A 57,671-nucleotide genomic window follows, 5' to 3' on the forward strand; every position below is an offset into this window, starting at 1 on the left:
GATCACGACCTCGTACATCGGCGCCAGCTTGTTCTCCACCAGCAGCGGCACGTCGTAGACCACGACCGCGTCGTCGGGCGCGCTCCGCTGCAGCTCCGCCACCCGCTCTCCCACCAGGGGGTGGACGATCCCGTTGAGCGTGGCCAGGCGGTCGGGGTCGGCGAAGACGATCGTGCCGAGCTTCTCCCTGTTCAGCGAGCCGTCCGGGCGCAGGATCTCCCTGCCGAACGCGGCGACCACCCTGGCCAGCCCCTCGGTGCCGGGCTCGACCACCTCGCGGGCGATCTTGTCCGCGTCGATCACCACGGCGCCCCGCTCCCCCAGCCGCCTGGAGACCTCGCTCTTCCCCGACCCGATCCCGCCGGTCAGTCCCACTCTCAGCATGAGCGCAGCCTAGCCGCGTCGCAGGTGCACCAGGGTCAGATGATCATCCATCCGTTCCCTGCGGGTCTCCCTGTAGCCGAGCTTCCGATAGAGCCGCAGGTTCCCCTCCGACAGGTGCCCGGTGAACAGGTCGAACGCCTGGGCCTGCGACATCTCCTCGTGCAGCGCCTCCAGCAGCGCGCGACCGAGGCCGCGCCGCTGCGCGTCGGGCGCCACGACCAGCCGCCCGACCAGGCAGGTGGTGCCGGCCAGCTGGCCCCTGACCGCGCCCACGATCCGCTCGCCGTCGCGGGCCTTGAGGACAACACCGGTCTCGATCGCCCTGCGCACCTGCTCCACGGACTCCACCAGCGGCGGGATGAACGGGTCACCGTACAGCTGGGCCTCACTGACGTAGGCCGCCCGCTGCACGGTCAGAATCTCCCCCGCGTCCTCACCCACCGCCCGCGCGATCACATCCCCACCCTAGTCTCCTGTCTCGCTTTTCTCTCCTGACTCTCTTTTCTCTCCTGTACGGCAAGCCGGGCCACGCGCCACCCAAGGCGCGGGGCCGGCGTCTGTCCAGGGATACGCATCCTCAAGCGCACATGCCGGGCCACCCCAACGGAAACCGAACAAAGAGGCAAGCGGGACGACCCCCAAAGACGCCAGCCACCCCCCGAGGGCGCGGGACGACCCCCTGAGGAGGCAGGCAGGTCGACCCCCAGGACACGAGCCGACCCCCGAAGAGGCAGGAGGCCCTTCCGAGGAGGTGGATCGACGTCTCGAGGAGGTGGATCGACCTTTTCGAGTTTGGGATCGGTGTTTTGAAAGGGTGGTTGGGGGTTTGGGTGGAGGGGGTTGGGGTTCTGGGGAGGAAGGTCCGGGCATGGGGGGAGAAGGCGAGGAGGGTTCGATAGGTTGGCCAGATGTCGATTGCCCGCACAACCGCACGACCGAGCGAATCCTCCGCTTTGTCGCGCCTGGCATGGCTGGACGCGTTGCGCGGCATCGGCGCCGTCGCCGTTCTGGCCGAGCACATGCTGCCGTGGGTGATCCCGTCCCTCCGGCCGTACTGGTTCAACCTCGGCATGTACGGCGTCCTGGTCTTCTTCCTGGTCAGCGGCTACATCATCCCCACCTCCCTGGAACGCCGCGGCGACGTCGGCGGCTTCTGGGTCGGCAGGGTCTTCCGCCTCTACCCGCTCTACCTCACCGTGATCGCCCTGGTCATGGCCACGTCGTGGTGGATGCCGATCCGTCAGGAGGTCCCGCGCGACTCCTCCTCGATCGCCACGCACGCCACGATGCTCCAGGACGTGCTGGGCACGGGCGCCGTGGTCGACACCATGTGGACCCTCTCGTACGAGATGGTCTTCTACCTCCTGGTCACCACGCTGTTCGTCATCGGTGTCCACCGCCGCAGCGGCTCGATCGCGATCGGTTTCGGCGTCGCGGCCGTGGCCAGCGGCCTGCTCATGGCCGCCGCCCCCATCGCGCCCGGCGCGTGGCCGTCGTGGCTCTCCTTCGCGGTCTTCTTCGCCGGGCTCGCCTGCCTGATCACCGGCAGATTCCGGACGGCCGCCACCTACGTCCTGGGCGCCGGCGCGCTCGCGCTGCTGATTCTGAGCAGCAGGGTGCCGTGGTTCGGCCTGGCGATCCTCGCGGTCATGTTCGCGGGGACGGCGATCCAGCGATGGGAACGCGGCGAGGGCCCGCTGTGGCCGGTGGGCGTCACCGCCGTGCTGGTCGCGCTGTCCCCCGCGTGGGCGATCCACGCGGGCTGGTGGTGGGTGCGTCCGGGCGTGTGGATCACCACGATCCTGCTGGCGGCGGTCACGTTCGCGATGGCCATGGCGCTACGGCACCGCGGGACGTTCCGCTTCCTGGCGTGGCTCGGCATGGTCAGCTATTCGGTCTACCTGCTGCACCATCCGCTGCTGAAGTACTTCGTCGCCATCACCGGCGACCTGCGCCGGTCACCCCTGGCGATCCAGGCACTGATGGGGACGCTGTTCGTGGGCCTGGTCCTGGGTGCCAGCTGGCTGACCTACCGCTTCGTCGAAATCCCCATGCAACGCCTCGGCCGCCACCTCACCACCCGCCAAACCTAACCCCAGCCAGCCCCTCAGCCGCTCCCCACGCCTCCACCGGCTATCCGGCCGCTCGGCCGCCCATCTAAGCCTTCACCGGCTCCCACGCCGCCCTCCACGCCCTCCACTAGAGCGTGTCCCGTGGATCATAGGACAGGGTCACGGAGCCAGATTCTGATCGAGGCGACGTCGATGGTGCCCGCGTAGATGCGTTCGCGCTTGTCGGTGCGAAGGGCCACCGCGCGGTGGCCCTTGAGCTTGTTGACGCACCGCTCGGCGGTATTGCGCTCCTTGTACCGCTCGGCGTCGAAGCCGGGCGGTCGGCCGCCCTTACGCCCCCGGTTGAGGCGGTTGGCCTGCTGATCCTTCTTGATCGGGATGACCGCCTGGATGCCGCGTCGGCGCAGGTAGGCGCGATTGGCGCGCGAGGAGTAGGCCTTGTCGGCCAGCACACGTATCGGACGCCGGCGAGGACGGCCCAGACCGCGACGCCGGATGCGCACCCGCTCCAGGATGCGCCGGAAGTACGGGCTATCGCCGTGCTGACCGGGGCTGATGATCCGGGCGATCGGCCGGCAGCGCCGGTCGGCGACCAGGTGAATCTTCGTGCTCCACCCGCCCCGTGAGCGGCCCAGCGCCTCCCGGCCCGTGCCCGGTTTGTGATCTACGCCGTCCCCTTTGACGGGATGTCGGCGGGCGGCTCACGACGAGCTCCGGCGGCATGCTGATGAGCGCGCGCCACAGTGGAATCCACACTCACCGTCCAGTCCTCCCCCTCGGCCTCATCGCATCCAGCGCGCAGCCCGTCCAGGATCTTCTCCCAGGTGCCATCCATCGACCAGCGGCGATGCCGGTTGTAGACGGTCTTCCAGTTCCCGTACCAGGGCGGCAGGTCACGCCAGGTGATGTTGGTCCGGACCCGGAAGAAGACCCCGTTGATGACCGTTCGGTGATCGGCCCATCGGCCGCCCTGCCGCGGGTTGACCGGCAGCAGCGGCGCCAGCCGTTCCCACTCGGCATCGGTCAGATCATGACGCTTCAGGCGATCTTCCACTGGACTGATCTACACCAAACCACCATCAAAGATCCACGGGACACGCCCTAGGGCCTTCTCACCCTTCCGTTCGCTCCACTCCCGCTCACTCCGCGCCTCCACCGACCCTCAGGCCGCCGTCCGCCCCTCAGGCTTCCACCGGGCCCTCCACGCGCTCAGCCGTCGCCTCTGTCGACTCCCCAGACTGCCGTTCGCTCCCCCTCCACCGGGCCCGCAGCGCGCTTCCACTCCCGCTCACTCCGCGCCCCCACCGACCCCCAGGCCGCCGTCCGCCCCCTCAGGCTTCCATCGGGCCCTGCACGCGCTCAGCCGTCTCCTCTGTCGACTCCACAGACTGGCGTCCGCCCCCTCGGGCTTCCACCGGGCCCTCCAGGCTGCCGTCGCTCCCCTCAACCTCCACCGGCTCTCCACGGCCGCCTCCCGCCCCCCTGCGCCCACCAGGCCCTCTTAGGCTGGCTAGGGGCATTCCGTTCCGGGTTGGTTCGGAGCGTTCGGGTTCGTCCGAGGCATTCCGGATTGATGTGTGCTGGTTCTCGGGTGGCTGTGGGATGGTCTCGGCGGGTTCAGGAGTGGGCGGTCCGTTGGGGTGGCCGGCCACGTGCGCTCGGTGACGCGTATCCCTGGACAGACGCCGGCCCCGTGCCAGGGGTGGCGCTTGAGTGGGGCTTGCCGTACAGGAAGAAAGCCCCTCGCTCACGCGCGGCGCCGTACAGGAAGAACACCCCCGCACCGTACGGAGAGAAGGTTGGGCGGGGCGGGGAGAATGCAACGAGCCCCGCACGGAGGTCCGTGCGGGGCTCGATGGTGTTGCTAGTTCAACTCACGTGGTCAGCTCTGGCCGCCCGCGAGCTTCTCGCGCAGGGCCGCGAGAGCCTCGTCCGAAGCGAGCGCACCAGCGGCCGGAGCCGAGGAGGTGCTGCTGCTGGACGGGGCCTGGGTCTCGCCGGTGTAGGTCGAGGGGGCTTCGCCCGCCTCGGCCTCGGCCTTGCGAGCCTCCTCGATCTGCTTCTTGTGAGCCTCGAAGCGGGTCTGCGCCTCGGCGTACTGGCGCTCCCACTCCTCACGCTGCTTGTCGAAGCCCTCGAGCCACTCACCCGTCTCGGGGTCGAAGCCCTCGGGGTAGATGTAGTTGCCCTGGTCGTCGTAGGTGGCCGCCATGCCGTACAGCGTCGGGTCGAACTCGACCTCGGCGCCGACGCCCTCGTTGGCCTGCTTCAGCGAGAGGCTGATGCGGCGACGGTCGAGGTCGATGTCGATGATCTTCACGAAGATCTCGTCGCCGACCTGGACGACCTGCTCCGGGATCTCCACGTGGCGCTCGGCCAGCTCGGAGATGTGGACCAGGCCCTCGATGCCCTCCTCGACCCGGACGAACGCACCGAACGGCACCAGCTTGGTGACGCGGCCGGGGACGACCTGGCCGATCTGGTGGGTGCGGGCGAACTGCTGCCACGGGTCTTCCTGCGTCGCCTTGAGCGAGAGGGAGACGCGCTCGCGCTCCATGTCGACGTCGAGAACCTCGACGGTGACCTCCTGGCCGACCTCGACAACCTCGGAGGGGTGGTCGATGTGCTTCCAGGACAGCTCGGAGACGTGAACCAGACCGTCGACGCCGCCGAGGTCCACGAACGCACCGAAGTTGACGATCGAGGACACGACGCCCTTGCGGACCTGGCCCTTCTGCAGGGTGTTGAGGAAGGTCTGGCGGACCTCGGACTGCGTCTGCTCCAGCCAGGCACGGCGGGACAGGACCACGTTGTTGCGGTTCTTGTCCAGCTCGATGATCTTGGCTTCGAGCTCGCGGCCGACGTAGGGCTGCAGGTCGCGAACACGGCGCATCTCGACCAGGGACGCCGGCAGGAAGCCACGGAGGCCGATGTCGAGGATGAGACCACCCTTGACGACCTCGATGACGGTGCCGGTGACGATGCCGTCCTCGTCCTTGATCTTCTCGATCGTGCCCCAGGCGCGCTCGTACTGCGCGCGCTTCTTGGACAGGATCAGGCGACCCTCCTTGTCCTCCTTCTGGAGAACCAGGGCCTCGACGTGCTCGCCGACCTCGACAACATCAGCCGGGTCGACATCATGCTTGATCGAGAGCTCACGCGAGGGAATGACACCCTCGGTCTTGTAACCGATGTCGAGCAAGACCTCGTCTCGATCGACCTTGACGACGGTGCCCTCGACGATGTCGCCGTCGTTGAAGTACTTGATGGTCTCGTCGATCGCGGCGAGGAAGGCCTCTTCGGAACCGATGTCGTTGACCGCTACCTGCGGGGTGCTCGAGGTGGCCTCGGTGCTGCTCGTCATGTGTGGAATTGCTCCGAACGCGGACAGATGTCGATGTGGCGGACGCGCAGCAGGCTCTCTTCCGCATCAAGCCGAGGATGACGTCATCGACGAGACCGAGCGCGAGCCCGCTCCGTCTGAGGCGCGCGCGAGCCCACAGCGCAGCGATCAGCATATGAGACCTGGCGAGCGGGGTCAATCCGAGGACACGGGACGGCAAGAGACGCAAAGGCGTGCGGGGCCGCCTAGTAGGCGTTGACCTGCCCGATCCGCTTGGGAGTGATATTACCCCGAGTTTTCCTTGGGATGGAGATCCTCTCCGGATCTCCATCGGAGACAAAGCGCTCACCAGGGTGCTTGTTCAGCCATTCCAGCCAGTACTGCGAGCACCACTTCCGGCACTCGCCCTTCTTGCCGTTGCTCTGGATCCGCTGGATCGCGCCCCGGTCGAATTTTTTCGCGTAGGGCGAAAGCGAGGGCTCGGCGCCGGCGAGGAAGACCCCGGCGAGATCATACGAGATACCGCCCCATGATCCCTTCCTGGCGATCTTCTTCGGATGCGGCATCGAGCCGAACGGCAGCGCCAGCGTCTCGCTGGGCGGCGCGCCAGACTTCTTCAGCAGCCGTTCGAGCCGGACGATCTGCTCCTGGACCTTCTTCTTCGGCAGGACCGCCAGGTTGGGGTGTCCCCAGGTGTGGTTGGCCACCTCGAACCCGTGCTCGGTCAACCACCGCACGGCCTTCGCCTGGTCGGACTGGTTGCGCAGGCCGAAGGGCTGGCTGTTGATCCAGAAGGTCGCCACGGGCCTGAAGCTCGGGTACTTCCTGGCCACGTCGTAGATGATCCTGACCGCGGTGTCCTTCTTGGGCATGCCCGCGCCGTCGAGCGCGAAGTGGCTGGCGTGCCCGTCGTCGAAGGTGAGCACGACGGGGAACTTGCCCGCGGGCACCCTGATGTCGCCGGTGGCGAACTCCTTGGCGGTGATCGGCACGTAACCCTGCCTGGCCAGCTTCTCCAGCTCCTGCCGGATCTGCGAGGGGGTGCGGTCGATCGAGGCCAGCCGCTTCTTCATGATCCGGTGATACATGATCACCGGAACCAGTCCGAGCTCGTTGGCCTTCACCTGCCTGGCGAACTCCGGCGTCGCCGTCACCGGCGGTGGCGGCTCGCCGCTGGGCAGATCCGGCTGCGGCTCCGGCTGCACCTCCGCCTTCTTGGACGGCTGGACGGTGCCGACCGCCGCGGCCTTCCCCGGGGTGGGCTCGCCGGCGGTGGGGAGCAGCAGCAGAGCGGCGATCGCGACGGTGACGACCACGATGTTGGCTACCCCGATGACGCGCGTCAGGGATGCTGAATTCCGCACAGAACTCCCGTGCTCATCGAGGCCAGACCAACCAGTCCAGCCTAGACCAGATCCCCCCAATGACTCTCACGATCACCCGCCCAGTCAGGTGAATACCGTTGCCCCCGCTACCCCCATCCCTCCCCCGAAGCCCACCTCGCGCCATCGCCCACCCAGCTCCCCCGCCCCTTCAACGCGAGAGCAGCCCAACGGGGGCGCGCACCGGGCCTCACGAGGATCGGGGGCCCAGAACCTCCGAGACGCCACCGACCTAGCCGACGGACCTCGGCGGTCCCGGGGCTCCGGCGGGTTCAGGGGCGTCGCGGTTATGGGGGTGCCGGGTTCGGGGTGTCGGGTTCCGGGGCGTCAGGATTCCTGGGGTGTTGGAGTTCTGGTGTGTTGGGGTTCCAGGGGGTGGGGTGGGTTAGGGGTCCAACGGGGTGCAAGGGGTGGGTGGGTGCTCCGGAGGGATGCCACGAGCTGGGGCTTTGGGCCCTGGAGGGCGTCAGAAGCCCGACGCCACGAGGACGCCAGCCCCCAGCGCCCGAGATCCTGAGGACCGGGAGCGCCGGGGCCCGGCCCTCCAGGGGGCAGCGCGAAGAAGGTGTCCCACGATCCCGACGTCTCCAGCCCGGCCCCGTGGGCTGGAGTGGCGTGATGGATGGACACCGGCCACGTGCCCACGGTGGCCTCTCCCGTGCTGTGCCGTACAAGGAAGGGGCCCTGAGGACACCGAGCCCCGTGCTGTGCCGTACAAGGATGAGGCTCTGAGGACACGGAGACCGGGCCCGGGGACGTGAGGATGGGTTAGTGGCCGGCGTCCTCCCAGGTGCGGCCGATGCCGACGGAGACCTCGAGGGGGACGCGCAGGCTGTAGGCGGAGTTCATCTGGTCGCAGACCACCTGGCGGAGCGTCTCGAGCTCCCCTGGCGCCACCTCGAACACCAGTTCGTCATGCACCTGCAGCAGCATGCGCGACCGCAGCCCCTCCTCGTGCAGCGCCTGGCTCACGTTGAGCATCGCGACCTTGATGATGTCGGCCGCCGACCCCTGGATCGGGGCGTTGAGCGCCATGCGCTCGGCCATCTCGCGCCGCTGCCGGTTGTCGCTGGTCAGGTCGGGCAGGTAGCGGCGGCGACCCATGATCGTCTCGGTGTAGCCGTCCTTGCGGGCCTGGGTGACGATCTCGTGGAGGAAGTCGCGGACGCCGCCGAACTCCTCGAAGTACTCCTCCTTGAGCGCCCGCGCCTCGGCGACGGGGATGTTGAGCTGCCCCGACAGGCCGAAGTCGGACAGCCCGTAGGCCAGGCCGTAGTTCATGGCCTTGATGCGGGCCCGCAGATCGCCGTCGACCTGCTCCGGCGGCAGGTCGAAGACGCGCGCGGCGGTCGCCTGGTGGAAGTCGTGGCCCGACTCGAAGGCGGCGATCAGCGCCTCGTCGCCGGACAGGTGGGCCATGATGCGCAGCTCGATCTGGCTGTAGTCGGCCGTCAGGAGCGTCTCGTAGCCGGAGCCCACGACGAAGCCCTGCCTGATACGGCGGCCCTCGGCCGTGCGGATCGGGATGTTCTGCAGGTTGGGCTTCTCGCTCGACAGGCGCCCGGTGGCCGCGACGATCTGGTTGAAGGTCGTGTGGATGCGGCCGTCGTCGGTGATCTCCTTGATCAGGCCTTCGACCGTGGTGCGCAGCTTCTGCTGGTCGCGGTGGCGCAGCATGATGATCGGCAGTTCGTGGTCGGTCTGGGTGGCCAGCCAGGCGAGCGCGTCGGCGTCGGTGGTGTAGCCGGTCTTGGTCTTCTTCGTCTTGGGCAGGTTGAGCCTGACGAAGAAGATCTCCTGCAGCTGCTTGGGCGAGCCCAGGTTGAACGGCTCGCCGACCACGCGGTGCGCCTCCTCGACGGCCTGCTTGACCGCCGCGCCGAACTCCGCCTCGAGCCCGGCGAGGTACTGGCGGTCGGCGCCGATGCCGGCCCGCTCCATCTCGGCCAGGACGCTCAGCAGCGGCAGCTCGACCTCCTCGAGCAGCTGGGTGCCGCCGCGCCCGGCCAGGAACGACTCGAGTGACTGGGCCAGCTCGCGCACCGCGTGGGCGCGCAGCGCGAGGTCCTTGGCGGGCGCGTCGTCGTCGTCGCCGAACAGCGCGGCCTGGCCGCCGGACTCCTCCTCCACCTTGAGATCGCGGTTGAGGTAGCGCCTGGCCAGATCTTCGAGGGCGAAGGTGCGCTGCCCCGGCATCGCCAGGTAGGCGGCGAGCGCCGTGTCGCACGTCAGGCCCTTGAGGTCCATTCCCTGAGCCCACAGGGCCAGCATGGGGCCCTTGGCGTCGTGGACGGCCTTGGGCCTCGCAGGATCGCTCAGCCACGCTCTGAGGGCCGTTTCGTCCGCTTCTGTGAGCCTTGTGGGATCGATGTGGGCGGCGGTGCCGTCGGGTGAGGCGATCGCGATGCCGTCGATGCGGCCGGTGCCGCTGCCGTACGCGCCCTTGAAGGCCAGCCCCGCGCGGCCCTCGGGCATCGCCGACAGCCACCCGGCGACCCGGTCGGGACCGAGGATAACGGTCTCGACCTCGAAGCCCTGCTCGGGCTCCGCCTCGGCGGTGCCGAGCACCTTGAAGACGCGCTCGCGCAGCTCGCCGCGGATCTGCAGGGTGTCGAACAGCTTGTTGATCTCTTCGCGGTCCCAGGCGCCCTGCTGGAGGTCGGCCAGGTCGACCTCGAGCGGGACGTCGCGCAGCAGCTCGGTGAGGCGGCGGTTCATCAGCACCTGGGCCACGTGCTCGCGCAGCTTGTCGCCGACCTTGCCCTTGACCTCGTCGACCCTGTCGACGAGAGCGGTCAGCGAGCCGAACTCGCGCACCCACTTGGCCGCGGTCTTCTCGCCCACGCCGGGGATGCTGAGCAGGTTGTCGCTGGGGTCGCCGCGCAGCGCGGCGAAGTCGGGGTACTGCTGCGGAGTCAGGTCGTACTTCTCGACGACCGCCTCGGGCGTGAACCTGGTCATGTCGCTGATGCCGCGCCTGGTCATCAGGACCGTGATCTCGGAGCTGACCAGCTGGAGCGCGTCGCGGTCGCCGGTGACGATCAGCACGTTCATGCCCTCGCCCGCGGCGCGGGTGGCCAGCGTCGCGATCAGGTCGTCGGCCTCGTAGCCGGGCAGCGACAGGTGCGGGATGCGCAGCGTGTCGAGCAGCTCGTAGATCAGCTGCATCTGGCCGCGGAAGTCTTCGGGAGTCTCGCTGCGGTTGGCCTTGTACTCGGTGTACTCGGCGTGCCTGAAGGTCGGCTCCGACCTGTCGAAGCAGACTGCCACGTTGGTCGGCTGCTCGTCACGCAGGATGTTGGTCAACATCGAGGTGAACCCGTAGACCGCCTCGGTGTGCTGACCGTCGGTGGTCATCAGGTTGGCGTCCTTCAGGGCGTAGAACGCGCGATAGGCAAGGGAATGCCCATCCAGGAGCAGCAGGCACGGACGGGCGGGGGTCGTTTCACTCTTCGGCACAATCGCAGCCTAGTCTCCTGGTGCGACAGAAAACCTGAGCTCTAGGTACAGGAGGCCTCCCCTTGACGTTCGACATCGCCGTCGTCAACGAGATGAGCAAGGGCACGCTGGGCGAGCGGATGGGCATCGAGTTCGTCGAGGTCTCGGCCGAGCGGGTGGTGGCGCGGATGCCGGTGAAGGGCAACACCCAGCCGTACGGCCTGCTGCACGGAGGCGCCTCCGTTGTGCTCGCCGAATCGCTCGGCTCCATCGGCGCCGCCGTTCACGCGGGCGAGGGCAGGATCGCGGTCGGCATCGAGATCAACGCCACGCACCACCGCTCGGCCACCGACGGTCATGTCACGGGCGTCGCGACCAGGTCGCACGGGGGAAGGTCGCTGGCCACCTACGACGTCGTGATCACCGACGAGGAGGGCCGCCGGGTCTGCACCTCGCGCATCACCTGCATGCTGCGCGACGCCTGAGTCACACCGGTGACTTACGCCCACCCTTTGCGCGGGAACCCCGATGGTCGCTACGGTTGAGCCACCAGAGCCCGCGGGGAGGCCCAGTAGATAACGTGTAGGGCCGGGGAAGCCCTACACGGCCCCAAAAGCCTCCCCCGGGTTCGTCTCTCAGAGCACCTTCGACAGGAACAGCTTCGTCCGCTCGTGCTGCGGATTGGTCAGCACCTCGCGAGGCGCTCCCTTCTCCACGACGATGCCGTCGTCCATGAACACCAGCGAGTCGCCGACCTCGCGGGCGAATCCCATCTCGTGGGTCACCACGATCATGGTCATTCCCTCGCGGGCCAGGTCGCGCATGACGTCCAGCACCTCGCCGACCAGCTCCGGGTCGAGCGCCGAGGTCGGCTCGTCGAAGAGCATCAGCTTCGGCTGCATGGCCAGCGCCCGCGCGATCGCGACGCGCTGCTGCTGGCCGCCCGACAGCTGCGCGGGGTAGCTGCGCATCTTCCCGGCCAGCCCCACCCGCTCCAGCAGCTCGGCCGCCCTCTTCCGCACGACGACGGCGGGCTCGCCCTTGACCCGCTGCGGGGCCTCCATGACGTTCTCCAGCGCCGTCATGTGCGGGAAGAGGTTGAAGCGCTGGAACACCATCCCGATGTCCTTGCGCTGGGCGGCGACCTCCCGCTCCTTGAGCTCGTGCAGCTTGCCGCCGTGCTCGCGGTAGCCGATCAGCTTGCCGTCGACGTACAGGCGGCCCGCGTTGACCTTCTCCAGGTGGTTGATGCAGCGCAGGAAGGTCGACTTGCCCGACCCCGAGGGGCCGATGACGCACATCACCTCGCCGTTGAGCACCTCGAGGTCGATGCCCTTGAGCACCTGAACGTGGCCGAAGTCCTTGCAGACCTGCTCGGCCTTGACCATCACGTCGCTCATGCCGTACCGCCTATGAACCTGACGCGGCCGCCGCCTGGATGCGACCCCTTGGCGTAGTGGCGCTCGAGGTAGAACTGTCCCACCATCATGATCGAGGACAGGATCAGGTACCAGATGCAGGCCATGATCAGCATCGGGATGACCTGATACGTCGAGGCGTAGATCGTCTGCGCGGTGAAGGTCAGCTCCAGGTACGGGATGGCCGCCACCAGCGAGGTGTTCTTCAGCATCGAGATGGCCTCGTTGCCGGTCGGCGGGACGATGACGCGCATCGCCTGCGGCAGCACGATCCTGCGCATCGTGTGCATACGCGTCATGCCGAGCGCCTGCGCCGCCTCCTGCTGTCCTGGATCGACCGACAGGATGCCCGCCCTGATGATCTCGGCCATGTAGGCCGCCTCGTTGAGGATCAGGCCGAGCGCGGCCATCAGCGCCGCGCTGTAGAGCGCGTTGGTCGGCCAGGTGGCGAACTCGGGGCCGAACGGGATGCCGACCCCGATCTGCGGGAACAGCGCGCCGATGTTGCCCCAGATGAGCAGCTGCGTGTAGAGCGGCGTGCCCCTGAAGACCCACAGGTACAGCCACGACGCCCCGCGCATGAGCGGGTTGGGCGACAGCCGCATCAGGGCGAGCACGATGCCCAGCCCGACGCCGCCGAGCATGGCCGCGATCGTGAGCCAGATCGTGTTGCGCACGCCGTTCAGCACGGGCGGAGACAGGAAGTACTTCCACTGCTCGGCCCAGTTGTAGTTGGTGTTGGTGACGACGTTGCTCACCAGCATCGCGGCGAGCACCACGATGACCGCGGCGGCCACCCATCTGCCCGGATGCCGGACGGGCACGGCCTTGATCAGTTCGGGCCGCGCCCTTTCCGTCTCGGTCATGAGCTATCCCTGCGCGCCGTTGATCACCGGGTCGGTGATGGCGCCGTCGGCGACGCCCCACTTGTCGAGGATCGACTTGTACGTCCCGTCGGCGATGGTCTCCTTGAGCGCGGCCAGCCAGGCGTCCTTGAAGGTGCCGGAGTTCTTGCCGATCGCGTAGCCGTACGGGGCGGTGTCGTAGGCCTGACCGATGATCTCCAGCTTGCCGGCGGTCTGCTTCACCGCGTAGCCGACGATGGGCGAGTCGGCGAGCATGCCGTCGATCTTGCCGGACACCAGGTCGGCGTTGACCTCGGTCTGCTGCTTGCGCACCACCTGGTCGATGGCGGGCTTGCCGGCCTTGACGCAGGCGTCGCTCTTGGCCTTGATGTCGTCCACCTGGACGGTGCCCTGCTGGACGCCGATCTTCTTGCCGCAGGCGTCTTCGGGGTTGACCCCCTTCGGGTTGCCCTTCTGGGCGGCCCACGCGGTGCCGGCGGAGTAGTAGGTGACGAAGTCGACGACCTTCTCCCGCTCCTTGTTGTCGGTGAAGGAGGAGGCGCCGAGCTCGTACTTGCCGGACTGCAGGCCCGGGATGATCGTGTCGAAGCCGGCGTTCTGGAACTCGGCGGTCAGGCCGAGCTTGCCCGCGACGGCCTCGACCAGCTCGACGTCCCAGCCCACGATCTTCTGCGAGGCCGGGTCGACCGACTCGTTCGGCGGGTAGGAGGCGTCCACGCCGACGATGAGCTTGCCGTCGGACTTGATCGCGTCGGGCACCATAGCCGCCAGAGTGTTCTCGGCGGCGGGCGCGGTCGGGGACGCTCCGGTGCCGGCGGGTGTGGCGCCGGTTTCACCGCCCCCGCCCCCGCAGGCCGTGAGCGCCAGCGCGCCCGCGACGACGAACGTGCCAGCCGCCAGCGCGCGGCGGGAAAGAGTACCCATACTCACAACGGTCCCCTTCGGTTCCGGGTCTTGTCGCAGAGATGCTCCCGCAAGCTTGTCACCAGGCAGATCACCGCTCAGACACAATCGGACAACTTCCTACAAGCGTAAGTCTTTCGGCATAGGCCGAATATCGTGCCAACCTCACTTGAGGGCGAAACCTGTCACATTGCCGCGCTTCCTCGTTACCGTTGCCACGTGCGCCGATCTCTTCTCATCGCCTGCGTCGTGGCCGCGTTGACGTCGTGCGGCCCCGAACCGGAGAAACCGCAGACGAGACCCACCTACGACCTGCCTCCGCGACAGGTCCGCGTCAACGAGACCCCGATCCACGCCGCCCCCGTGACCGACGGCGACGCGCGCTTCCAGGTGATCGGCCTGCAGTCCGGTCAGGCCAGCCTCTCAGGCAGCCACGCCGAATGGCCCGCCAAGGGGCAGTTCGTCACTGTCCGTGTCGTGGTGGAAAATCCGGGAAGATCCACATCCAGGTTCGACGCACGCAAGCAGTTGCTGGTCACGGCGGACGGCCGCACGTTCCCCGTCGACGACACCGCCCAGATCACCAAGCGGCAGCCGAGAGAGATCTCCGTGGGCGCGGGCGTGCGCATCGAGATGGACCTCTGGTTCGACATCCCCAAGAACGCCCAGCCCGCCGCCGTCAAGCTGTACGGCGACCCGCCCATCGGCTATCCGAGCACCGAGGGCGTGCGGGTCCCCCTGAAATGAGAACGGCGGGGGCCGGCGAAGGCCCCCGCCCTCCTCCTAGTGGTGACCGTTCGGGCTCGACTCGCCCAGGTCGCCGCCCAGGTAGGCGGCGCGCACGGCCGGGTCGTCGAGCAGCGTGCTCGCCTGCGCGCTCTTGACGATCTGGCCGACCTCCAGCACGTACGCCCGATGCGCCAGTTGCAGCGCCTGCTGGGCGTTCTGCTCCACCAGCAGGACCGTCACGCCTCTGCGGTTGATCTCCTCGATGATCTCGAAGATCTGCTTGACCAGCAGCGGTGCGAGGCCCATCGACGGCTCGTCGAGCAGCAGCACCTTCGGCTTGGCCATCAGCGCCCTGCCGATCGCCAGCATCTGCTGCTCACCGCCCGACATGGTGCCGGCGAACTGGGTGCGCCGCTCGGCGAGCCTGGGGAACAGCTCGTAGGCCTCGTTCAGCTCGGCGCTCACGTCACCGGTGCGAGCGTAGGCGCCCATCAGCAGGTTGTCGTGCACCGTCATGCCGGGGAAGATGCCCCGGCCCTCGGGAGCCTGGCCGAGCCCGGCCTCGACGCGCTTGTGCCCCGGCATCTTGCTGATGTCCTGGCCGTCGAAGATCACCGATCCCGACGTCAGCGGGCGCAGGCCCGAGATGGTCTTCAGCGTGGTCGTCTTGCCGGCGCCGTTGGCACCGATCAGCGTGACGATCTCGCCCTCGTTCACCTCGACCGAGATGCCCTTGAGAGCCTCGATCTTGCCGTAGTGGACGTGGATGTCCTTGACCTCAAGAAGCATCTGCGGGTGCCCCCAAGTACGCCTCGATGACCCGAGGGTCGTTCCGCACCTCGTCGGGCAGCCCGTCCGCGATCTTCTCTCCGAAGTCGAGGACGGCGATGCGGTCACTGATGCCCATGACGAGGCTCATGTCGTGCTCGATCAGCAGGATCGTGCGTCCCGCGTCTCTGATGTTCCTGATGAGCTGCTGCAGCGCTTCCTTCTCCGCCGGGTTCATGCCCGCCGCGGGCTCGTCGAGCAGCAGCAGCTTCGGGTTGGTCGCCAGCGCTCTGGCGATCTCGAGGCGGCGCTGGTCACCGTACGGCAGGTTCTTGGCGTAGTCGCCCGCCCGGTGGGAGACCCCGCAGAACTCCAGCAGCTCGTACGCCAGGGCCTTGCCCTCACGCTCGGCCTTGCGGTGCCAGGGCAGGCCGAGCGCGACGCTCACCATGCCGGCCCTGTGGTGCACGTCCGAGCCCACCATCACGTTCTCCAGCGCCGACATGTTGTGGAACAGCCGGATGTTCTGGAACGTGCGGGCGATGCCCTTCTTGGTGATCTTGAAGCGCTTGACGCCGCTGATCCGCTCGTCCTGGAAGCGCACCTCGCCCTCGGTCGGGTGGTAGACGCCGGTGACCACGTTGAACACCGTGGTCTTGCCCGCGCCGTTCGGGCCGATGAGCGCGAAGATCTCGCCCTCGTTCACCGTCAGGTTCACCCCGCGCAGCGCCGTCACACCGCCGAAACGCATGGTCAGCGAGCGGAGCTCGAGCAGGGCCTGCTTCTCCTCGGTCATTTGTCAGCCCCCTCGACCGCTTCCGCCTTCGTTTCGGGCCCGGCCACCTCGGCCCCCAGACTGCCCATGCCGCCTGTGCCCCCCTTCAGTTCAGCCTTGCGCTGTCTGGAAGGCAAGAGGCCCTCGGGCTTGAAGATCATCAGAGCGACCAGCACCGCACCGAAGATCAGCATGCGGTACTCCTGCAGGCCGCGGAAGCGCTCGGGCAGCCACGCGACGATGAACGCGCCCAGCATGACGCCGGGCAGGTTGCCCGCGCCGCCCATGACCACCGCGGCCAGAATCGTCGCCGACAGCAGGAACAGGAAGTCGTTCGGGTTGATCGAGATGACCTTGGCCGCCCAGACCACGCCCATCGCGCCACCGATGGAGGCGCCGATGGCGAAGGCGAGCATCTTGAACCGGAACGTCGGGACGCCCATGACCTCGGCGGCGTCCTCGTCCTCGCGGATGGCCGCCCACGCCCTGCCGACGCGGCTCTTCTCCCAGCGCTTGACCAGGATGATCACGATGACCGCCAGCGCGACCAGCATGTAGTAGTACGGCCTCGGGTCGAGCACGCCGTACTTGAAGATCTCGACGCCGAAGAGCTCGACACCCTCGATGCTGGGCGGGTGCGGGATGCCGCGGATGCCGTTCGGGCCACCGATCGCGTCGGTGTTGCGGGCCGTGAGGCGGATGATCTCACCGAAGCCCAGCGTGACGATCGCCAGGTAGTCGCCGCGCAACCGCAGCGTCGGCGCACCCAGGACGACGCCGGAAAGGGCGCAGATCAGGATCCCGACGACCAGGATCTCCCAGAAGTTCCACCCGAGCCTGGTGCCCAGCATGCCCATCGCGTAGCCGCCCACCGCGTAGAAGGCGACGTACCCGAGGTCGAGCAGGCCGGCCTGACCGACCACCACGTTCAGGCCGATGGCCAGCACCACGAAGGTGCCGATCGGGAAGAACAGCACGCTCGCCCAGTCGGAGTACGGCGACATGATCGGCGCGAGCGAGTCGGAGGGCAGCAGGAGGGCTCCGACGATGAGCAGCACGTAGACCGCCCAGCGCTGCCACCAGGGGGCGGCCACCCACCTGTCGTGCATGCCGTCGGCGAAGGTGCTCCAACGCGAACGGAAACGGGACAGTGCATTCATCTGGTTCATGCGCGCGCCTGCTGAAGTGATTCACCGAGAAGACCGGTGGGCCGGAACATCAGGACCAAGACGAGGACCGTGAACGAAATCACGTGCTTCCAGTCGGAGCCGAAGATGATGGCGCCATAGTTCTCCACCAACCCCAGCGTGATTCCACCGACCAGCGCTCCGCGAAGGTTTCCGATACCGCCCAGAACCGCGGCCGTGAACGCTTTGATGCCGAAGAGGAAACCGATGTAGTAGTTGGTGTTCTCATATGCGAGCAGATACAGCGCTCCCGCCACGCCGGCCATCGCGCCGCCGATGAGGAACGTCATCTGGACGATCTTGTTGATGTCGACGCCCATGAGCACGGCAGCCTCGGGGTTTTGCGCCGTCGCCCTGATGCCACGGCCGATCTTGGTCCTGTTGACCAGCCGCTCCAGCGCGATCATCATCCCGATCGCCGCGACCACCACGAAGACCTGGTGCGTCAGCACCGGGTGGCCGAAGATCGAGAACAGCTCCGTCCGGTCCATGATGCGCGGCAGGCCCATCTGGATGCGGCCGCGCTCGGGCCGGTCGAAGACCGTGGGGATGACCAGGAGCGCGAACAGCTCCTGCAGGAAGATGGAGGCGCCGATGGCCGAGATGAGCGCGGCCAGGCGCGAGGCGCCCCGTTTACGCAGCGGCCGGTAGGCGATCCGTTCGAGCGCCGCCGCCGTGCCCGCCGAGGCGAGCGCACCAGCCGCGATCATGGCGACGATCAGCCCGACGAGGGCGATGCCGGTGAGTGGAGTGTTGATGCCGAACGCGAACGGCACGACCATCGCGCCGAACGTGCCGATCATGAAAACTTCGGAGTGCGCGAAGTTGATGAGCCGCAGCACGCCGTACACCATCGTGTATCCGAGCGCGATCAGCGCGTAAATGGATCCGAAGGCGAGGCCGTCGATCGTCTGCGGCCAGAACTGAGCAAAAAAGTCATTGAACACGTGACGATTACCACTTCTAGGCGAGGGTTCTCCTGCACTGCCGGCAGTGGATGCGCGAAGGGAGCGAGACCGCTAGCGGCGATCCCGCTCCCCGCGTGCCATCTACCCGATCTGACCTGAGACAGGCGGGAGACCGTTACCCGAGCTTGGCCTCGGAGGCCTTGCCCAGCAGGGAGATGTTCCCACCCTTGATCTGGTACATGTAAATGTCCTTGGCCACGACCTCGCCGTTGGCCTCGAACTTCACCTGCTTGGAGACGCCGGGGAAGTCCACCGTCGAGATGAAGGTGTTGATGTCCTCGGCGGTGACCTTGCCGGCCTTGATCGCCTCGATGAAGACGGTCGCGGCGTCGAAGCCCTCGGTGGCGTAGATCGCCGGGTCGGCGCTGAAGGCGGCCTTGTAGTCGGTCGCGAACTTCTTGACCTTCTCGTCGGTCACGTCAGGCGTGGCCACGTAGCAGGGGCAGCCGACCAGCGCGCCTTCGGCGTTGGCCGCACCGGCGCCCTCGACCAGGCCCTTGTCCAGCGAGCCGTCGCCGCTGAAGAACTTGGCGTCCTTGACGCCCTTGTCCCTCAGCTGCTTGAGCAGCGGGCCGGCCGCCGCGTAGTAGCCGCCGAAGAAGATGGCGTCGGGCTTGCCGGCCGCCACCTTGTTGACCACCGAGGAGAAGTCGCTCTCCGCGGGGTCGAGCGAGTCGTCGGTGACCGTCACGCCCTTGGACTTCAGCTGCGCGCGGACCGCGTCGGCCAGCGGCTTGCCGTACTCGGACTTGTCGTCGATGACGAAGACGTTCTTGGCCGCGGCCGCGCCGGCGATGAAGTCGGCGATGCCGGGACCCTGCACGGCGTCGTTCGGCAGGACGCGGTGCCAGAACTTCCAGCCGTTCTGAGCCAGCGCGGCGTTGGTCGCCGACGCCGAGACGCTGGGAATCTTGGCCTCTTCGAGAACCGGCGCGACCTGGGCGGACTCACCGGAGAACGCCGGACCGATCAGCGCGACGATCTTGTCGGTCTTGATGGCCTGCTGGGCGAGACCGACGGCCTTGGTGGCGTCGGCCTGGCTGTCGTACTCGACCATCTCGATCTTGACCTTGGGATTGGTCGCGTTGTACTGGTCGATGGCCAGCTTCGCGCCGTTCCTGGGCGGGATGACAATGCCGGCGTTCGAACCAGTCAGGTCGCCCATGAAGCCAATCTTGACGGAGGTGGGCGCCGCTTCCCCTCCACCGGTGGCAGTCCCCTCACCGGGGGTTCCAGACCCACCGCCACAGGCGGCCAGGCCGAGCGTGAGTGCCATACCAACGGCAAGCGCGCCGCCGAAGCGAGCAATCTTTGGCCGCAAGGCTGCCTTCCTTTCGCCTGATCCTTGTCAGGACCGGATTCACAGAGTCATTCCAGAGAGGGATGACCCAGGGGGTTGTGACGGTTAGTACAGCCAGGAGATGTCACGGGTTGGTACAGTGCACACCCTCGTTACCGCTTCGTTATTACACCGATCCTTTACGGCTATCGCAGCGAATTCAAAGGTCAAACGACCGTAAAGGAACGTTCCACGATGCGAAACGAACTCTGGACGCCTCCGCACAACCCACACCACGATGATGTGAGACGCGGAAACCTGGTCGGAGGCTCGCCGAGGAAGGTCAGGAGTGCTTCGTGGCGTCGTCCACGACGATCTGCGCGACCTCCCGCATGCTCAGCCGCCGGTCCATCGACGCCTTCTGGATCCAGCGGAAGGCCTGCGGCTCGGTCCAGCCGTGCTGGGCCATCAGCAGCCCCTTGGCCCGCTCGACCAACTTCCTGGTCTCCAGCCGGCCCGACAGGGACGACACCTCGGCCGCCAGCGCGACCATCTCCTCGTGCCTGCTGACCGCCATCTCGATCGCGGGCACCAGGTCGGCCTTGGTGAACGGCTTCACCAGGTAGGCCATGGCGCCGGCGTCGCGCGCCCGCTCGACCAGGTCGCGCTGCGAGAAGGCGGTGAGGATGAGACAGGGGGCGATCCTGTCGGCCACGATCCGCTCCGCCGCCGAGATGCCGTCGAGGATCGGCATCTTCACGTCCAAGATGACCAGGTCGGGACGGAGCTCGGTGGCCAGCTTGATCGCGTGCTCGCCGTCACCGGCCTCCCCCACGACGACGTAGCCGTCCTCCTGGAGCATCTCCTTGAGGTCGAGGCGGATCAGTGCCTCGTCTTCCGCGATCACCACTCGCCGCTGCGTACTCACGAGCAGAAGACTACCGACGTCCGCTAGATTAGATCCACGCTGGCGTCCCCGGGCTGGTCCTGTGCGGCTTGTAGACTCCAGCCCAAGATTCGGACATGTCCGAAGAACGCCCCGATAGACCAATCGGCAGAGTCGATGGACTCAAAATCCATTCAGTGTGGGTTCGAATCCCACTCGGGGCACCGCGATCGGCCCGGCCTTCCGACCGGGCCGTCTCCGTAGGCGGCCCGAGCCGTCGGTGACACGTCCACGGCTCAGTCCTCGGCACGGCCTGAGCGCCAGTAGCCCATGAAGGCGACCGCGCGGCGGTCCATGCCGCGCTCGGCCACCAGGTGCCTGCGCAGCGTCCTGATCACCGCCGCCTCGCCCGCCAGCCACGCGTACAGCGGCGCCACGGACTCCGTCTCCTCCGGCACCTCCCACAGCAGGTCGACGTCCACGTCGACGTCCTCGAGCGCCTCTCCGGGGGCCGCCGAAGGCAGCAGCCGGTCCGCGGCGGCCTTCACCTCGGGCACCAGCCTGCCGCGGCCTGGCCCCCTCCTCGGGGCAGCCAGGTGACGGTGACGCCGCTCCTGGTCGCGCACGGCAGCACGTCGCCCTGGGACGGCACCTCCAGCAGCGCCTCCCCCTCGCAGCCCTCGGGCAGCCGCTCCAGGATGGCGGTGATGGCGGGCACCGCGGTCTCGTCGCCCGCCAGCAGGAACCGGCGCGCGTCCGCCGGCGGCCTGAACTCCAGCCCGCCGTGCCGCTCGCCGTACCTGGCGTCGGGGCCGAACAGCGCGAGACGGTCACCCGGTCGCGCGCGGTTGGCCCAGCGGGCGGCGGGGCCGCCGTCTCCGTGCAACACGATGTCCACGTCGACCTCCCGCAGACCGGGGCGTACGGCGCGCACGGTGTAGGTGCGGAGGGGGTTGCGCGCCTCGTCGGGCAGCGCCCGCCAGCGCGTGAACCAGTCGGCGCCCCTCGGCATGCCGGAGACACCGCGGCCGGGCAGCGGCAGGATCAGTTTGATCCGCTGGTCGAAGCCGTTGTCGGCCAGGAGATCCAGGTCGTCACCGGTGAAGGTCACGCGGAGGAAGGAATCACTCAGCGGGGCGACGTCACTCACGTGGACGTCGAAAATACGAAATGGCTCGGTCATCGCCGCTCTTTGTTAGGTAAGCCTAACCTACATGGCACGATAGACTGTTGCCGGTTCAGCGAGAACGTGATCATTGGAGGGTGTGAGATGGCGCTGTCGACCGCTGATCGTGAGGCTTTCCTGGCCGAGGCGCACATCGGCGCGCTGGCCGTCCAGGACGAGGAAGGACGCGGCCCGCTGGCCGTGCCCGTCTGGTACGACTACTCCCCCGGCGGCGAGGTGTCGTTTCTGACCGACCGCGACTCGCGCAAGGCCAGGCTCGTCACGAAGGCGGGCCGCTTCACGATGCTCGTCGAGCGGACGCATCCGACCTACCGCTACGTCTCGGTCGAAGGCCCCGTCAGCTCGGCCAACCCGACCACGGTGGAGGAGCTGACCAGGATCGCCGCCCGCTACCTGTCCGAGGAGGCCGTCGAGAGCTACGTGGCGCGGTCGAACTTCGACGTGCTCGTCACCTTCCACATGCGCCCGGCGCGCTGGCTCTCCTCCGATCTGGGGAGCTTCTGAGCCTCCGGTATTTTGTGGCATGTGACTGCTATCGATCCCACCAGCACCGGCGCGCACGGCGTCGGCCTCGCCACCATCGCCGCCGACGGCACGGTTCTCGACACCTGGTTCCCCTCGCCCGAACTCGGCGACCCGCCCGCCGTCGGCACGCGGCGCCTGTCCGCCGAGGAGGCCGGTGACCTGGCCGCTCTGGTCGGCAGGGACGAGGCCAGGGGGGTCGAAGTGGTCGCGGTGCGCACCGGCATCGCCAAGCTGTCAGAGGCCCCCTCCGACGCCCACGACGCCTACCTGCGCCTGCACCTGCTCTCAGCCCGCCTGGTAAAGCCGCACGGACTGAACCTCGACGGCCTGTTCGGCAGGCTCGCCAACGTCGTGTGGACCAACCACGGCCCCTGCGCGGTGGACGGCTTCGAACAGACGAGGGTACGGCTGCGCGCCAAGGGCACGGTCACCGTCTACGGCGTGGACAAGTTCCCGCGCATGGTCGACTACGTGGTCCCCTCGGGCGTGCGCGTCGCCGACGCCGACAGGGTACGGCTCGGCGCCCACCTGGCCAGCGGCACCACGGTCATGCACGAGGGCTTCGTCAACTTCAACGCGGGCACCCTCGGCGCCTCCATGGTGGAGGGGCGCATCTCGGCGGGCGTGGTCGTGGGCGACGGCTCGGACGTCGGCGGCGGCGCCTCGATCATGGGCACCCTGTCGGGCGGCGGCAAGGAGGTCATCTCGATCGGCGAGCGCTGCCTGCTGGGCGCGAACGCCGGGGTCGGCATCTCCCTGGGAGACGACTGCGTGGTCGAGGCGGGCCTCTACGTCACGGCGGGGACGAAGGTGCGGCTTCCCAGCGGACGGGTGGTCAAGGGGAAGGAACTGTCGGGCTCGAACGGGCTGCTGCTGCGCCGGAACTCGCAGACCGGAGCGGTGGAGGCGGTGCCGCGCACCGGAACCGGCATCGAACTGAACGCGGATCTGCACGCCAACTGACGTACTGACCTGCTGACCGGTCACGGCCGGTCGGCGGGTCAGGCGAACAACTCGGTAACACCCGAATCCATGCCCCCCGAAGCCCACGCCTTCAAGGTGGCCGGTCGACCGGGGAGCGCGAGGGACCGGCAGGCCCCTCGCTGTGGTTTCAGGGGCGTGCCCCTGAAGAACGCTGTCCGAGCCGCAGGCGAAGGCGATGCCTCAGTGGGCGTGCGAGACCGCTGAGCCGATCGTGTGGACGCGCAGCGCGTTGGTCGAGCCCGGCGTTCCGGGAGGCGATCCGGCCACGATGACGACCTTGTCGCCCTTCTCCAGACGTCCCAGCGACAGGAGCGACGCCTCGACCTGCCGCACCATGTCGTCCGTGTGGTGGACGAAGGGCACCTGGAAGGTCTCCACACCCCAGGTGAGCGACAGCTGACCCCGCACGTGCGGAGCCGAGGTGAAGGCCAGCAGCGGGATCGGCGAGCGGTAGCGGGCCAGGCGCCGCGCCGTCTCGCCCGACATCGTGAAGGCGACCAGCGCCTTGGCGCCCACGATCGCCCCGACCTCGGCCGCCGCGCGCGCGATGGCGCCGCCGGTGGTCTCGGGCAGGCGCTCGAGGCTGTGGGTGGCGCGCAGGGAGGCCTTCTCCGCGGCGCAGGCGATGCGGTCCATGGTGGCGACGGACTCGATGGGGAAGTTGCCGACCGAGGTCTCGCCGGACAGCATGACCGCGTCGGCGCCGTCCATGACGGCGAAGGCGACGTCGGAGGCCTCGGCGCGGGTGGGGCGCGGGGCGTTCATCATGGAGTCGAGCATCTGCGTGGCGACGATGACGGGACGCGCCTTCTCGCGGCACAGCTCGATGATGCGCCGCTGGACGATCGGCACGTCCTCGAGGGGCAGCTCGACGCCGAGGTCACCACGGGCGACCATGATGCCGTCGAACGCCTCGACGATCTCGGGGAGCCGCTCCACGGCCTGGGGCTTCTCGATCTTGGCGAGCAGCGGGAGCCGTACGGCCTCCTGCTCCATGATGTTGCGGACCACGTCGGCGTCGGAGGGACGGCGCACGAACGACAGGGCGATCATGTCGAAGCCTGCGCGCAGCGCCCAGCGCAGGTCGGTCTCGTCCTTGTCGGTGAGGGCGGGGGCGCTGACGTTGACGCCGGGCAGGTTGAGGCCCTTGTTGTCGGAGATCATGCCGCCGATCACGACGCGGGTGACGACGCGCTTGCCGTCGACGCGGGTGACCTCGAGGACCACCCGGCCGTCGTCGACCAGGATGGTGTCGCCGGGGCGGACGTCGCCCGGCAGCCCCTTGTAGGTGGTGGAGACCTGCTCACGGTCACCGGGGACGTCCTCGGTGGTGACGGTGAAGACGTCGCCGAAGCCGAGGCGGACGGGGCCCTCCTCGAAGGTGCCGACGCGGATCTTCGGACCCTGCAGGTCGGCGAGCACGCCTACGCCCCTGCCGAGGTCGGCAGCCACCTCCCGCACCCGGTCGAGAACCTCTTTGTGCAGCTCGTGAGTGCCGTGGCTGAGGTTGAAGCGGGCTACGTCCATGCCGGCGCCGATCAGCTCGCGGAGCCGGTCGGCGGAGGAGGTGGCAGGACCGAGGGTACAGACGATTTTCGCGCGACGAGTCACGAGTCCTACCTTAATTGGTACAGACCACTTGGCAGTCACGCCCGGGAGAAATCCCGGTGACGTCGTCTCCACAGGTACCCGAACCAGGAGCCGATCACAAGTGAAGCCACGCCGAGACGTGCCAGGTTGGTGTGTTCTTCTGGATAGATGACGCCCTCGATGTAGTGGTCGATGAAACCGGAGGGCGTCAGTCCCGCCAGGCCCGCCTGGCGGCGTCCCCAGTCCTCAACGAGGGTCAGCGGGCATTCTACGCCTGTGACGATCGACATCACGCCCCACGCCGCCACCGCGAGGTGCGCCCAGATCGCGCGCGGCCACCGCAGGGCGAGGAACCCGCCCACCGCCAGGTAGGCGAGGAACAGGAAGTGCACGACCATCGCGGTGTCCGCGAGCAGCCGGTACATCATGTCTCCAGGCTAACCACCTATTGTCCGGCAAGCACCCGTTCAGCACCCCATGGTCTGTTGTACGGCGTTGTCCGGCAGCACCCCATGGTCTGTTGTACGGCGTTGTCCGGCAGCAGCACCCCATGGTCTGTTGTACGGCAAGCACCACTTGGCTCCAAGGCGGTCACCGGCTGACGTCTGTCCGGTCGACGCTCCTCGGGCGCGACGGCCGGCCGCCGTCACGTCGCCCGCCCCACCGACAGGCGGCCCCTTGGAAACCGCGCGCCCGTTCGCTGGGAGCCCGTGTGCCGGGAGGCCGTTCACTGGGAGATCGTCGCCGCCCGGTAGGCGTTGATCACGCCCTTGCCGTAGAAGCCGTTCTTCGCCTCGTCGCCCTCGCAGGTGTGCGTCTCCTTCTGCCCGAAGTACCGGTACTCGAAGGCCCGCGGCGACGGGCAGCCCTTCGGCGTCGCGGTGGCGTACAGCAGCCGCTCCACGGACGCGGGATCCATCGTCACCCCGCCCGCTCCCGGCCGGCCGAAGCGGGAGATGATGATCGCCGCGACGCCGGTGGCGTGCGGGGCGGCCATCGAGGTGCCGTCGAGGTACTGGTAGTAGGCGCACTCGGTGCCGTGGCAGTCCCGCACGACCGTGGCGGTCTGCGGCTCGCCCCGCTTGTTGATCTTGTTTGCCCTGCGCAGGGCCGCCTCCGGCGCGGCGGCCAGGATGGACCTGGTGGGCGAGACGCCCTTGCCGTCCAGCGTGTCGCCGCCCGGCGCGGACAGGTCGGCCTGCTCGACGCCGTAGTTCGAGTAGATCGCCTTGCGTCCGGAGGGGCCGAGCGAGGAGACCGAGACGACGCCCTCCGACTCGATGGGCACGTTCAGGCAGGAGTTGTCGATGGAGCGGCTCCTGGACGAGTTCGTGGGGAAGTTGGGGCTCTCGCCGTCGCTGCGCGGGTTGCCCAGGTCGGTGGAGCTGTTGCCGAGCGCGGCGATCAGCGTGACGCCCTTGCCGCGGGCGTAGTCGAGGGCGCGCTGCATGCCGGTGATGATGCCGCGCTGCTCCAGCCGCTCGCGCCTGCTGTCGGCCTTGTTGTTCCTGCAGTTGAACAGCCAGGGGTCGATGTAGAAGCTCATGTTCACCACGTCGATGCCGTTGTCGGCGGCGTAGGTGAGGGCGTCGAGGGCGGGCTTGAGGAAGAAGTAGCCCGAGTCGAGGCCCGCCCTGAGGTTGACCAGCTGCACGTTCGGCGCGACGCCCGCGATGCCCTTGCCGTTGAGGGGCGAGGCGATGGTGCTGGCGACGTGGGTGCCATGGCCGTCGTCGTCGATGTCCGCGGGGTCCTTGCAGCCCTTGTACTCGCACGGGCCGTCGAGCTTCTCCCCGTTGCGGTCCTTCGGACGGTCGGTGACGAAGTTGCGGCTGAGAGCGCGGTTGAAGTTGGGCGCGATGTCGGGGTGCTTGCCGTCCACGCCGGTGTCTATGACCCCGACCAGCACCTTGTTCGAGCCGGGCGCGACACGGTTGGCCCGGTCGGCCCCGATCATCCGCATGTCCCACTGGCGCGCGGCCAGCGGCTCGGCCGCACTCCCCCGCACCGCCGCCCCATCCGGAAACGCCCCACCGGCCGTCTCCTTGGGCCCACCACGCGCGGTCTCCCCGGACCCGCCACCGGCCGTCTCCTTGGACCGGCCGCCCGCCGTCTCGGCCGACCCGGCAACCGCACGATGCGCGACACCCTCGGCTGCAGACAGCCGACCTCCAGCGCTGACCTTGCCCGTGGAGGCGTTGAGGGTTCCGGTCGCAGCCTTGCCGGTGGAAGCCGTGAGGTGTCCGCCGCCGACCTGAGCTGGGGAAGCGCTGGGGGCTCCGGTGGCGGTGGTGCCGTTCTCCGTTCCGGCGGAGGGGCCGCGGCCTCGGGCGGCGAGGGCGGCGGAGGAGTAGCCGATCACGCGGTCGGTCGAGATCCCGACGATGGCGTCGCTGCGCCCCAGCGCGTCGGCGAAGGCCGCACCCGCGCCCTGTGCGAGTACGTAACCGAGCTTGGGTTCGGTCGACACCGCCCGCCCGCCGTTCGCCTCGATCGCCGCGACGGCCGCGCGCCGGCCACCATCGGCGTAGAAGACCATGAACTCGGTGGAGGGAGCGGCAGAGGGGTTCGCCACGACGGACGCGCCGACGACCAGCGGCACCACCAGAGCCGCAGCCGCCAGGCCGTAGATGAGCCGCCGCATCCAAACCCCCATAGATCGCTCAGGCAGGCGAGGGGAGCATCCTCTCCACCTCGTTCCCCAGTTGCAACTTATTCACCCGTTTCTATGATTTTTCGCGATATTGACCCCAACGGGCGAAGCTGCCCGATCACCCGACGCGGACCGGCATCCCAGGTCAAGCGATCCTCTTCTCGCGAGCGCGACAGGTCCGAAAAAATCGGACCACCACCCCCGGAAATCCCCAAGACAGTCCCCTCCTTCAACGCCTACCCCGCGTGCCACCTGGGAGAACAGCGCCCAAGCGGCCCCTCGACACATCCCAGGAGAGACAGGTCACCACCCAGAGTCCCCGCCCAGGAGCACCCGCAGCACGCTCCACCTGTGAGAACCCACCCAACGAGAACCCGCACCCCGTCCCAGCGGAAACGACCCGCCCACAGAACCCGCAGCGCGTCCCACCCGAAACGACGCCTCCCACAGAATCCCGACCAAGGGGAGCCCGCAGGGCGTTCCAGCCGGGGCGCATGGGAAACGCCCGCCCGAGTTCTCGGGCGGGCGTTCATCGGTTGATCGTCAGACCAGCGGGCGGGCCGTGGGGAGGATCGGGTACGGCAGGGCGGTCTCGCCGGTCAGGAACCGGTCGACCCCCGAGGCGGCGGCGCGCCCCTCGGCGATGGCCCAGACGATGAGCGACTGCCCTCGTCCCATGTCCCCCGCGACGAACACCCCGTCGACGTTGGTCATGTACGTCTTGTCGCGGGCCACGTTGCCCCTCGCGTCGTACTCCACGCCGAGGTCCTCCAGCAGCGCGCCCTTCTCCGGGCCGACGAAGCCCATCGAGAGCGTCACCAGCTCGGCGGGGATCTCCCGCTCGGTGCCGGGGATCGGCTTGAAGCCGTTCTGCGGTCCCTCGACCTCGACCAGGCGCAGCGCCCGCACGTGTCCCGTGCCGTCGTCGGCGAACTCCGTGGTGGAGACCGCGTAGACCCGGTCGCCGCCGCCCTCGGCCAGCTCCTCGTGGGCGCTTTCCATCTTGAACAGCGTGGGGAAGGTCGGCCACGGCTGCGCGCCGGGACGGGAGGCGGGCGGCTGGGGCATGATCTCCAGCTGGGTCACCGAGGCGGCTCCCTGGCGGATCGCGGTGCCGATGCAGTCGGCGCCCGTGTCACCGCCGCCGATCACGACCACGTGCTTGCCGCGGGCGTTGATCGGGGAGTTGTCGAAGTCCTTGTTGGCCGGAGGCAGGTACTCCATCGCCTGGTAGATGCCGCGCAGCGAGCGTCCGGCGACGGGCAGGTCGCGCCACTGGGTGGCGCCGCCCGACAGGACCACGGCGTCGAACTGCTCGCGCAGTTGCTCGGCCGTGATGTCGACGCCCACGTTCACCGAGGTGCGGAACTCGGTTCCCTCGGCGCGCATCTGGTCGAGGCGCCGGTCGATGTGGCGCTTCTCCATCTTGAACTCGGGGATGCCGTAGCGGAGCAGCCCGCCGATGGCGTCGGCCCGCTCGAAGACGACCACGTCGTGTCCCGCGCGGGTGAGCTGCTGGGCGGCGGCCAGGCCCGCGGGGCCGGAGCCGACGACGGCGACGCGCTTGCCGGTCTTCTTCTCGGGGACGACGGGGGTCACCCAGCCCTCGGAGAAGGCGTGGTCGATGATCTCGACCTCGACCCGCTTGATCGCCACCGGGTCGGCGTTGATGCCGAGGACGCAGGCAGCCTCGCAGGGAGCGGGGCAGAGCCTGCCGGTGAACTCGGGGAAGTTGTTGGTCGCGTGCAGCCGCTCGATCGCCTCGCGCCAGTCGTGACGGTAGACGAGGTCGTTCCACTCGGGGATGAGGTTGCCGAGCGGGCAGCCGTTGTGACAGAACGGGATGCCGCAGTCCATGCACCTGGCCGCCTGCTTGGTCAGCTTCGGCGCGGGGAAGTCCTGGTAGACCTCCTTCCAGTCGCGGATGCGGACGTCCACGGGGCGGCGCTCGGGCAGCTCCCTGTCGTGCGTGAGGAAACCCTTCGGGTCAGCCATGAGAGTTGCGCCCCCTATCCCTGAACGTTCTGCGGCGAGCTCGGCCGGTGACCGTGCCCCTGACGGCGGATCACGTCCGCACTCCGAAGCGGGCGACGGTGCCCGTGACGGCGGGTCATGCCTGCACCGCCGCGGTCATGACGGCCTCGTCGATGTCGCGGCCCTCGATGCGGGCGGCCTCGGCGGCCAGCAGCACCCTCTTGTAGTCGGTCGGCATGACCTTGCCGAACCGGGTGAGCGCGGCGTCCCAGTCGGCCAGCAGCTCCTTGGCGATCGGCGAGCCCGTCTCCTCGAAGTGCCTGGCCACGGTCTCGTGCAGGAACGACGCGTCCTTGTCGGTCAGCGGCTCGATGGCGACCATCTCGCGGTTGACGCGCTCGGATCGCAGGTCGAGCAGATAGGCGATGCCGCCCGACATGCCCGCGGCGAAGTTGCGCCCGGTCTGGCCGAGGACGACGACCTTGCCGCCCGTCATGTACTCGCAGCCGTGGTCGCCCACGCCCTCGACGACCGCGGTGGCGCCCGAGTTGCGGACGCAGAAGCGCTCGCCGACCACGCCGCGGATGAACACCTCACCCGAGGTCGCGCCGTAGAGTGCGACGTTCCCGGCGATGATCTGCCCGTCCAGCGGGGCGGTGTCGTGCGGGCGGACCGTGATCCGGCCACCCGACAGGCCCTTGCCGAGGTAGTCGTTGGCGTCACCGGTCAGCCGCAGCGTCACCCCGCGCGGCACGAAGGCGCCGAAGGAGTTGCCCGCCGATCCGGTGAAGCTGATGTCGATGGTGTCGTCGGGCAGGCCCGCGCCGCCGTACCGCCTGGTCACCTCGTAGCCGAGCATGGTGCCGACCGTGCGGTTGACGTTGCGGATCGGCAGGTCGAGCGTGACCGGCGTGCCGTGCTCCAGCGCGCCCTCGGCCAGTGCGATGAGCGTGTTGTCGAGGGCGTGCTCCAGTCCGTGGTCCTGGTCGACCGTACGGCGCAGCGGCGTCCCCTCGGGCAGCGACGGCTGGTGCAGGATCGGCGCCAGGTCGAGCCCGCTGGCCTTCCAGTGGTCCTCCGCCGCCGACACGTCGAGCAGTTCGACGTGCCCGATGGCCTCGTCGAGCGAGCGGAAGCCCAGCTCGGCGAGGTACTCGCGGATCTCCTCCGCGATGAACTCGAAGAAGTTCACCACGAACTCGGGCTTGCCGGCGAAGCGCTTGCGCAGCTCGGGGTTCTGGGTGGCCACGCCCACCGGGCAGGTGTCGAGGTGGCACACGCGCATCATGACGCAGCCGGAGACGACCAGCGGAGCGGTGGCGAAGCCGTACTCCTCGGCGCCGAGGAGGGCGGCGATGACCACGTCGCGGCCGGTCTTGAGCTGGCCGTCGACCTGGACCACGATCCGGTCGCGCAGGCCGTTCAGCAGCAGCGTCTGCTGGGTCTCGGCCAGGCCGAGCTCCCACGGGGCGCCCGCGTGCTTGAGCGAGGTGAGCGGCGAGGCGCCGGTGCCGCCGTCGTGGCCGGAGATCAGCACGACGTCGGCGTGGGCCTTGGAGACGCCCGCGGCGACCGTGCCGACGCCGACCTCGGCCACCAGCTTCACGTGGACCCTGGAGACCGGGTTGGCGTTCTTCAGGTCGTGGATGAGCTGGGCCAGGTCCTCGATGGAGTAGATGTCGTGGTGCGGCGGCGGCGAGATGAGGCCGACGCCGGGGGTGGAGTGCCTGGTCTTGGCGATCCACGGGTAGACCTTGTGGCCGGGCAGCTGGCCGCCCTCGCCCGGCTTGGCGCCCTGGGCCATCTTGATCTGCAGGTCGTCGGCGTTGACCAGGTACTCGCTGGTGACGCCGAACCGGCCGGAGGCCACCTGCTTGATGGCAGAGCGGCGGGTGGCGTCGTACAGGCGCGAAGGGTCTTCGCCGCCCTCGCCGGTGTTGGACTTGCCGCCGAGCCTGTTCATCGCGATCGCGAGCGTCTCGTGCGCCTCCATCGAGATGGAGCCGTAGGACATCGCGCCGGTGGAGAAGCGCTTGACGATCTCGGAGACCGGCTCGACCTCCTCCAGCGGCACCGGGGCGCGGTCCGAGGCGAACTTGAACAGCCCGCGAAGCGTCATCAGCTTCTCGGCCTGGGAGTCGACGAGGCCGGTGTACTCCTTGAAGATCTCGTAGCGGCGGCTGCGCGTGGCGTGCTGCAGCTTGAAGACCGTCTCGGGGTTGAACAGGTGCGGCTCGCCCTCGCGCCGCCACTGGTACTCGCCGCCGACGTTGAGCCGCCGGTGGGCGTTCTCCGCGCGGGGGTAGGCGTGGCGGTGGCGGGCGGCGGCCTCCTGGGCCAGGACGTCGAAGCCGACGCCGCCCAGGCGCGAGGTGGTGCCGACGAAGCAGGTGTCGATCACCTCGGCGCCGAGGCCGAGCGCCTCGAAGATCTGCGCGCCGGTGTAGGAGGCCACCGTGGACACGCCCATCTTGGACATGACCTTGATGACGCCCTTGCCGTACGCCTTGATCAGGTTGCGCACGGCCTTGTGCTTGTCGACCTGCAGCATGCCGGTGTCGACCATGTCCTCGACGGTCTCGATCGCGAGGTAGGGGTTGACGGCCCCGGCGCCGTAGCCGATGAGCAGCGCCATGTGGTGGCACTCGCGGGCCTCGCCGGTCTCGATGACCAGGCCGATCTTGGTGCGGGTCTTCTCGGCGATGAGGTGGTGGTGCACCGCGCCGGTCAGCAGCAGCGACGGGATCGGCGCGAGGCGCTCGGAGGAGCCGCGGTCGGACAGCACGATGATCCGCGCCCCGCCCGCGATCGCCTCGGAGACCTCGGCGCAGATGGCCGTGAGCCGCTCCTTCAGCGCGGTGCCGCCACCGGCGACCTCGTACAGGCCCGAGACGACGTAGGGGTGAAAGCCGGGCAGGCCGCCCTCGTCGTTGATGTGGATGATCTTCGCGAGCTCGTCGTTGTCGATCACCGGGTACGGCAGGACCAGCTGGCGGCACGAGAAGGGGCCGGGGGCGAGCAGGTTGCCCTCGGGGCCCAGCGTGCTGGCCAGCGAGGTGACGAGCTCCTCGCGGATGGCGTCCAGCGGCGGGTTGGTGACCTGCGCGAACAGCTGGCTGAAGTAGTCGAACAGCAGCCTGGGCTTCTCGCTGAGCACGGCGACGGGCGTGTCGGTGCCCATCGACCCGATCGGCTCCTGGCCGCTCTTGGCCATCGGCGACAGGATGATCCGCAGCTCTTCCTCGGTGTAGCCGAACGTCTGCTGCCGCTTGACGAGCGCCTCGTGGGTGGGCATCTCGTGGGCGCGGGCCGGCAGCTCCTCGAAGCGCACGAGGCCCGCGTGCAGCCAGTCCTCGTACGGCAGCGCGGCGGCCAGCTCGGCCTTGATCTCGTCATCCTCGATGATCTTGCCGCGGGCGGTGTCGATGAGGAACATCCGCCCCGGCTGCAGGCGGCCCTTGCGCACGACGTCCTCGGGCGCGAAGTCGAGCACGCCCGCCTCGGAGGCCAGCACGACCAGGCCGTCGGCGGTCACCCAGAAGCGGCCGGGGCGCAGCCCGTTGCGGTCGAGGACGGCGCCCGCCAGCGTGCCGTCGGTGAAGGTGATCGAGGCGGGGCCGTCCCACGCCTCCATCATCGAGGAGTGGAACTCGTAGAACGCCCGCCGCGCGGGGTCCATCTCGGTGTGGTTCTCCCACGCCTCGGGGATCATCATCAGCACCGCATGCGGGAGCGAGCGCCCGCCCAGGTGCAGCAGTTCGAGCGTCTCGTCGAAGGACGCGGTGTCCGATCCGTCCGGGTCGCAGATGGGGAAGAGTCGCGACAGGTCACCTGGAATCAGCTCAGACTCCAGCATCGCCTCGCGCGCCCGCATCCAGTTGCGGTTGCCCTTGACCGTGTTGATCTCGCCGTTGTGGGCGATGTAACGGTAGGGGTGGGCCAGCGGCCAGCTCGGGAAGGTGTTGGTCGAGAAGCGAGAGTGCACCAGCGCGATCGCGGTGTCGAAGCGCTCGTCGGACAGGTCGGGGAAGAACGGCTCGACCTGCAGCGGGGTGAGCATCCCCTTGTAGACGAGGGTGCGGCCCGACAGCGAGGGGAAGTAGACGTCCGCCTCGTGCTCGGCCCGCTTGCGCAGGCAGAAAGCCAGCCGGTCGAGCTCGACGCCGCTCTCGCCGTTCGGGCTCGACACGAACAGCTGCATGAAGTGCGGCATGACCGCGCGGGCGCTCGGCCCGGCGTGCGCGGTGTCGACCGGGACCTCGCGCCAGCCGAGGACCGTCAGGCCCTCCTCCGCCGCGATCTCCTCGATCATCCCGGTGGCGATCCGCCTCGCCTCGCCGTCGACCGGCAGGAAGGCCATGCCCACGGCGTACTTGCCGGACTCGGGCAGCGGGAAGTCCACGCTGGCGCGCAGGAAGCCGTCGGGGACCTGCGTCAGGATCCCCGCACCGTCGCCGGTGTCCGGCTCGCTACCCTTGGCCCCCCGGTGGTCGAGATTGCACAGGGCCGTCAGAGCCTTCACGACGATCTCGTGGCCACGTCGCCCGTTCACGTCCGCGACCATCGCGACACCACAGGCGTCATGCTCGTTCGCGGGGTGGTAAAGACCCTGGGGCTCGGGGAACCCGAGGAAGGCAGCAGGCATTGAATCCCTCCCGTCGTCATCGTCTGCTTTGGTGTTGCAGGCGGGGACGACGTTGGCCCTGCTGCGGTTCAGTGGATAGAGATTACCGCACCCTGCCGGAATAGTGCCCACCAGGTCCACATCGCGAACATTTATGGGATTCCGGCATGCGGACTCTCCTGTCCCAACCTCCGATATCGTCCCAGCATTCCCTCGGGGCGTGGAGAGCCCGTCCCGCGAGGGCTCGCGGCTAAGGTTGCCGCATGGAACGCGACGGCCTGGAAGCCCTGCTCGACACCGCCGGAATCGACAGCAGGCGGCTGCGCCACGCGCTCATGCTCGTGTGCGACACCCAGTGGTGGACGCTGGCCGCCCTGGTCAGGCAGAGCGCCACCTCCAGGCGGTCGATCGAGGCCCTGCTGCGCGAGGTCGAGCTCGAACGGGACGGCGACCGCTTCCGGGTGCCGCTCGCCCACACCCCCGACTACCAGGACCTCTTCGCGCTCAGCGAGCCGCCCGCCGACCCCGTGGCGCACCTGCTCCCCCACTACGAGCACGTGCTCAAGCGCATGAGGGAGCTCATCGCGAACGCTCCGGCCGCCCGCCAGGCCCTCGACCACGTCTCGGCCACCCCTGAGACCGTCGTGCGCAGGGCGCTCCTGCTGGGGGCCCGCTTCTGGCTGAGGGGGGCGCGGGTGCTGTGCGTCGGCGACCACGACCTGACCTCGCTGGCCGTACGGCTGACGCATCCCGAGGCCGAGGTCACGGTCGTCGACATCGACGAGCGCATCCTGGCCTACATCGACGCCCAGGAGCTCGGCGTCACCACTCGATGGGCAGACCTGCGGCTCGGGCTGCCGCCGTCGGTGCGCGACCACGATCTGGCGGTCACCGACCCGCCGTACACGCCGGAGGGGGTCGGCCTGTTCACCGCCCGGGCCGTGGAGGGGCTGAAGGACGAGGGCCGCGTGCTGCTGGCCTACGGCGCGAGCGAGCGCACCCCGATGCTCGCCCTCAAGGTGCAGAACGCGCTCTCCGCTCTCAACTTCTCCCACGAGGCCATCTATCCTGACTTCAACCGCTATTTCGGCGCCGAGGCCATCGGCTCGGCGGCCGATCTCTACATCCTGCGTCCGACCAGCAAGACCAGGCCCGCCGTCGCCGCCCGCGTCGAGCGGTACGGCACCGCGATCTACACCCACGGCCCCCAGTCGATCGAGGCGGGCGCCGTCGCGGGCCCCGGCCGGCCCGGCGCCTTCGCCGCCGACCTCCTGGTGGGCGACTGGCCCAAGGACCTCACCCAGCCGCGCGTCAAGCTGAGCACCTGGCTGGCCAAGCCGCACGCCACCGCCCCCGCCAGGGTGGCCATCGCCGTCCCCGCGGGCCTGGAGGCGGCGCTCCCCCGGTTGCTGCTGGCCACGCGCGCCGCGCACGTGCGGGTCCACCTCACCGCGCCGCCGCGGGCGCTGCCGCCGCTCTCGGCGGTCTACGAGCTCACCGCCGACGGCCCGGTGCTCGACGCGGTACGGCTGCCGCCGCCCGCCGACGAGGAGGGCAGGGTGCTGCGCCGCATCCTCGACAACGGGCACGGGAAGCTGGCCAACACCTGGCGGGAGGGGCTGATCGCGGTGGCGCAGGGGCGCCGCGTCACGCTGACGAAGAACGACGCGCGCGCGCTGATCCGCGAGGCCGCGCCGTGGGCGGAGTCGGGCACCGTCCTGGAGGCGCCGCTGCACCGCCTGGAGTCACTGCCCGCCGCCGTCGCCACGACCGTCGCCGCCCTTCCCCGCTGACCACCGAGCCGCCGGGTTTTCGGGGACCCTCCAGGGCCACCGCCGCCTCCATGGTCTCGCACTCCTCCGCGTCTCCACCGTTGTGGGGCGGCCTCGGGAGGCTCCCAGGTTCGAGGGCTCTGGATCCGAGGGCCGCCGGCGGGTCTTGAGGTGGTCCTGGTTGATTTTTTGAGGTGTTTTTGAGGTGGCCGGGGTCTTCAGGTCGACGGAGTGACGGGGTCAGGTGGCGGCGATCACCCGGGCGGAGACGACCGAGCGGCCGAGCCCGTCGAGGGCGATCTGGGGGTAGGCGAGGTCGGCCGTGCCCTGCCCGACCGGACCCACCCAGCTCACCGTGACGAAGTGGCCGAGCGCCCTGGCCTGCGCCCTGCTGCGGGAGGCGTCGAAGGCGCCCGCCTGCCGTACGAAACCATGGGCGCCCAGCTCCGACACCAGCGCGTCAGCCGCGCGCCCATCGGTGAGGTTGAAGATGAGGAACTGTCCCGCCACGGTCCGGTCGGCGCTGCTGTACGAGGCGCGCAGGGCCTGCGTGCAGCCGGCGGCCTCGACGCCCCACACCGCCTCGGCGCAGTCGGCGAGCACGGCCACCGTGTCGCGGGTCATCGTCACGCCGCCCGCCGCCAGCTCGACGGTCGACGGCCCGAAGACCTCGGCCTCGGTGAGCGGCCGGGGATCGAGCGCGCTGGTGTCGATGACGGCGTACTGCGCCGAGGTCGGCTCTCCCGCGAAGACCGCCGCCCTCGGCCCCTCCTCACGGGTGAAGACGAAGACGGCGACGGCCGCGACCGCCACGAGGGCGGCCAGCAGGGGGAAGAGAACGCGCCTGGGCATGGTGACCAAGCCTACGAGGTGCCGGTGAGCGCCACTACCCGCTTGTAGAGAGGCTTCTCCGCGCCCCTGACGGTCAGCGCCAGGTTGCTGAAGTCGTCTCCCTGCTCGGGTTCGGCGCCGTCGGTGCGCGAGAGCCAGACCAGCGCGACGTAGTGCCCCAGCGCGTAGGCGCCGCCCTCGGTGTGGGCGTTGGGCGGGAAGGCGGTGACCGGGCGCACCCATCCTCCCCTGTGCAGCGACTTCAGCGACTCGACCAGCTCTCCCGCGACCTTGCTGTCGTTGAGGTTGAGCAGCGTGAACTGGGTGAGGTAGCGGCCGTCCGTGCTGGTGTAGGCGGCCCGCGCGGCCTGGGTGCAGCCCGCGTCGCCCACCTGGCTGAGGAGTTGCTCGCCCCAGAGCGCGGCCGAGCAGTCGGTGTCGAGCGTCTTCTCGGTGAGCTTGAGGCTGATCTTGTGCTCGCCCACGAGTCTCTTCTGGGCGAACAGCTCCTTCTCGGTGAGCGGCTTGGCGTCCTTGGCCCGCTCGGCGATGGGTTCGAACACCTTGGGTGAGGCCCAGCCCTCGAACCTCTCCGGCCGTAGCTCACCGCTCACGGGGGCGGCCGCCTGACGGCTCTGGTCGGGCGCGTCGGCGCCGAGCGCCGCCACCGCGGCGGTCAGCGCCACCGCGGCGATCAGCACGCCCGCCACCGAGGCGATGATCACGAGCAGCCGCTGCTGCTCGGGCTTGAGCCCCCAGTCGGTGAGGACGGGCAGGTTCCAGTCGGGCGGTGGGGTCCGCCTGCGCTTGCGCGTACGCGTGCTGCCCCTGGTCACGGTCATAGCCCGCCGGCTCCGCCGATCAGGTTGCCCAGGCCGAAGGTCAGGCCCGCGGCCACCATGCCGACCACCAGCTGGCGCAGCCCGGAGAACCACCAGCTGCGCGCGGTGACGGTGGAGACCAGCGCGCCCGCCCCGAACAGGGCCAGGCACGACAGCACCGCCGACAGCCACAGGCTGGTGACCCCCAACAGGTACGGCAGCAGCGGCAGGATCGCGCCCACGCTGAAGGACAGGAACGACGAGACCGCGGCCATCTTGGGCGCGGGCAGGTCGCCCGGCGTGACGCCGAGCTCGGCCCTGGCGTGCACCTCGAGGGCCTGGTCGGGATCGCGGGAGATCTGCCTGGCCACCTCGGCGGCCAGCGCGGGATCGACGCCCCTGTCGACGTAGACCTGGGCGAGCTCCTCCTGCTCGTCCTCGGGATGGCGCTGGAGCTCGCGCCGCTCGACGGCGATCTCGGCCAGCGCCAGCTCCCGCTGGCTGGCCACCGAGACGTACTCGCCCCCCGCCATGGAGAACGCGCCCGCGGCCAGCCCTGCGACGCCGGCGAGCGCGATCACCCTGGTGTCGTCGGTGCCGCCGGCGACACCGGCGATGAGCGCGAAGTTGGACACGAGCCCGTCCATCGCGCCGAACACGGACGGTCGCAGCCATCCGCCGTTGACGTCGCGATGCTCGTGGTGGTGCTCCGCGCGCCCGCTCATCAGGACTTCTTTTCCTCCGGTACGGCCCTGGCCCGCTCGTCCTCCGCCCCGTCAGAAGCCTCCGCCCCGTCAGCAGCCTCGGCGTCGTCGGCGGACTCGGCCCGGTGAGCGGCGTCCACCGCGGCGGGAGGCTCGGCCGTGTCAGAGGACTCGGCCCTTTCAGCGCTCTCTACCCCGTCAGAGCTCGCTACCCCGTCAGCGGGCTCCGTCTCGCCGGAGGCGGGGTCGTCGTCCGAGGAGCGGGCGCCGTCGTCAGAGGTGCGGGCGTCACCGGCGGGCTCGTCCCCGTCGGCGGGCGTGCCGGATGGGGAGCCGGAGGCGGGCTCCGCCGAGGGCGGGACGACGATCTCCTCGGCGTCCTTGTTCCTGGTCACCCAGAGATAGACCAGCGCCCCGACGAACAGCACGATCGCGGTCCACTGGTTGATGCGCAGCCCCAGGAAGTGGACCGCGTGGTCCACGCCGCCGACGGGGTCGACCCTCAGCCCCTCGATCCAGAACCTGCCCACGGTGTAGCCGGCCACGTAGAGCGCGAACAGCCGGCCGTGGCGCAGGGTGAACCGCCGGCCCGCCCAGATCAGCGCGAAGCCGAGCGCGACGTTCCACAGCGACTCGTACAGGAACGTCGGGTGGTAGAGCCCGGTGTAGCCCTCGATCGTGCCCGCCCTGCCCGGCTCGATCTCCAGCCCCCACGGCAGCGTCGTGGGCCCGCCGAACAGCTCCTGGTTGAAGTAGTTGCCCCATCGGCCGATGGCCTGCGCGAAGGCGATGCCGGGCGCGACGGTGTCGGCCACCGCGCTCAGCGACAGCCCTCTCTTGCGGCACGACAGCCACACGCCGACGCCGCCGAGCGCGACCGCGCCCCAGATGCCCAGCCCGCCGTTCCAGATGAACAGCGCCTCGTACGGCTTGTTGGGCGCGTCGGGCCCGAAGTAGAGCTGCCAGTCGGTGATGACGTGGTAGAGGCGACCACCGATGAGGCCGAAGATCACCGCGGGAACGGCGATGTCGACCATGGTGCCTGGCGCGCCACCGCGAGCCCGCCAGCGGCGCTCGCTCAGCCAGACGGCGACGATGACGCCCAGGACGATGCACAGCGCGTAGGCCCGCAGGGGGATCGGGCCGAGGTACCAGACCCCCTGGGAGGGGCTGGGAATCGAGGCAAGGGGCATGTCAGTGGAGAGTAGCGGACGGGCGGCTACTTGGCGGCATCGAGAACGGTCTTGCGCAGCTCCGACGGCGTGAAGACCACGTTCTGGTCCATGTCCTTGCCGTTGAGCTTGACCGTCGGGGTGCCCGTCAGATTGATGGCCGTCATGGTCTTCTCACTGTAGGCGGCGTGGGCCTGGGCGAACTTCTGCGAGGTGACGCAGGTGGCGAAGTCGGGGGCGGTGACGCCCGCCTCCTGGCCCAGCGCGACCAGCTGGTCGGTGGTGAAGCCCTCGACGTGCTCCTCCGGCTGCTTCTCGAAGAGCTTGTCGTGGAAGGCCATCCACTGCTTGCCGTCGGTGACGCAGCGCGCGGCGGCGCCGGCCCGGGCGGAGTTGGCGCGGGTGATGCCCTTGTTCATCTGCTGCGGGAAGATCGTGAGCGGGTGGTAGACGACCTTGGCCTTGCCCTCGGCCGCGAGGTTCTTGAACGTCGCGCCGCTCGTCTCCTCGAGCTGCTTGCAGGCCGGGCACTGGAAGTCCTCGTAGATGTCGATGACGGGCGCGGTGACCCCCGCGTTGCCCATCGCGACCGAGCCGTCGCCCTGGATGGTGACGGGTGCCAGCGCCTGCCCCGTCTCCTCGGGCTTGCTCTGGTTGGCGGCGAACAACCAGCCCGCGCCGATCGCGGCGAGGGCGACGACGCCCACCGTGACGTAGGTGGCCACCCGCTTGCGCTGTTCCTGCTTCTTCTCCGCCTCGCGCTGCGACCTGATCCTGTCGCGCGCGGACTGCTCCCGCTGGGCCTTACTCATCTTCGTCCCCTTCGATCTCTCTGTCCCTGCTCCCGCCGGCCAGCCCGAGGGCGGCGTCGAGAGCGAAGCGCCCCGGCGGGAAGCGGACGGTCCAGGCTGCCAGCAGCACCAGGCCGAAGTCTCGGACGATGTCGAGCAGGTAGCTCGGCTCCTCCCACGACTCCAGCTGCCCGCCACCGCCGAAGCAACCGCAGTCGATGCGCAGCCCGCGTGCCCACGCCCAGCCGATGCCGAAGACGAAGGCCAGCATGAGCAGCCCGCCCACCACCGCGGCCACCCTGGTGAGCAGCCCGACCACCAGCAGGACGCCGATGACGATCTCCACGATGGGCAGGCCGTAGCCGACTGTCGTGGCCAGCGGGTCGGGCAGCAACCGGTACGCCCTGACCGCCATGACCGACTGCTGGATGCCGCCGATCTTGAGCCCACCGGCCACGATCAGCACTGCGCCCAGGATCAGCCGGGCGACGGTCGTCACCCAGGGTATCGCCACAATGGCTCTGCGTAGTGACAGCGACGCGGTCAACGGCCCCTCCTCTGTAGTCGCAATCGGCATGCGCACCGTACTGGAAGCCATCTGATCATGTGCTGAATAAGAATCAACTAAGGTCGGAGGCGGCCAGGCCGCCGTGTTGCTGGGCGCGGAACTCACTCGGGGGCAGGCCTGCCCTGCGGGTGAAGATTCTGGTGAAGTAGGCGGGATCGTCATAGCCGACCCGCCTGGCGATCGAGGCGATCGAGAGCTCGGAGCCGGCCAGCAGGTCCTTCGCTCTGGTCAGCCTGATCGACAGCAGGTAGTCCTTGGGGCTGCAGCCGGCCAGGCGCCGCACGACCACCCGCAGGTCGGAGACGGTCATGCCGAGCCGCCTCGCGTGTTCGGCCACCGAGATCGGCAGGCAGGCGTCCCTCGCCAGGCCCGACAGCACGGGGTCGCCCGCGGCGTCCTCGTCCACCCGCGCGTGGCGCAGCGCCACCAGCACCTCGTGCACCAGGGCCGAGGTCTCGACCTCCAGGTACGGGCTGCCCCTGCGGATGGCCTGGGCGATACGGCCGATGCCGTGGGCGGCGGGCTCGGCGGTGGTGAGCGGGGTGACGGGCGTCGCGGCGTCGACGAAGCCGAGGTCCTGGTAGGCCGCGGCGGCCGGGCCGGTGAAGTCGACGAACCACTCGGTCCAGCCCGTGTCGTGGTGCGGGGCGTAGTGGTGCCTGACCCCGGGCAGCAGCCAGAGCACGGAGGGGGCCACGACCTCGACGGGCGGTTCGCCGCCCTGGGAGAACCAGCCCCTGCCCTGGGTGACCACGACCGCGACGTGGTGGTCGAGGGCACGGGGGCCGACGGTGGGCAACCTGCCCTCGAGGTGGCCGACGCCGAGGCAGACGAGACCGAGGCGGCGGTGCGCGGGACCCGGAGTCAGATAGTGCATCCAGCGCCGGTAGTCCTCGGCCATCCGCCTCCTTCCGTCCAACACTTCCCCGCCTTTGTCCATGGCCTCTGAGCTGGGATGTCGGCAAGCTGCTACGCGCGGAATCCTATCTCAAGGGGCAAGATGCGAAATTTCACGATTGATGGGGACGCCTTCCGGCTGGACGGCGAGGAGTTCAGGGTGCTGTCCGGGGCCCTGCACTACTTCCGCGTGCTCCCCGAGCAGTGGGGCCACCGGCTCGGAATGCTCAGGGCGATGGGGCTCAACACGGTGGAGACCTACGTGCCCTGGGATCTCCACGAGCCCCGCAAGGGCGAGTTCCACCGGCTGGAGGAGCTGACCGGCTTCCTCGACGCGGCCGCGGCCGAAGGGCTGCTGGCCATCGTCAGGCCGGGGCCCTACATCTGCGCGGAGTGGGACAACGGAGGGCTGCCCGCCTGGCTCACGGCCGAGCTGGGGCCCAGGGTCCGAACCCGTGACGCCGAGTACCTCTCCCACGTCGAGCGCTTCTTCGACGAGGTCGTCCCGCTGATCGCCGAGCGGCAGGTCACCAGGGGCGGCAATGTCATCATGGTGCAGGTCGAGAACGAGTACGGCTCCTACGGCAGCGACGCCCTCTACCTGCGCCACCTGACCGACGACCTCATCGCGCACGGCATCGAGGTGCCGCTGGTCACCTCGGACGGCGCCGACGACTTCTTCCTCACCGGCGGCACCATCCCCGGCGTCCTCGCCACCGTGAACTTCGGCTCCGAGCCGGAGGCGGCCTTCGCCAAGCTGCGCGAGCACCGCCCCACCGGTCCGCTGATGTGCATGGAGTTCTGGTGCGGCTGGTTCGACCACTGGGGCCACGGCCACGTCACCCGCGACGCCGCCGACGCCGCGGACACGCTGGAGCGGATCCTGGCCGCGGGCGCGTCGGTCAACCTGTACATGGCCCACGGCGGCACGAACTTCGGCACCACCTCGGGCGCCAACAGGGTGGGCGAGCTGGCCGACGGCGAGTACCGCGCCACGGTCACCTCCTACGACTACGACGCGCCCATCGACGAGCGGGGCGCGCCGACCGAGAAGTTCTGGCGCTTCCGCGAGGTCCTGTCCCGCTACAACCCCGATCCGCCCGATGTTCCCGAGTTGCCGGCGCCGCTGCCTCCCGCGCGGGTGCCGCTGACCGGGTCCGTACGGCTGCGCGACGCGCTCGACGAGTTGGCGGGCCCCTCGGTGACCGCCGCCCTGCCGCCCACGTTCGAGGATCTCGGGCTGACCCACGGGCTGGTGCTGTACCAGGTGGAGGTACCGGGGCCGCGCCGGCCGTACCGGCTGCGGGTGGGCGGCGTGCACGACCGCGCCCACCTGTACGTCGACGGCGAACTGGCGGCGGTGCTCGAACGCGGGGGCGAGGAGCCCGTGCTGGAGGTGGCCGGGCCCGCCCACCTGGAGCTGCTGGTGGAGTCGATGGGCAGGACCAACTACGGGCCCGCGCTCGGCGAGCGGAAGGGCCTGATGGCCCCGGTCATGCACGACCGCCAGTACCTGCACGGCGTGACGGCCAGGCCGATCCCGCTGGAGGACCTGCCCGCGCTGCCGTACGAGGCGGTCCTGCCGGCGGTCGTGCCCGCGTTCTTCCGCGGCGAGCTCGAGGTGGCGGCGCCCGCCGACGGCTTCCTCGCGCTGCCCGGCTGGGGCAAGGGCTACGTGTGGGTGAACGGCTTCCTGTTGGGCCGCTACTGGGACAGAGGCCCGCAGCGCACGCTGTACGTGCCGTGGCCGCTGCTGCGGACCGGCGCGAACGAGATCGTGATCCTGGAGCTGGACCGGGCGGGCGAGCCCGCGCTGGAGATCGGGCCGGCCGCCGAGCTCGGTTAGCCCGCCGCCGGGCCCGGCGAACCGGGCCGTGGCGCCGGTGATGTCGAAGGGCCCGGGGGTCGGCCCCCGGGCCCTTCGCGCGGGTGGGATCAGCGGCAGCTCAGGCGCGCGTCACCCCAGTCCGCATGGTCGTTGCCGTTGCCGTCGCCGCCGTCGCCGACCACGAGCTCGACGTAGCGGGCGCCGGTCAGGTCGGCCTTCAGCTCGTGGGCGGCGTCGGCGGCCCTGAGCACCGGGCTCTGCGCGACGGTCCTGCCGTCGGCCTTGATCGTGAACTGCACCGAGCCGCGGGTGGCCTGCGCGTCGTCCACGCCGACCCAGGCCGACAGCCCGGTGCACCTGCCGCCGAGGAAGTAGCGGACGGTGGCCGGAGCGTGCGTGCCGAGGCCCTTGGCGAAGGACCTGCCGCCGATGGTGATCGGCCTGCCGTCGCCCTGGCCCTGCTCTCCGTTGGACTGGTCGCGCTCGACCGGTCCCCAGCCGTTGGCCGCCGAGATCCAGTCGATGTCGCTGACGTGGACGTCGGTGGCGGGCGGCGGCGGCATGGTGCGCACCGACGCGCTGCCGTCCAGGGTCTTGGTGACCCCGCCGACGGTGTAGGTCAGCTTCGCCGTGATCGGGTACGACTGGTAGGCCGCGTCGATCGGGGGCGTCACCTTCCAGATCGTGGCCAGCCGCTGGCCGGGCGCGACCGACGGCGAGGCGCTCTCGCCCGCCAGCGTCCAGCCCTGCGGGACGGTCACCGCGACCCTGACATCCGTGGCCGCCATGTCCTCCAGATTGGTGAAGGTCGTGGTCAGGTCGTTGGCGATGCCCGGCTCGAACACCTCGGCGGCCGGCTGGACCGAGAGCGACGCGCAGGCCAGCTGCTCGTCGGAGACGCCCAGGTCCTTGACCGTGAAGTTGTCGAGGATGAGGTCGGCGCCGTCGCGCTCGGCCTGCAGCGAGCGCAGCCCGACCCACACGTCGCCGCAGCCCGCCACCAGCCGCTCGGTGAAGCGGGTGGTGGTGGTCCGCTGCTCGATCGGGCGCTGCCTGATCTCGACCGACTGGCCGTTCTTGTCGTAGCCGGTCACCCAGGCGTAGGTGCCGGGGAGCGCGGCCTGGTAGTCGAAGGAGACCTCGTAGGCGTGGCCCGGCTCGAAGCGCGTGGTGAACGGCGCGGTCCGGTAGACCAGGCCCCTGCGCTCCTCGTGCGCCTTGAGCGACCACTCGCCGTCGAGGACGTCGTCGACGGCCTTGCCGTTCCAGCCCTTCTGCGTGTAGGGCGCGTTCTTGCGGATCAGGTGCGTGCGCGGGTCGGTGCTGCCGCCCGCGTCGCCCTTGACGAACGGTCCCCAGCCCTGGTCGACGCGCTCGAAGCCCTCCACGGGACCGGTGGGCTCGATCGCGACCAGCCTGAAGTCGTCCACCCGCACCGCGCCGTCGCCCTCTCCCGCGCGCAGGCGGATCGTGGCGTGGTCCTTGGTCGCGGTGAAGGGGATCTTCACCCGCTGGAAGGAGGTGCCGTGCTTCTCGTCGGCGGCGACGTGGTTCCTGGCCGTCGAGCGCTCGAAGGCGACCTGCTCGCGCAGCCCCTTCGGCCCGTCGATCTCCAGGACCGTCCGGCGCGCCTTGCCCGGCTCGACCTCGATCCAGGCCGAGGCGGTGTAGGACCTGCCGGGCACGAGCTCCTTGAGGTTCTGCTCGATCGAGGCGGGGCTGCCCGTCGCCAGCAGCGCGACCCGCTGGCCCGTGGCGCTCCTGTCGATCGAGACCTGGCCGGTGGTCTCCCACTTGCGCAGGTCGTCGGCGTTGAAGCCGGGATCGACGATGCCGGAGCCCTCACCCCACTGCGGCCGGTCCTGTTTGGCCGGCTCACCCGGGAAGAGCACGTACGGCACGCCGGCCTCGGCGTTCAGCGTGACCTTGCCGTCCACGGCCGTGACCTCGCCGGCCTCGACGCGGCCCTGGTCGGTCAGCTTGTAGACGCGCAGCCCCGCCTCGGGCACGTCCCAGGTGGTGGTGCCGCCCGCGGGGTTGTAGTGGTAGTACTTGCCCTGCCACGGCAGCAGGTAGGTGGCGCCGTCCAGGACCTTGCGCTCGCCCACGAACAGCTCGCGCCTGCCGCCGGTGGTCGTGCCGCGCACGCCGCCCGCCAGCCGGATCTCGCCGGGCGCCCACTTCATGATGGGCTGCTGCTGCATGAACTTGGCGGGGAGGTTGTTCTCCCAGATGTTGCGGTAGAAGCGGTGCCAGTCGTTCTCCCCCGTCCAGCCCTCGAACTCCTCGATGCGGGCGTTGCCGAGGATCGGGTCGGGGTTCCAGACGTCCTTCTCCTGGTTGCGGATGAAGCGGATGATCTGGGAGTTGAGCCCCTTGTCGGTGACGCCGCCGTAGCTCTCGTCGGTCGCCCAGTGCGACCACAGGGACGAGCGCTCCAGCTTGTAGGACCACTCGCTGCTCACCTGCCAGCCCTGCTCGCGCAGCTCGGCCAGGGTCTGGTCGGCGATCCAGCCGTGGGTGTAGTAGACGTCGAGGTAGAGCATGGCGAGGTTGGGGTCGGTCTCCTCGCGCAGCTGCCCGAACCTCTTGGCCAGGTTCCCGCTGGTGAGGTCGTAGCGCTGGTTGATGTAGTACGACTGGTTGAGCCAGTCCCAGCCGCGCGCGTTCTTGTCGGCCAGCTTCTCGTCGAAGGCCCTGGCCTCGCCGTACGCCTCGGTGGCGTTGACGTGGACACCGAAGGTGGCGCCCCAGTCCTTGCCCGCGCGCAGGAGCCTGTTCAGGTCCTTCAGCCCGCCCGCGCGGGTGTTGTAGTTGCCGCCGTAGTCGGGGTGGGCCGAGTCGTGCCCCTCGGACTGGTAGCCCTTGAGCAGCGCGAGCTGGCCGAGCCCGTCGGTGGCCAGCGAGATGCGCTTGACGTCGTCGAGCGTGCGCAGGAACGGGTGCGTGGCCTGGCTGGCGAAGTTGAAGGGGATGTGCGTGACGACGCGGTCCTTGGTCAGGTCGGCGCCGAGGGCCTTGACCCCGATCTCGCGGAAGGCGATGGCGCCGTCCTGCCAGTCCACGACGGCGTCGCCGTTGGCGTCGGGGGTGATGACGACCTTGGCCCACGGCAGCTCGCTGGTGAACGGCGCGCCCTCGCCCCGGTAGGTCCACTGGCCGCTCCACACGCCGACCCTGGTGGTGCCGTCGGGCAGCTTGCGTGCCTGGCGCCAGAAGCGGGCGCCGTCGACGCCGCTCTGGCCCGAGGGCTTGTCGTAGGTCGAGTTCGACTCGATCGACGCGGCCAGGCCCGCGGTGTTGACGATCGCGTAGGTGGCGCCCACCGGCGCGGGGTCCGCCGGGGTGGCCGCGGTCACCTGCGCGAACCTGTCGGCCGTCCTGGTGCGGTTGCTGTCGAGCTTGGTGAAGGCCGTCGCGGCGCCCTGCTGGTCGCTGCCCACCGAGACCAGGTCGTGCCCGGGGATGTCGATGGTCGCGACCCTGAAGGCGTCGGTGTCGCGGATGGCGTCGATCCTGAACGTGGTCACGAGGTTCTCGACGCCGATCGAGGCGTCCATCTCCACGCCCGGCAGGTCGGCGAACGTCAGCTTGTAGCGGGCCGTGCGGCCGTCGGCGCCGGCCGGCGTGCCCGTGACGGCGTACGGCCTGCCGTTCAGCGACACCTGGGTGACCGGGGCCACGCTGCCGCCCATGACCGCCCCGCCCGCGACGTAGCGCAGCACCCTGGGGAAGGCGGGGTCGAGCTCCACGGTGAGGGCGGCGGACGAGATGGTGATCGCCCCGGCGGCCGCGGAGGGCGCGCCGGTCGCGGCAGGGGGGACAGGGGGGTCGGCCAGTGCCGGATTAGCCGCCACCAGCGCAGCTAATGCCAGGAAACCGGACAGAGCCAGCGAACGTTTGAGCACGCGGTCCTCCATGGGGGGTGGGGTGTCACGAACCGCCGGCGGGCATGGCGAAGCCAGGGCACCGGCTGAGAAGAGGTCGAAGGGAGCGGGGACGTCAGAGCTTGACGCCGCCCGCCGCGAGGTCCGCCTTCCAGAAGCGCTGCAGGCTGACGAAGGCCAGGATGACCGGGATGACGGAGACGAACGCGCCGGTGATGACCATGTCGCGGTAGAAACCGGTGCGCAGGCTGTTCCACTTGATCAGGCCGAGCGTGATCGGCCACAACGCCTCGTCGTTCAGCACGACCCAGGGCAGGAAGAAGTTATTCCAGATGGCCACGAACTGGAACAGGAAGAGCGTGACGAGGGCGGGCGCCATCAGCCGGATCGCCACGGTGAAGAAGATGCGCAGCTCGCCCGCGCCGTCGAGCCGTCCGGCCTCGATCAGCTCGCCCGGCACGGCCGCGTCGGCGTACACCCTGGCCAGGTAGACGCCGAACGGGCTGACCATGCTCGGCAGCAGCACCGCCCACATGCTGTTGAGCAGGCCGAGCTGGGTGAGCAGCAGGTAGAGCGGCAGGCCGAGCAGCGGCACCGGGATGAGCACCGCGAACATGATGATCGCGAACACCGCGCCGCGTCCCCTGAAGGGGTACGTCGACAGCGCGTAGCCCGCCATCGCCGAGACCACGGTCGCGCCGGCCGCGCCGCCGACGGAGTAGATCACCGTGTTGAGCAGCCAGCGCGGGTAGACGCCGCCGTCCTGCTCCATCAGGCGGCCGATGTTGGTGCCGAGGTTGAGCTCGCCGAACCACAGGGCGGGCGTGTCGAACAGGTCCCCGCCCGCCTTGGTGGCCGAGACCAGCAGCCACCAGACCGGCAGCAGGATGTAGACCGCCACCACGAACATGAACGCGGTGGTGATCGTGCGGGAGCGCATGGTGGGCTTCATCGGTTCACTCCCCGGGTGGTCAGCCATGCCGACAGGCGGATGAAGAAGTACGACAGGCCCGCGGCGAGCACCGCGAGCGTGAGCGCGATCGCAGTGCCCTGCCCGCGGTCGTTGCTGTCCAGCGCCACCTGCAGCGCCCGCATCAGCGGCGTGTAGTCCTTGCCGACGGAGGAGGTGATCCTGCTGAGCACCATCGGCTCGTTGAACAGCTGGAGGGTGCCGATGATGGAGAAGACGCCGGTCAGCACCAGCGACGGCCGCACCAGCGGCACCTTTACGTACCAGGCGGTCTTCCAGCCGCCCGCGCCGTCGAGCTCGGCCGCCTCGTACAGCGAGCTCGGGATCGACTGCAGGGCCGCGTAGATGACCAGCATGTTGAAGCCGACCCAGGTCCAGGTGACGATGTTGGCCATCGACCACATCACCGCTCCGTCGCCCAGCGGGTCGAAGGGCAGCACATCGGTCAGCGGCGAGATCTCCGGGGTGTACAGGAACGACCAGACGATCGCCGCGATCACGCCCGGCACCGCGTACGGCAGGAAGTAGGTCAGGCGGAAGAAGCTCTTGAACCTGGCACTGGCGCTGTCGAGCAGGAGCGCGAGCACCAGCGCCAGGCCGAGCATCACCGGCACCTGTACGACGCCGAACAGCAGCAGCCTGCCGACGCCCTCGGCGAAGCCGCCGTCGGCGAAGACCTTGGCGAAGTTGTCCAGCCCCGCGAAGACCCGTTCGGGCGTGCCGAACCCGAGGCCCGAACGCTTCTCCGTGTAGAAGCTCTCGTTGACCGCGTACCCGATCGGGACCAGGAAGAAGACGACGAACAGCACGGAGAACGGCAGCAGGAAGATCAGCGCCGCCCGGTTGCTCGTGGGCCTGCCCCGCTTCCTGGGCGGGGCCGCCCTGGTCTCTTCGGCTTCGAGCTGGATCGTTACCATCTGAACCCTCCACATCGCCGCCCGCTGGGGCCGCGACGGTCACGCGGTCGGAGATCGGATCGCTTGGGCGGGAGGGGCTCCCGGCTCGTGGACGCCGGGGCCCTCCGCGAGCCGGCGTCAGGGGGCGACGGTGAGGCCCTTGTCCTTCAGCGAGGCCACGGCCTTCTCCTGGATGGTCGCCAGCGCCTCGGCCAGCGTGCCGCCCTTGCCGTTGGCGGCCTTGGCGAACTCCTCGGCGAAGACCGTGTTGACCGCGGGCATCGTCGGGCCCCAGCTGAAGTCGGGGCTGACGTGCTTGCTCGCCTCGGCGAAGACCTCGAAGACCTTCTGGTCGCCGTAGAAGGGACGCGCGCCGCTCATGTTGGGCAGCGAGCCGCCGTCGACCGTGACGGGGAACAGGCCGCCCTTGTCGATCAGGTCGTTGAAGGCGGTGGCGTCGGTGGACAGCCAGGCGGCGAAGTCGACCGCCTCCTTGGGGTTCTTGCAGCCCTTGAGCACGGCGTTGGGCGAACCGCCCACGTTGCCGACAGTGGGGCTGGCCGCGTCCCATACCGGCATCGGGGCCACGGCCCACTTGCCGCTGGTCTTGGAGATGGAGTCCTCGAGGACCTTGGTCATCCAGACCGCGCCGACGAGCGTGGCGCTCTTGCCGTCGGTGTAGTTCTTCCACAGCCCGTCGGACCAGCCGGGCATGACGTCGACGAGCTCCTTGTCGATCAGGCCCTGCCAGTAGTCGGCGACCTTGACCGAGGCGGCGTCGTTCATCTTGACCTGCCAGGCGTCGCCGCTGATGCCGAACCACTTGGCCCCGGCCTGCTGGGCGAAGCCCGCGAAGCCGTACATGTCGTCGGGGGTGAAGGTGGTGATGGAGACCTCGGGGTCGGCCTTGCGCAGCTTCTCGGCCGCGGCGGCGTACTCGTCCCAGGTCTTGGGCACCTCGATGCCGTGCTGGTCGAAGAGGTCCTTGCGGTAGAACATGCCCATCGGTCCCGAGTCGACGGGGATGCCGAACTGCTGGCCGCCGAAGGTGACCGTGTTCAGCGTCCACGGCTGGAACTTGGCGTTGTACGGCTGAGCGTGCGCGGTGATGTCCTCCAGCGCCCCCTCGACCAGGAAGCTGGGCAGCGTCTCGGCGCCGACCTGCGCCAGGCAGGGCGCGTTGCCCGCCTTCACCGCGGCCAGCATGCGCTGGTAGCCGCCCTGCGATCCCGGCTGCGTCTGGGTGAACTTCACCTGCACGTCGGGGTGGGAGGCGTTCCACGCCTTCGCCGCGTCCTCGTAGCCGGGCGCCCAGCCCCACCACTCGATCGTGACGGGTCCGCCGGCGGCCGCGCCCGACGCGGCGGAGGCGGAGGGCGCCGCCGAGGTCTGGGATCCGGACTGGCCGCCGCACGCGGCCACCAGCGACACGCAGGCCATCGCTCCCGCGGCGCCGAGGATCGTCTTTGACTTACCCATCGTCTTTCCCTCCAGGCCACGCGGGCGCACAACCCGCGTCCAATGCCCGTTACCTTGGCCCGCGCCCCGGGGCGGGTGCCATGGACAAACGAAGGGCAGCCCTTGCACTTACGTGCTCACACCTGCGAGATCTCGCACAGAAACAGAAATGCGGCCGTCTTGTTATGACAGCCGCATTTCCGACGTTATCCGGGCAGTGCCCGGGTGATCGCGCAGGGTCTACCGGGCGGCGACGCCCGCCCTCAGCTCGGCCGCCAGCTCGCGGACCGCGGACAGGCCGGCGGTGGAGTCGGGCGCGTCGAGCAGGCGGCGGATGAACGCCGAGCCCACGATGACGCCGTCGGCGTAGGCGGCGACCTCGGCCGCCTGCTTGCCGGTGCCGACGCCGAGACCCACGCAGACGGGCAGCGAGGTGTGCGCCCTGGTGCGGGCCACGAGGTCTTCCGCTGCCACGTTGACGCTCTCCCTGGCGCCCGTGACGCCCATCAGGGAGGCTGCGTAGACGAAGCCCGTGCAGCACTCGACCACGGCCTTGATGCGCTCCTCCGTGGAGCTGGGCGCCACCAGGAAGACCGTGTCGATGCCGGCCGAGGCGGAGGCCTCTCGCCACTGCCCGGCTTCTTCGGGCGTCAGGTCGGGCGTGATGGTGCCCACGCCGCCCGCGTTGGCCAGGTCGCGGGCGAACCGCTCGACGCCGTAGCGGTCGATCGGGTTCCAGTAGGTCATGACCAGCGTCGCGGCGCCGGTCTTCGCCACGCCCTCGACGGTGCGCATGACGTCGGCGATGCGGGTGCCGTTCAGCAGCGACCTGTGCACCGCGTCCTGGATGGTCGGGCCGTCCATCAGCGGGTCGGAGTACGGCAGGCCGATCTCGATGACGTCGCAGCCGGCGTCGACCATGGCGGCGGCGGCCTCGACGGCGCCCTCCTTGGTGGGGAAGCCGGCCGGGAGGTAGCCGACGAGCGCGGCCCTGTTGTCGGCCTCGGCCTTGGCGAACACCGTCTGAAGAGTCGTCATCTCACAGCCCAAAGTAGGTCATGGCGGTGCCCATGTCCTTGTCACCGCGGCCGGACAGGTTGACCAGGATCGTGGCGTCGGAGCCGAGCTCGCGCCCCAGCTTGAGCGCGCCGGCCAGGGCGTGGGAGGACTCGATCGCGGGGATGATGCCCTCGGTCCTGGCCAGCAGGGCGAAGGCGTCCATGGCCTCGGCGTCGGTGATGCCGTGGTAGACCGCCCGCCCGGTGTCCTTGAGCCACGCGTGCTCGGGGCCGACGCCCGGGTAGTCGAGACCGGCCGAGATGGAGTGCGACTCGATGGTCTGGCCCTCGTCGTCCTGCAGCACGTAGGTGCGCGAGCCGTGCAGCACGCCGACGGAGCCCGCGGTGAGCGTCAGGGCGTGCTCGCCGGTCTCGAGGCCCCTGCCCGCGGCCTCGTAGCCGTGCAGGGCCACGTCGTGGTCGTCGAGGAAGGCGTGGAAGATGCCGATGGCGTTGCTGCCGCCGCCGACCGCCGCGCAGATGGCGTCGGGCAGCCCGCCCGTCAGCTCGTGCATCTGGCGGCGCGCCTCGACGCCGATGATGCGGGCGAAGTCGCGGACGATCTCGGGGAACGGGTGCGGTCCCGCGATCGTGCCGAACAGGTAGTGCGTGGTGTCGACGTTGGTCACCCAGTCGCGGAAGGCCTCGTTGATGGCGTCCTTGAGCGTCTGGCTGCCGTTGGTGACGGGCACGACCGTGGCGCCGAGCAGCTTCATCCGCGCGACGTTGAGCGCCTGGCGCTCGCAGTCGACGGCGCCCATGTAGATCACGCACTCGAGACCCATGAGAGCGGCGGCGGTGGCGGTGGCCACGCCGTGCTGGCCGGCCCCCGTCTCGGCGATGACCCTGCTCTTGCCCAGCCGCTTGGTGAGCAGCGCCTGGCCGAGCACGTTGTTGATCTTGTGTGCGCCCGTGTGGGTGAGGTCCTCGCGCTTGAGGATGATGCGCGCGCCGCCAGCGTGCTCGGCGAAGCGCGGCACCTCGGTCAGCGTGGTGGGCCGGCCGGCGTAGGTGCGCAGGAGGTGGTCGAGCTCGGCGACGAAGGCCGGGTCGGCCTTGGCCTCGTTGTAGACGCGGGCGACCTCGTCGAGGGCGGGGATCAGCGCCTCGGGGACGAACCTGCCGCCGAAGATGCCGAACTTGCCTGCGCTGTCGGGGTCGTCGCCGCGGGCTCCGTTGCCAGCCAGGTCGGCGGCGGTGAGGACAGTCATCTCATCCCTCTGATCCGTGGTCGGGTCGAGTGGCGGGGTGGGCGCCCGCCGTCACGAGGGCCTCCACCGCCTTGCGCGGGTCCTTGCCGGTCACCAGGCTCTCGCCGACCAGGACGGCGTCGGCCCCGGCCCGGGCGTACGCTAGCAGGTCGTGCGGCCCCCGCACCCCCGATTCGGCGATCTTGATGATGCCGTCGGGAATCTTGGGCGCGAGCTTTGCGAAGACGTCGCGGTCCACCTCGAGCGTCTTCAGATTGCGGGCGTTGATGCCGATGACGCGGGCCCCCGCGGCGACCGCGCGCTCGAGCTCCTCCTCGGTGTGGATCTCGACCAGCGGGGTCAGCCCGATCGACTCGGCCCGCTCGATGAGCGAGACCAGCGCGGACTGCTCCAGCGAAACCACCATCAGCAGGGCCAGGTCGGCGCCGTACGCCCGCGCCTCCCACAGCTGGTAGGAGGTGACGATGAAGTCCTTGCGCAGGATCGGAATGTCGACCCTGGAACGGACCGCGGCGAGGTCCTCCAGGCTGCCGCCGAAGCGGCGCCCCTCGGTCAGCACGCTGATGACGTGCGCGCCGCCCTCCTCGTAGTCGGCGGCCAGGGCGGCGGGATCGGCGATGGCGGCCAGCGCGCCCTTGGACGGGCTCGACCGCTTGACCTCGGCGATCACCGAGACCTTGTCGCCGCCCAGCGCCGCGTAGGCGTCTCTGGACGCGGGGGCGCGCCCGGCGCGCTCCTTCAGCTCCTCGAGCGACACGGCCGCCTGCCGGGCGGCAAGGTCTTCTCGCACTCCGGCAAGGATGTCGTCGAGAACGGTTCCGCTCCGGCTCCGCTCGTTCACGCGATCAAGGTCCCTCCGGTCGACAGTGCTGGGGGCGACAGGGAGTTCGCGTCGGCGTTCGCTCCCTCGTCTTGTCTTGCGATGGTATCGGCCGCGCCGAGGTCACCTGGCCACAGCCCCCTGCTAAGGAGCCAGGAAGGCGCCGAAGGGGAGGTTGCGCACCACGCCGAAGAGCAGGATGAGCGCCAGCAGCGACCACAGGTAGACCGGCCTGGGCGGGCTCGGCCGCCAGGCGCTGCCGCTCCACGCGCCGATCAGCCACCTGGCCCACACGTACGCGACGACGGGCGTGGCGAGGACAAGCAGCGGGTTGAGCCCGAGCGCGGCCACGACGTCGAGATGGGCCAGGGCGTGCGTGGCCCGCAGCGCCCCGCAGCCGGGGCAGAGCAGGCCGGTCAGCGCGAACAGGGGGCACACCGGGTAGTGGCCCGCCTCGTTGGGATCGACGACCCCCACATAGGCGACAGCCGCCCCCGCCGCCAGGGCGACGCCCAGCGGTGCGAGAACGGCTCTCAGCCGATGCGTGACCACATGTTCACGATACTCAGTTGTACTCACCGCTGACGCTCGCCGCGTAGCCGAGCAGGCCGATCCAGCTGACCCAGAGGATCACCCAGAGCACCACGCCGACGTAGCCCAGGATCAGACCGGCCAGCCCCATGCCCCGGCCCTCCTCACCGGTCCGCTTGATCTGGCCCATCGAGATGTGACCGAGGATGACGCCGACGATCGAGGGCAGACCGCAGGCGATCAGGCCGACCAGGCTCGTGATGAGCGCGGCGATCGCCATGCCGTTGGTCTTCTTCGGCTGCGGCGCGCCGTAGCCGCCGTAGGGGTCGTAACCCCCGCCGGGAGGCGGGGCGGCGTAGCCGCCCGAGCCGTAACCCTCCGCGCCGTAGCCACCGGAACCCTGACCGGGAGGGGGACCGTAACCGCCCGAGCCCTGACCGGGGGGCGGGCCGTAGCCGCCGGAGCCCTGACCACCGGCCGGAGGGCCGTAACCACCCCCGGGCGGCTGCTCGCCGTAGCCCCCGCTACCGCCCTGGTTTCCGTAGCTCATACCGACGACTCCTCATGAATAGCGAATTGCCCGCCGCAGCTTAGCGAGAACCCGGCCGCCACGTGGAGAAGCACCCGTTTTGTGGGCCATTTGTAACTCTGCGATCAGGCTCTCTGCCTGCCGAGGCCCATCATCTGCATGACCTTGCCGATCACCGCGCCCATGGCCATCACCGCGAGCCCCGCGCCGAAGCCGACGGGTGAGTCGTGAACCAGCCCCACGCCGCCCACCACCGAGCCGATGCAGACGATCGTCACCGCGGTCCACGCGGCAGGGGTGTTGCCGTGGTCGTGCCTGGTTGTCATCAGCGCTCCTCAGTCGGGTCGTCTCCCCTGTCGATCGCCTCCCAGAGCGACTTGTCGTCGCGCTGTTCGGCGGCCGGTCGTGGGCGATCGTAGCGGCCCGACATGCCCGCCCACCCGGTGGCGCGCGCAACGGCGAGCACTCCGCTGGCGATGAGCAGCGCGCCGCCCGCCGCGGCGAGGTACGGCCAGGCGGTGTGCGCGACCGCCGTCACGTCGCGGGTGGCCGCCGCCAGCGGGCTTCGCGCGGCGGCCAGCTCCTCCGCCGCCGTGACGGCCAGCCCCTGCCACGACAGCAGCGCGATCCCCGCCCCGCACAGCGCCAGGACCGCGCCGATGACGCGGCGCCAGAGGCCCCTGGTCGCGAAGAGCGCGACCGTCGCCGCCAGCGCGGCCAGCGCCAGCGGCTGGACGGCGGGCGCGAGGTCGCCGCCCTGCAGCTCGACGGGGGCGGCACCGCCGTACCTGACCGAGGCCCAGACCCTGCCCGCGGCCAGCAGCGAGAGGCCCGCGCCCGCCGCGGACAGCAGCAGCCAGGCGGTCGGCTCGCGCTTCACGACGGCCGGCTCGCCACGGTCAGCTCGCCGGCGTCGAAGCAGGTGCGGTCGCCGGTGTGGCAGGCGGCGCCGACCTGGTCGACCTTGAGCAGGAGGGTGTCGCCGTCGCAGTCGAGCGCGACCGACTTCACGTGCTGGACGTGGCCCGAGGTGTCGCCCTTGACCCAGTAGGAGGAGCGGCTGCGCGACCAGTAGGTGGCCCGGCCCGTGGTCAGCGTACGGTGCAACGCCTCGTCGTCCATCCAGGCGAGCATGAGGACCTCGCCGGTGTCGTACTGCTGGACGACGGCGGGCACCAGCCCGTCGGGAGTGCGCTTGAGCCGCGAGGCGACCTTCGGGTCGAGGGACATGCCGCCATTCAACCAGCCACTCCGGCCGCCGGCGCCGCCGGGACCGAGCCGAAGACCCTGAACAGCCCGGCCAGGTTCGTCCTGCCCAGCCTGCGCAGCGCCTGGTACTCGGCGGTGGCCACCAGGACCAGGTCTCCCCGCGGGCACCACCGTCAGGATCGCCGCCTGCTCCTGATCCTGGCGCCCGGCCCGCCCCCGAGCGCGGGCGGACCGGCCTCGGGGGCGCCACGGTCAGGAGTGCGCGGAGGAGATCCAGGAGGCGTGCAGGTCGGCGTAGACCCCGGGCTCGGCGACCAGGCTGGCGTGCGGTCCGCGCTGGACGAGGCGTCCGGCGTCGAAGACGAACACCTCGTCGGCGTTCTCCGCCGTCGAGAGCCGGTGCGCGATCGAGATCGCCGTCCGTCCGCGGGTGACGCCTTCGAGCGCCCTGGCCAGCCGTACCTCGGTGGCGGGGTCCACCGCCGACGTCGCCTCGTCGAGCAGCAGCAGGTCGGGGTCGGCCAGGTAGGCCCTGGCGAGGGCGACGAGCTGCCGCTCCCCCGCCGACAGCGACTCGCCGCGCTGCCCGACGGGCGTGGCCAGGCCGAACGGCAGGCCCTCCAGCCAGTCGGCGAGCCCCAGCTCGGTCAGCGCCAGCGCGATCTCCTCGTCGGTGGCCGACGGCCTGCCGAAGCGGATGTTCTCCGCGAGCGTGCCGTCGAAGAGGAACCCGTCCTGGGGCACCATGACGATGCGCTCGCGCAGCGAGGAGAAGCGCACGTCGCGCAGGTCGTGCCCGTCGACGGTGACGCGCCCCTCGACGGGGTCCATCAGCCGGGTGAGCAGCTTGGCGAAGGTGGTCTTGCCCGAGCCCGTCTCGCCGACGACGGCGATGCGGGTGCGCGGCGGGATGGCCACCGACACCTCGTGCAGCACGGGGACGCCGCCGGGGTAGGAGAAGTGCACCTCCTCGAAGGCGACGGAGATGGGCCCCCTGGGCAGCGCGACACCCTCGTCGCCCGGGTCGGCGACGTCGGGCGGGGTGTCGAGCACGCCGAGGACGCGCCGCCAGCCCGCCACCGCGTTCTGCGCCTCGTTCAGCACCTCGGTGGCGACCTGCAGCGGCGAGACGAAGAGCGTGACCAGGAAGAGGAAGGCCACCAGCCGGCCCGCGCTGATGTCACCGGAGACGCCGAGGTTGACGCCCAGCAGCACGATCCCGGCGATGGCGACCGCCGCCACGATCTCGGTCAGCGGGAAGACCATGCCCACGATCTTCTGGGCGCGGATCTGGGCGCTCCTGTTGGCGTTGATCGCGGTGTCGATGCGCTCGGCGGTGCGGCGCTCGGAGCCGTAGGCGCGGATGACGGCCGCGCCGACGACCGACTCGCTGACGGCGGCGAGCATGTCGCCGGTGCGCTCGCGCACGGTGGTGTAGGCCGACGACAGCCAGCGCTGGAAGCGCGGCAGCGCGATCAGGATCGGGATGAAGCAGACCCACACCAGCAGCGTGAGCTGCCACGAGTAGACGAACATCAGGCCTGTGGCGACCAGCACCTGGCCGACCGCCACGATGATCATCAGCCCGCCCCACTGCATGAAGTTGCTGATCTGGTCGATGTCGTTGGTGACGCGGGAGACCAGCGCGCCGCGGCGCTCGGAGTTCTGGGTGAGCACGGACAGGTCGTGGACGTGCCGGAAGCCCTTCACCCTGAGCGTGGCCAGCGACGACTCGGTGGCCTTGTACAGGCGCACGTTCATCACGTAGCCGCACAGGGCGGTGA

At 69.6% G+C, this 57,671-nt stretch carries 49 protein-coding genes and 1 tRNA gene (2 of these 50 only partly in view); 8 read left to right on the forward strand and 42 right to left on the reverse strand.

The window, feature by feature from the left end; all coding sequences use genetic code 11:
* Positions 1-384: the 5' portion of a dephospho-CoA kinase gene (coaE, locus tag H4W81_RS20270; RefSeq protein WP_192776254.1), read on the reverse strand. The gene continues 204 nt to the left of window position 1, outside the view; 384 of the gene's 588 nt are visible here — the first part of the coding sequence; it begins with the start codon at positions 382-384; the stop codon falls past the left edge of the window.
* A gap of 9 nt (positions 385-393) precedes the next feature.
* A complete protein-coding gene (locus H4W81_RS20275) occupies positions 394-840 on the reverse strand; it encodes a GNAT family N-acetyltransferase (RefSeq protein WP_192776255.1) in 447 nt (148 codons plus the stop codon).
* 497 nt (positions 841-1,337) lie between these two features.
* Between H4W81_RS20275 and H4W81_RS20280 the strand changes: the two genes are divergently transcribed.
* A complete protein-coding gene (locus H4W81_RS20280; RefSeq protein WP_225958711.1) occupies positions 1,338-2,477 on the forward strand; it encodes an acyltransferase family protein in 1,140 nt (379 codons plus the stop codon).
* Between the two features lie 125 nt (positions 2,478-2,602).
* Here H4W81_RS20280 and H4W81_RS20285 read toward each other — a convergent pair.
* The 4 genes from H4W81_RS20285 to polA form a co-directional block, all read right to left on the reverse strand.
* Positions 2,603-3,498 (reverse strand): IS5 family transposase gene (locus tag H4W81_RS20285; RefSeq protein WP_420538754.1). Its coding sequence is split into 2 segments (ribosomal slippage): positions 2,603-3,123 and positions 3,123-3,498, totalling 897 coding nucleotides; the frame shifts between segments, so codons are not numbered across the junction.
* Positions 3,499-4,338: 840 nt separating this feature from the next.
* Positions 4,339-5,820, reverse strand: a complete 1,482-nt coding sequence (gene rpsA / locus H4W81_RS20290; protein WP_192776257.1) for a 30S ribosomal protein S1 — start codon at positions 5,818-5,820, stop codon at positions 4,339-4,341.
* Between the two features lie 224 nt (positions 5,821-6,044).
* Complete coding sequence (locus H4W81_RS20295; protein ID WP_192776258.1) at positions 6,045-7,163, reverse strand: polysaccharide deacetylase family protein; 1,119 nt, start codon at positions 7,161-7,163, stop codon at positions 6,045-6,047.
* Positions 7,164-7,949: 786 nt separating this feature from the next.
* Complete coding sequence (gene polA, locus H4W81_RS20300; protein WP_192776259.1) at positions 7,950-10,640, reverse strand: DNA polymerase I; 2,691 nt, start codon at positions 10,638-10,640, stop codon at positions 7,950-7,952.
* 92 nt (positions 10,641-10,732) lie between these two features.
* Between polA and H4W81_RS20305 the strand changes: the two genes are divergently transcribed.
* Positions 10,733-11,104, forward strand: coding sequence for a PaaI family thioesterase (locus H4W81_RS20305; RefSeq protein WP_192780930.1), 372 nt, complete (start codon positions 10,733-10,735; stop codon positions 11,102-11,104).
* A gap of 150 nt (positions 11,105-11,254) precedes the next feature.
* Here H4W81_RS20305 and H4W81_RS20310 read toward each other — a convergent pair whose 3' ends face one another.
* From H4W81_RS20310 to H4W81_RS20320, 3 genes are read right to left on the reverse strand one after another with little or no spacing between them, the layout of a single operon-like run.
* Positions 11,255-12,019, reverse strand: coding sequence for an amino acid ABC transporter ATP-binding protein (locus H4W81_RS20310; protein WP_318781843.1), 765 nt, complete (start codon positions 12,017-12,019; stop codon positions 11,255-11,257).
* The gene (locus H4W81_RS20315; RefSeq protein ID WP_192776260.1) at positions 12,016-12,903 is read right to left on the reverse strand and encodes an amino acid ABC transporter permease; all 888 of its coding nucleotides are present in this window, start codon (positions 12,901-12,903) and stop codon (positions 12,016-12,018) included. The genes H4W81_RS20310 and H4W81_RS20315 overlap by 4 nt, the downstream gene beginning before the upstream one ends.
* 3 nt (positions 12,904-12,906) lie before the next feature.
* Complete coding sequence (locus H4W81_RS20320) at positions 12,907-13,827, reverse strand: ABC transporter substrate-binding protein (protein WP_225958712.1); 921 nt, start codon at positions 13,825-13,827, stop codon at positions 12,907-12,909.
* Between the two features lie 198 nt (positions 13,828-14,025).
* On the opposite strand from H4W81_RS20320, the gene H4W81_RS20325 reads away from it, so the two are divergent.
* Positions 14,026-14,553 (forward strand): DUF4352 domain-containing protein, encoded by a 528-nt coding sequence (locus H4W81_RS20325; RefSeq protein ID WP_192776262.1) that lies wholly within the window; start codon positions 14,026-14,028, stop codon positions 14,551-14,553.
* A gap of 36 nt (positions 14,554-14,589) precedes the next feature.
* On the opposite strand, the gene H4W81_RS20330 is transcribed toward H4W81_RS20325, so the two are convergent.
* The 6 genes from H4W81_RS20330 to H4W81_RS20355 all read right to left on the reverse strand — a co-directional run bounded on the left by H4W81_RS20330 (position 14,590) and on the right by H4W81_RS20355 (position 20,440).
* Positions 14,590-15,324, reverse strand: a complete 735-nt coding sequence (locus tag H4W81_RS20330; protein ID WP_192776263.1) for an ABC transporter ATP-binding protein — start codon at positions 15,322-15,324, stop codon at positions 14,590-14,592.
* A complete protein-coding gene (locus H4W81_RS20335) occupies positions 15,314-16,099 on the reverse strand; it encodes an ABC transporter ATP-binding protein (protein WP_192776264.1) in 786 nt (261 codons plus the stop codon). The genes H4W81_RS20330 and H4W81_RS20335 overlap by 11 nt, the downstream gene beginning before the upstream one ends.
* Entirely contained in the window at positions 16,096-17,247 is a 1,152-nt protein-coding gene (locus H4W81_RS20340) for a branched-chain amino acid ABC transporter permease (protein ID WP_192776265.1), read from the reverse strand. The genes H4W81_RS20335 and H4W81_RS20340 overlap by 4 nt, the downstream gene beginning before the upstream one ends.
* Positions 17,244-18,212, reverse strand: coding sequence for a branched-chain amino acid ABC transporter permease (locus H4W81_RS20345; RefSeq protein ID WP_192776266.1), 969 nt, complete (start codon positions 18,210-18,212; stop codon positions 17,244-17,246). Before H4W81_RS20345 ends, H4W81_RS20340 begins: the two co-directional genes overlap by 4 nt.
* Positions 18,213-18,348: 136 nt before the next feature.
* Complete coding sequence (locus H4W81_RS20350; RefSeq protein WP_192780932.1) at positions 18,349-19,509, reverse strand: branched-chain amino acid ABC transporter substrate-binding protein; 1,161 nt, start codon at positions 19,507-19,509, stop codon at positions 18,349-18,351.
* A 346-nt stretch (positions 19,510-19,855) separates the two neighbouring features.
* Entirely contained in the window at positions 19,856-20,440 is a 585-nt protein-coding gene (locus tag H4W81_RS20355) for an ANTAR domain-containing response regulator (RefSeq protein ID WP_318781844.1), read from the reverse strand.
* Positions 20,441-20,548: 108 nt separating this feature from the next.
* Between H4W81_RS20355 and H4W81_RS20360 the strand changes: the two genes are divergently transcribed.
* Positions 20,549-20,622, forward strand: a tRNA-Leu gene (locus tag H4W81_RS20360).
* 72 nt (positions 20,623-20,694) lie between these two features.
* Here H4W81_RS20360 and H4W81_RS48710 read toward each other — a convergent pair.
* Both H4W81_RS48710 and H4W81_RS20365 read right to left on the reverse strand, forming a co-directional pair.
* On the reverse strand, positions 20,695-20,946 hold the full coding sequence (locus H4W81_RS48710) for an SIP domain-containing protein (RefSeq protein WP_318781845.1): 252 nt from the start codon (positions 20,944-20,946) through the stop codon (positions 20,695-20,697).
* Positions 20,943-21,581, reverse strand: coding sequence for a siderophore-interacting protein (locus H4W81_RS20365; protein WP_264083179.1), 639 nt, complete (start codon positions 21,579-21,581; stop codon positions 20,943-20,945). Before H4W81_RS20365 ends, H4W81_RS48710 begins: the two co-directional genes overlap by 4 nt.
* Before the next feature lie 87 nt (positions 21,582-21,668).
* Here H4W81_RS20365 and H4W81_RS20370 point away from each other — a divergent pair, with 87 nt between their 5' ends.
* Together H4W81_RS20370 and dapD are read left to right on the forward strand one after the other, a co-directional pair.
* Positions 21,669-22,088 carry a pyridoxamine 5'-phosphate oxidase family protein gene (locus H4W81_RS20370; RefSeq protein WP_192776267.1) on the forward strand — a complete coding sequence of 140 codons (420 nt, stop codon included), beginning with the start codon at positions 21,669-21,671 and terminating at the stop codon, positions 22,086-22,088.
* A 21-nt stretch (positions 22,089-22,109) separates the two neighbouring features.
* Positions 22,110-23,072, forward strand: a complete 963-nt coding sequence (gene dapD, locus H4W81_RS20375; RefSeq protein WP_192776268.1) for a 2,3,4,5-tetrahydropyridine-2,6-dicarboxylate N-succinyltransferase — start codon at positions 22,110-22,112, stop codon at positions 23,070-23,072.
* 201 nt (positions 23,073-23,273) lie between these two features.
* On the opposite strand, the gene pyk is transcribed toward dapD, so the two are convergent.
* From pyk to gltB, 5 genes are all read right to left on the reverse strand, one after another.
* Positions 23,274-24,704, reverse strand: coding sequence for a pyruvate kinase (gene pyk / locus H4W81_RS20380; protein ID WP_192776269.1), 1,431 nt, complete (start codon positions 24,702-24,704; stop codon positions 23,274-23,276).
* Positions 24,705-24,739: 35 nt separating this feature from the next.
* The gene (locus tag H4W81_RS20385) at positions 24,740-25,111 is read right to left on the reverse strand and encodes a DUF2784 domain-containing protein (RefSeq protein WP_192776270.1); all 372 of its coding nucleotides are present in this window, start codon (positions 25,109-25,111) and stop codon (positions 24,740-24,742) included.
* Between the two features lie 299 nt (positions 25,112-25,410).
* Entirely contained in the window at positions 25,411-27,327 is a 1,917-nt protein-coding gene (locus H4W81_RS20390; protein WP_225958714.1) for a S8 family serine peptidase, read from the reverse strand.
* A 552-nt stretch (positions 27,328-27,879) separates the two neighbouring features.
* On the reverse strand, positions 27,880-29,331 hold the full coding sequence (locus H4W81_RS20395) for a glutamate synthase subunit beta (RefSeq protein WP_192776271.1): 1,452 nt from the start codon (positions 29,329-29,331) through the stop codon (positions 27,880-27,882).
* A gap of 115 nt (positions 29,332-29,446) precedes the next feature.
* Positions 29,447-33,955, reverse strand: a complete 4,509-nt coding sequence (gene gltB / locus H4W81_RS20400) for a glutamate synthase large subunit (RefSeq protein ID WP_192776272.1) — start codon at positions 33,953-33,955, stop codon at positions 29,447-29,449.
* 242 nt (positions 33,956-34,197) lie between these two features.
* On the opposite strand from gltB, the gene H4W81_RS20405 reads away from it, so the two are divergent.
* Complete coding sequence (locus tag H4W81_RS20405) at positions 34,198-35,727, forward strand: bis-aminopropyl spermidine synthase family protein (protein WP_225958715.1); 1,530 nt, start codon at positions 34,198-34,200, stop codon at positions 35,725-35,727.
* Between the two features lie 219 nt (positions 35,728-35,946).
* Here the strand turns inward: H4W81_RS20405 and H4W81_RS20410 are convergent, their stop codons facing one another.
* From H4W81_RS20410 to H4W81_RS20440, 7 genes are all read right to left on the reverse strand, one after another.
* The gene (locus H4W81_RS20410; RefSeq protein WP_192776273.1) at positions 35,947-36,558 is read right to left on the reverse strand and encodes a hypothetical protein; all 612 of its coding nucleotides are present in this window, start codon (positions 36,556-36,558) and stop codon (positions 35,947-35,949) included.
* An 11-nt stretch (positions 36,559-36,569) separates the two neighbouring features.
* Positions 36,570-37,379 (reverse strand): hypothetical protein, encoded by an 810-nt coding sequence (locus H4W81_RS20415; RefSeq protein WP_192776274.1) that lies wholly within the window; start codon positions 37,377-37,379, stop codon positions 36,570-36,572.
* Positions 37,376-38,083 (reverse strand): VIT1/CCC1 transporter family protein, encoded by a 708-nt coding sequence (locus tag H4W81_RS20420; RefSeq protein WP_192776275.1) that lies wholly within the window; start codon positions 38,081-38,083, stop codon positions 37,376-37,378. The genes H4W81_RS20415 and H4W81_RS20420 overlap by 4 nt, the downstream gene beginning before the upstream one ends.
* Positions 38,083-39,255, reverse strand: a complete 1,173-nt coding sequence (gene lgt, locus H4W81_RS20425) for a prolipoprotein diacylglyceryl transferase (protein WP_192776276.1) — start codon at positions 39,253-39,255, stop codon at positions 38,083-38,085. The genes H4W81_RS20420 and lgt overlap by 1 nt, the downstream gene beginning before the upstream one ends.
* Before the next feature lie 26 nt (positions 39,256-39,281).
* The gene (locus H4W81_RS20430) at positions 39,282-40,046 is read right to left on the reverse strand and encodes a DsbA family protein (RefSeq protein WP_192776277.1); all 765 of its coding nucleotides are present in this window, start codon (positions 40,044-40,046) and stop codon (positions 39,282-39,284) included.
* Entirely contained in the window at positions 40,039-40,539 is a 501-nt protein-coding gene (locus H4W81_RS20435; RefSeq protein WP_318781846.1) for a MauE/DoxX family redox-associated membrane protein, read from the reverse strand. Before H4W81_RS20435 ends, H4W81_RS20430 begins: the two co-directional genes overlap by 8 nt.
* Positions 40,540-40,645: 106 nt before the next feature.
* On the reverse strand, positions 40,646-41,494 hold the full coding sequence (locus tag H4W81_RS20440; protein ID WP_225958716.1) for a helix-turn-helix transcriptional regulator: 849 nt from the start codon (positions 41,492-41,494) through the stop codon (positions 40,646-40,648).
* A gap of 99 nt (positions 41,495-41,593) precedes the next feature.
* Here H4W81_RS20440 and H4W81_RS20445 point away from each other — a divergent pair, with 99 nt between their 5' ends.
* Positions 41,594-43,336 (forward strand): glycoside hydrolase family 35 protein, encoded by a 1,743-nt coding sequence (locus H4W81_RS20445; protein ID WP_192776279.1) that lies wholly within the window; start codon positions 41,594-41,596, stop codon positions 43,334-43,336.
* Positions 43,337-43,425: 89 nt separating this feature from the next.
* On the opposite strand, the gene H4W81_RS20450 is transcribed toward H4W81_RS20445, so the two are convergent.
* The 13 genes from H4W81_RS20450 to H4W81_RS20510 all read right to left on the reverse strand — a co-directional run.
* Positions 43,426-47,226 carry an endo-alpha-N-acetylgalactosaminidase family protein gene (locus H4W81_RS20450; RefSeq protein WP_318781847.1) on the reverse strand — a complete coding sequence of 1,267 codons (3,801 nt, stop codon included), beginning with the start codon at positions 47,224-47,226 and terminating at the stop codon, positions 43,426-43,428.
* Between the two features lie 94 nt (positions 47,227-47,320).
* Positions 47,321-48,157, reverse strand: coding sequence for a carbohydrate ABC transporter permease (locus H4W81_RS20455; protein ID WP_225958717.1), 837 nt, complete (start codon positions 48,155-48,157; stop codon positions 47,321-47,323).
* Complete coding sequence (locus H4W81_RS20460; RefSeq protein WP_192776282.1) at positions 48,154-49,092, reverse strand: carbohydrate ABC transporter permease; 939 nt, start codon at positions 49,090-49,092, stop codon at positions 48,154-48,156. The genes H4W81_RS20455 and H4W81_RS20460 overlap by 4 nt, the downstream gene beginning before the upstream one ends.
* 117 nt (positions 49,093-49,209) lie before the next feature.
* Entirely contained in the window at positions 49,210-50,550 is a 1,341-nt protein-coding gene (locus tag H4W81_RS20465) for an ABC transporter substrate-binding protein (RefSeq protein ID WP_225958718.1), read from the reverse strand.
* 219 nt (positions 50,551-50,769) lie between these two features.
* Positions 50,770-51,567, reverse strand: coding sequence for a tryptophan synthase subunit alpha (gene trpA, locus H4W81_RS20470; RefSeq protein WP_192776283.1), 798 nt, complete (start codon positions 51,565-51,567; stop codon positions 50,770-50,772).
* Between the two features lies 1 nt (position 51,568).
* Positions 51,569-52,798, reverse strand: a complete 1,230-nt coding sequence (gene trpB / locus H4W81_RS20475) for a tryptophan synthase subunit beta (protein ID WP_192776284.1) — start codon at positions 52,796-52,798, stop codon at positions 51,569-51,571.
* 1 nt (position 52,799) lies between these two features.
* Positions 52,800-53,639 carry an indole-3-glycerol phosphate synthase TrpC gene (trpC, locus tag H4W81_RS20480; protein WP_192776285.1) on the reverse strand — a complete coding sequence of 280 codons (840 nt, stop codon included), beginning with the start codon at positions 53,637-53,639 and terminating at the stop codon, positions 52,800-52,802.
* A 123-nt stretch (positions 53,640-53,762) separates the two neighbouring features.
* Positions 53,763-54,170 carry a DUF2752 domain-containing protein gene (locus tag H4W81_RS20485; RefSeq protein ID WP_318781848.1) on the reverse strand — a complete coding sequence of 136 codons (408 nt, stop codon included), beginning with the start codon at positions 54,168-54,170 and terminating at the stop codon, positions 53,763-53,765.
* Positions 54,171-54,183: 13 nt separating this feature from the next.
* On the reverse strand, positions 54,184-54,699 hold the full coding sequence (locus H4W81_RS20490; protein ID WP_192776287.1) for a DUF4190 domain-containing protein: 516 nt from the start codon (positions 54,697-54,699) through the stop codon (positions 54,184-54,186).
* A gap of 104 nt (positions 54,700-54,803) precedes the next feature.
* Positions 54,804-55,004, reverse strand: coding sequence for an HGxxPAAW family protein (locus H4W81_RS20495; RefSeq protein ID WP_192776288.1), 201 nt, complete (start codon positions 55,002-55,004; stop codon positions 54,804-54,806).
* Positions 55,004-55,558, reverse strand: a complete 555-nt coding sequence (locus H4W81_RS20500; RefSeq protein ID WP_192776289.1) for a Trp biosynthesis-associated membrane protein — start codon at positions 55,556-55,558, stop codon at positions 55,004-55,006. The genes H4W81_RS20495 and H4W81_RS20500 overlap by 1 nt, the downstream gene beginning before the upstream one ends.
* A complete protein-coding gene (hisI, locus tag H4W81_RS20505; protein WP_192776290.1) occupies positions 55,555-55,908 on the reverse strand; it encodes a phosphoribosyl-AMP cyclohydrolase in 354 nt (117 codons plus the stop codon). The genes H4W81_RS20500 and hisI overlap by 4 nt, the downstream gene beginning before the upstream one ends.
* A gap of 231 nt (positions 55,909-56,139) precedes the next feature.
* A protein-coding gene (locus tag H4W81_RS20510; protein WP_192776291.1) for an ABC transporter ATP-binding protein crosses the window boundary here: on the reverse strand, positions 56,140-57,671 show its 3' portion. The gene runs 244 nt beyond the window's last position; the window shows 1,532 of its 1,776 coding nt (coding positions 245-1,776); its start codon lies beyond the right edge, outside the window; the stop codon is at positions 56,140-56,142.

This window comes from Nonomuraea africana, assembly GCF_014873535.1.
GTDB lineage: Bacteria > Actinomycetota > Actinomycetes > Streptosporangiales > Streptosporangiaceae > Nonomuraea > Nonomuraea africana.

Coding starts and splice junctions, on each gene's coding strand:
- rpsA (WP_192776257.1), bottom strand. CDS start 5,820: ATGACGAGCAGCACCGAGGCCACCTCGAGCACCCCGCAGGTAGCGGTC.
- H4W81_RS20305 (WP_192780930.1), top strand. CDS start 10,733: ATGAGCAAGGGCACGCTGGGCGAGCGGATGGGCATCGAGTTCGTCGAG.
- H4W81_RS20310 (WP_318781843.1), bottom strand. CDS start 12,019: ATGAGCGACGTGATGGTCAAGGCCGAGCAGGTCTGCAAGGACTTCGGC.
- H4W81_RS20315 (WP_192776260.1), bottom strand. CDS start 12,903: ATGACCGAGACGGAAAGGGCGCGGCCCGAACTGATCAAGGCCGTGCCC.
- H4W81_RS20320 (WP_225958712.1), bottom strand. CDS start 13,827: ATGGGTACTCTTTCCCGCCGCGCGCTGGCGGCTGGCACGTTCGTCGTC.
- H4W81_RS20330 (WP_192776263.1), bottom strand. CDS start 15,324: ATGCTTCTTGAGGTCAAGGACATCCACGTCCACTACGGCAAGATCGAG.
- H4W81_RS20335 (WP_192776264.1), bottom strand. CDS start 16,099: ATGACCGAGGAGAAGCAGGCCCTGCTCGAGCTCCGCTCGCTGACCATG.
- H4W81_RS20340 (WP_192776265.1), bottom strand. CDS start 17,247: ATGAACCAGATGAATGCACTGTCCCGTTTCCGTTCGCGTTGGAGCACC.
- H4W81_RS20350 (WP_192780932.1), bottom strand. CDS start 19,509: ATGGCACTCACGCTCGGCCTGGCCGCCTGTGGCGGTGGGTCTGGAACC.
- H4W81_RS20365 (WP_264083179.1), bottom strand. CDS start 21,581: ATGACCGAGCCATTTCGTATTTTCGACGTCCACGTGAGTGACGTCGCC.
- H4W81_RS20370 (WP_192776267.1), top strand. CDS start 21,669: ATGGCGCTGTCGACCGCTGATCGTGAGGCTTTCCTGGCCGAGGCGCAC.
- H4W81_RS20385 (WP_192776270.1), bottom strand. CDS start 25,111: ATGATGTACCGGCTGCTCGCGGACACCGCGATGGTCGTGCACTTCCTG.
- H4W81_RS20390 (WP_225958714.1), bottom strand. CDS start 27,327: ATGCGGCGGCTCATCTACGGCCTGGCGGCTGCGGCTCTGGTGGTGCCG.
- H4W81_RS20395 (WP_192776271.1), bottom strand. CDS start 29,331: ATGGCTGACCCGAAGGGTTTCCTCACGCACGACAGGGAGCTGCCCGAG.
- gltB (WP_192776272.1), bottom strand. CDS start 33,955: ATGCCTGCTGCCTTCCTCGGGTTCCCCGAGCCCCAGGGTCTTTACCAC.
- H4W81_RS20405 (WP_225958715.1), top strand. CDS start 34,198: ATGGAACGCGACGGCCTGGAAGCCCTGCTCGACACCGCCGGAATCGAC.
- H4W81_RS20410 (WP_192776273.1), bottom strand. CDS start 36,558: ATGCCCAGGCGCGTTCTCTTCCCCCTGCTGGCCGCCCTCGTGGCGGTC.
- H4W81_RS20415 (WP_192776274.1), bottom strand. CDS start 37,379: ATGACCGTGACCAGGGGCAGCACGCGTACGCGCAAGCGCAGGCGGACC.
- H4W81_RS20420 (WP_192776275.1), bottom strand. CDS start 38,083: ATGAGCGGGCGCGCGGAGCACCACCACGAGCATCGCGACGTCAACGGC.
- lgt (WP_192776276.1), bottom strand. CDS start 39,255: ATGCCCCTTGCCTCGATTCCCAGCCCCTCCCAGGGGGTCTGGTACCTC.
- H4W81_RS20430 (WP_192776277.1), bottom strand. CDS start 40,046: ATGAGTAAGGCCCAGCGGGAGCAGTCCGCGCGCGACAGGATCAGGTCG.
- H4W81_RS20440 (WP_225958716.1), bottom strand. CDS start 41,494: ATGGCCGAGGACTACCGGCGCTGGATGCACTATCTGACTCCGGGTCCC.
- H4W81_RS20445 (WP_192776279.1), top strand. CDS start 41,594: ATGCGAAATTTCACGATTGATGGGGACGCCTTCCGGCTGGACGGCGAG.
- H4W81_RS20455 (WP_225958717.1), bottom strand. CDS start 48,157: ATGAAGCCCACCATGCGCTCCCGCACGATCACCACCGCGTTCATGTTC.
- H4W81_RS20460 (WP_192776282.1), bottom strand. CDS start 49,092: ATGGTAACGATCCAGCTCGAAGCCGAAGAGACCAGGGCGGCCCCGCCC.
- H4W81_RS20465 (WP_225958718.1), bottom strand. CDS start 50,550: ATGGGTAAGTCAAAGACGATCCTCGGCGCCGCGGGAGCGATGGCCTGC.
- trpA (WP_192776283.1), bottom strand. CDS start 51,567: ATGACGACTCTTCAGACGGTGTTCGCCAAGGCCGAGGCCGACAACAGG.
- trpB (WP_192776284.1), bottom strand. CDS start 52,798: ATGACTGTCCTCACCGCCGCCGACCTGGCTGGCAACGGAGCCCGCGGC.
- H4W81_RS20490 (WP_192776287.1), bottom strand. CDS start 54,699: ATGAGCTACGGAAACCAGGGCGGTAGCGGGGGCTACGGCGAGCAGCCG.
- H4W81_RS20495 (WP_192776288.1), bottom strand. CDS start 55,004: ATGACAACCAGGCACGACCACGGCAACACCCCTGCCGCGTGGACCGCG.
- hisI (WP_192776290.1), bottom strand. CDS start 55,908: ATGTCCCTCGACCCGAAGGTCGCCTCGCGGCTCAAGCGCACTCCCGAC.